Annotated in this window: 48 protein-coding genes, 1 tRNA gene and 1 pseudogene (2 of these 50 running past the window's edge); 24 read left to right on the top strand and 26 right to left on the bottom strand. The window is 56.4% G+C overall.

The window, feature by feature from the left end; all coding sequences use genetic code 11:
• Together BOSE62_RS16400 and BOSE62_RS16395 are read right to left on the bottom strand one after the other, a co-directional pair.
• A protein-coding gene (locus tag BOSE62_RS16400; RefSeq protein ID WP_159647788.1) for a TonB-dependent receptor crosses the window boundary here: on the bottom strand, positions 1-1,404 show its start. 1,689 nt of this gene lie to the left of the window's left edge; 1,404 of the gene's 3,093 nt are visible here — the first part of the coding sequence; it begins with the start codon at positions 1,402-1,404; its stop codon lies beyond the left edge, outside the window.
• A gap of 223 nt (positions 1,405-1,627) precedes the next feature.
• Complete coding sequence (locus BOSE62_RS16395) at positions 1,628-4,615, bottom strand: TonB-dependent receptor (protein ID WP_201295697.1); 2,988 nt, start codon at positions 4,613-4,615, stop codon at positions 1,628-1,630.
• Positions 4,616-4,906: 291 nt separating this feature from the next.
• Between BOSE62_RS16395 and BOSE62_RS16390 the strand changes: the two genes are divergently transcribed.
• The gene (locus tag BOSE62_RS16390) at positions 4,907-6,397 is read left to right on the top strand and encodes an ATP-binding protein (RefSeq protein WP_159647787.1); all 1,491 of its coding nucleotides are present in this window, start codon (positions 4,907-4,909) and stop codon (positions 6,395-6,397) included.
• Positions 6,394-7,077, top strand: coding sequence for a response regulator (locus BOSE62_RS16385; RefSeq protein WP_159647786.1), 684 nt, complete (start codon positions 6,394-6,396; stop codon positions 7,075-7,077). Before BOSE62_RS16390 ends, BOSE62_RS16385 begins: the two co-directional genes overlap by 4 nt.
• Before the next feature lie 26 nt (positions 7,078-7,103).
• On the opposite strand, the gene BOSE62_RS16380 is transcribed toward BOSE62_RS16385, so the two are convergent.
• The 6 genes from BOSE62_RS16380 to BOSE62_RS16355 all read right to left on the bottom strand — a co-directional run bounded on the left by BOSE62_RS16380 (position 7,104) and on the right by BOSE62_RS16355 (position 13,045).
• Entirely contained in the window at positions 7,104-8,189 is a 1,086-nt protein-coding gene (locus BOSE62_RS16380) for a YHYH protein (RefSeq protein ID WP_159647785.1), read from the bottom strand.
• 54 nt (positions 8,190-8,243) lie between these two features.
• The gene (locus tag BOSE62_RS16375; RefSeq protein ID WP_159647784.1) at positions 8,244-9,323 is read right to left on the bottom strand and encodes a HupE/UreJ family protein; all 1,080 of its coding nucleotides are present in this window, start codon (positions 9,321-9,323) and stop codon (positions 8,244-8,246) included.
• Positions 9,320-10,579 carry a YHYH protein gene (locus BOSE62_RS16370; RefSeq protein WP_159647783.1) on the bottom strand — a complete coding sequence of 420 codons (1,260 nt, stop codon included), beginning with the start codon at positions 10,577-10,579 and terminating at the stop codon, positions 9,320-9,322. Before BOSE62_RS16370 ends, BOSE62_RS16375 begins: the two co-directional genes overlap by 4 nt.
• Positions 10,576-10,881, bottom strand: a complete 306-nt coding sequence (locus BOSE62_RS16365) for a hypothetical protein (RefSeq protein WP_159647782.1) — start codon at positions 10,879-10,881, stop codon at positions 10,576-10,578. The genes BOSE62_RS16370 and BOSE62_RS16365 overlap by 4 nt, the downstream gene beginning before the upstream one ends.
• Position 10,882: 1 nt before the next feature.
• The gene (locus tag BOSE62_RS16360) at positions 10,883-11,908 is read right to left on the bottom strand and encodes a YHYH protein (protein ID WP_159647781.1); all 1,026 of its coding nucleotides are present in this window, start codon (positions 11,906-11,908) and stop codon (positions 10,883-10,885) included.
• 951 nt (positions 11,909-12,859) lie between these two features.
• Positions 12,860-13,045 (bottom strand): hypothetical protein, encoded by a 186-nt coding sequence (locus BOSE62_RS16355; RefSeq protein ID WP_159647780.1) that lies wholly within the window; start codon positions 13,043-13,045, stop codon positions 12,860-12,862.
• Positions 13,046-13,419: 374 nt separating this feature from the next.
• Here BOSE62_RS16355 and BOSE62_RS16350 point away from each other — a divergent pair, with 374 nt between their 5' ends.
• From BOSE62_RS16350 to BOSE62_RS16315, 8 genes are all read left to right on the top strand, one after another.
• Positions 13,420-15,459, top strand: coding sequence for a TonB-dependent receptor (locus tag BOSE62_RS16350; RefSeq protein WP_159647779.1), 2,040 nt, complete (start codon positions 13,420-13,422; stop codon positions 15,457-15,459).
• A 46-nt stretch (positions 15,460-15,505) separates the two neighbouring features.
• Positions 15,506-16,180 carry a TetR/AcrR family transcriptional regulator gene (locus tag BOSE62_RS16345; RefSeq protein ID WP_159647778.1) on the top strand — a complete coding sequence of 225 codons (675 nt, stop codon included), beginning with the start codon at positions 15,506-15,508 and terminating at the stop codon, positions 16,178-16,180.
• Positions 16,181-16,247: 67 nt separating this feature from the next.
• Entirely contained in the window at positions 16,248-18,002 is a 1,755-nt protein-coding gene (locus tag BOSE62_RS16340) for an N-acyl-D-amino-acid deacylase family protein (protein ID WP_159647777.1), read from the top strand.
• 105 nt (positions 18,003-18,107) lie between these two features.
• The gene (locus BOSE62_RS16335) at positions 18,108-19,301 is read left to right on the top strand and encodes an MFS transporter (protein WP_159647776.1); all 1,194 of its coding nucleotides are present in this window, start codon (positions 18,108-18,110) and stop codon (positions 19,299-19,301) included.
• A 3-nt stretch (positions 19,302-19,304) separates the two neighbouring features.
• Complete coding sequence (locus BOSE62_RS16330) at positions 19,305-20,825, top strand: acyl-CoA synthetase (protein WP_159647775.1); 1,521 nt, start codon at positions 19,305-19,307, stop codon at positions 20,823-20,825.
• A gap of 279 nt (positions 20,826-21,104) precedes the next feature.
• Positions 21,105-22,517 carry a spinster family MFS transporter gene (locus BOSE62_RS16325; RefSeq protein ID WP_159647774.1) on the top strand — a complete coding sequence of 471 codons (1,413 nt, stop codon included), beginning with the start codon at positions 21,105-21,107 and terminating at the stop codon, positions 22,515-22,517.
• A 15-nt stretch (positions 22,518-22,532) separates the two neighbouring features.
• Positions 22,533-23,948 (top strand): aldehyde dehydrogenase family protein, encoded by a 1,416-nt coding sequence (locus tag BOSE62_RS16320; protein ID WP_159647773.1) that lies wholly within the window; start codon positions 22,533-22,535, stop codon positions 23,946-23,948.
• Between the two features lie 26 nt (positions 23,949-23,974).
• Positions 23,975-25,732, top strand: coding sequence for an N-acyl-D-amino-acid deacylase family protein (locus BOSE62_RS16315; RefSeq protein ID WP_159647772.1), 1,758 nt, complete (start codon positions 23,975-23,977; stop codon positions 25,730-25,732).
• Between the two features lie 5 nt (positions 25,733-25,737).
• Here BOSE62_RS16315 and BOSE62_RS16310 read toward each other — a convergent pair whose 3' ends face one another.
• Together BOSE62_RS16310 and BOSE62_RS16305 are read right to left on the bottom strand one after the other, a co-directional pair.
• Positions 25,738-27,003, bottom strand: a complete 1,266-nt coding sequence (locus BOSE62_RS16310; protein ID WP_201295696.1) for a CaiB/BaiF CoA transferase family protein — start codon at positions 27,001-27,003, stop codon at positions 25,738-25,740.
• Positions 26,970-28,397: an aldehyde dehydrogenase family protein gene (locus BOSE62_RS16305; RefSeq protein ID WP_159647771.1), complete on the bottom strand. Its 1,428-nt coding sequence runs from the start codon at positions 28,395-28,397 to the stop codon at positions 26,970-26,972. Before BOSE62_RS16305 ends, BOSE62_RS16310 begins: the two co-directional genes overlap by 34 nt.
• A gap of 190 nt (positions 28,398-28,587) precedes the next feature.
• On the opposite strand from BOSE62_RS16305, the gene BOSE62_RS16300 reads away from it, so the two are divergent.
• The gene (locus tag BOSE62_RS16300; RefSeq protein WP_159647770.1) at positions 28,588-28,773 is read left to right on the top strand and encodes a hypothetical protein; all 186 of its coding nucleotides are present in this window, start codon (positions 28,588-28,590) and stop codon (positions 28,771-28,773) included.
• Positions 28,774-28,785: 12 nt separating this feature from the next.
• Here BOSE62_RS16300 and BOSE62_RS16295 read toward each other — a convergent pair.
• Positions 28,786-29,183 (bottom strand): annotated as a pseudogene (locus BOSE62_RS16295) (integrase core domain-containing protein); the annotation flags it as partial.
• A gap of 261 nt (positions 29,184-29,444) precedes the next feature.
• Here BOSE62_RS16295 and BOSE62_RS16290 point away from each other — a divergent pair.
• Positions 29,445-30,452 carry a recombinase family protein gene (locus BOSE62_RS16290; RefSeq protein ID WP_159648106.1) on the top strand — a complete coding sequence of 336 codons (1,008 nt, stop codon included), beginning with the start codon at positions 29,445-29,447 and terminating at the stop codon, positions 30,450-30,452.
• Between the two features lie 648 nt (positions 30,453-31,100).
• Here the strand turns inward: BOSE62_RS16290 and BOSE62_RS16285 are convergent.
• A tRNA-Thr gene (locus BOSE62_RS16285) sits at positions 31,101-31,175 on the bottom strand.
• Between the two features lie 131 nt (positions 31,176-31,306).
• On the opposite strand from BOSE62_RS16285, the gene BOSE62_RS16280 reads away from it, so the two are divergent.
• Positions 31,307-31,453, top strand: coding sequence for a hypothetical protein (locus BOSE62_RS16280; protein ID WP_201295695.1), 147 nt, complete (start codon positions 31,307-31,309; stop codon positions 31,451-31,453).
• Between the two features lie 15 nt (positions 31,454-31,468).
• Here the strand turns inward: BOSE62_RS16280 and BOSE62_RS16275 are convergent, their stop codons facing one another.
• The 3 genes from BOSE62_RS16275 to BOSE62_RS16265 are packed head-to-tail and all read right to left on the bottom strand — an operon-like array spanning position 31,469 to position 34,222.
• Positions 31,469-31,960, bottom strand: a complete 492-nt coding sequence (locus BOSE62_RS16275) for an acyl-CoA thioesterase (protein WP_159647769.1) — start codon at positions 31,958-31,960, stop codon at positions 31,469-31,471.
• A gap of 33 nt (positions 31,961-31,993) precedes the next feature.
• On the bottom strand, positions 31,994-32,380 hold the full coding sequence (locus BOSE62_RS16270) for a VOC family protein (protein WP_159647768.1): 387 nt from the start codon (positions 32,378-32,380) through the stop codon (positions 31,994-31,996).
• 60 nt (positions 32,381-32,440) lie between these two features.
• On the bottom strand, positions 32,441-34,222 hold the full coding sequence (locus BOSE62_RS16265) for an aminopeptidase P family protein (RefSeq protein ID WP_159648105.1): 1,782 nt from the start codon (positions 34,220-34,222) through the stop codon (positions 32,441-32,443).
• 190 nt (positions 34,223-34,412) lie between these two features.
• Here BOSE62_RS16265 and BOSE62_RS16260 point away from each other — a divergent pair, with 190 nt between their 5' ends.
• The gene (locus tag BOSE62_RS16260) at positions 34,413-36,479 is read left to right on the top strand and encodes a S9 family peptidase (protein ID WP_159648104.1); all 2,067 of its coding nucleotides are present in this window, start codon (positions 34,413-34,415) and stop codon (positions 36,477-36,479) included.
• Positions 36,479-36,883: an acyl-CoA thioesterase gene (locus BOSE62_RS16255; protein WP_159648103.1), complete on the top strand. Its 405-nt coding sequence runs from the start codon at positions 36,479-36,481 to the stop codon at positions 36,881-36,883. The genes BOSE62_RS16260 and BOSE62_RS16255 overlap by 1 nt, the downstream gene beginning before the upstream one ends.
• On the opposite strand, the gene BOSE62_RS16250 is transcribed toward BOSE62_RS16255, so the two are convergent.
• Genes BOSE62_RS16250 through hemC form a run of 3 tightly spaced genes read right to left on the bottom strand, consistent with a single transcriptional unit; the run spans position 36,880 to position 39,530 of the window.
• Positions 36,880-37,848 carry a mitofilin family membrane protein gene (locus BOSE62_RS16250; RefSeq protein ID WP_201295694.1) on the bottom strand — a complete coding sequence of 323 codons (969 nt, stop codon included), beginning with the start codon at positions 37,846-37,848 and terminating at the stop codon, positions 36,880-36,882. The genes BOSE62_RS16255 and BOSE62_RS16250 overlap by 4 nt on opposite strands.
• 45 nt (positions 37,849-37,893) lie before the next feature.
• On the bottom strand, positions 37,894-38,580 hold the full coding sequence (locus BOSE62_RS16245; protein WP_159647767.1) for a uroporphyrinogen-III synthase: 687 nt from the start codon (positions 38,578-38,580) through the stop codon (positions 37,894-37,896).
• Positions 38,577-39,530: a hydroxymethylbilane synthase gene (gene hemC / locus BOSE62_RS16240; protein WP_159647766.1), complete on the bottom strand. Its 954-nt coding sequence runs from the start codon at positions 39,528-39,530 to the stop codon at positions 38,577-38,579. Before hemC ends, BOSE62_RS16245 begins: the two co-directional genes overlap by 4 nt.
• A gap of 44 nt (positions 39,531-39,574) precedes the next feature.
• On the opposite strand from hemC, the gene tsaD reads away from it, so the two are divergent.
• The 3 genes from tsaD to BOSE62_RS16225 all read left to right on the top strand — a co-directional run bounded on the left by tsaD (position 39,575) and on the right by BOSE62_RS16225 (position 43,204).
• Positions 39,575-40,609 carry a tRNA (adenosine(37)-N6)-threonylcarbamoyltransferase complex transferase subunit TsaD gene (gene tsaD, locus BOSE62_RS16235; RefSeq protein ID WP_159647765.1) on the top strand — a complete coding sequence of 345 codons (1,035 nt, stop codon included), beginning with the start codon at positions 39,575-39,577 and terminating at the stop codon, positions 40,607-40,609.
• Positions 40,606-41,601: an NAD(P)H-dependent glycerol-3-phosphate dehydrogenase gene (locus BOSE62_RS16230; RefSeq protein WP_159647764.1), complete on the top strand. Its 996-nt coding sequence runs from the start codon at positions 40,606-40,608 to the stop codon at positions 41,599-41,601. The genes tsaD and BOSE62_RS16230 overlap by 4 nt, the downstream gene beginning before the upstream one ends.
• 79 nt (positions 41,602-41,680) lie before the next feature.
• A complete protein-coding gene (locus BOSE62_RS16225; protein ID WP_443028813.1) occupies positions 41,681-43,204 on the top strand; it encodes a lipopolysaccharide biosynthesis protein in 1,524 nt (507 codons plus the stop codon).
• On the opposite strand, the gene BOSE62_RS16220 is transcribed toward BOSE62_RS16225, so the two are convergent.
• Positions 43,205-44,203 (bottom strand): adenosine kinase, encoded by a 999-nt coding sequence (locus tag BOSE62_RS16220; protein ID WP_159647763.1) that lies wholly within the window; start codon positions 44,201-44,203, stop codon positions 43,205-43,207. It lies immediately after the preceding gene.
• Between the two features lie 106 nt (positions 44,204-44,309).
• Here BOSE62_RS16220 and BOSE62_RS16215 point away from each other — a divergent pair, with 106 nt between their 5' ends.
• Positions 44,310-44,999 carry an EI24 domain-containing protein gene (locus BOSE62_RS16215; RefSeq protein WP_159647762.1) on the top strand — a complete coding sequence of 230 codons (690 nt, stop codon included), beginning with the start codon at positions 44,310-44,312 and terminating at the stop codon, positions 44,997-44,999.
• Positions 44,996-45,364 (top strand): hypothetical protein, encoded by a 369-nt coding sequence (locus tag BOSE62_RS16210; RefSeq protein ID WP_159647761.1) that lies wholly within the window; start codon positions 44,996-44,998, stop codon positions 45,362-45,364. The genes BOSE62_RS16215 and BOSE62_RS16210 overlap by 4 nt, the downstream gene beginning before the upstream one ends.
• Here BOSE62_RS16210 and queG read toward each other — a convergent pair.
• Entirely contained in the window at positions 45,350-46,405 is a 1,056-nt protein-coding gene (gene queG, locus BOSE62_RS16205; protein ID WP_159647760.1) for a tRNA epoxyqueuosine(34) reductase QueG, read from the bottom strand. The two genes, BOSE62_RS16210 and queG, sit on opposite strands and share 15 nt — an antisense overlap.
• Before the next feature lie 44 nt (positions 46,406-46,449).
• Here queG and BOSE62_RS16200 point away from each other — a divergent pair, with 44 nt between their 5' ends.
• The 4 genes from BOSE62_RS16200 to msrB all read left to right on the top strand — a co-directional run bounded on the left by BOSE62_RS16200 (position 46,450) and on the right by msrB (position 50,627).
• Positions 46,450-47,412, top strand: a complete 963-nt coding sequence (locus BOSE62_RS16200) for an ABC transporter ATP-binding protein (protein ID WP_159647759.1) — start codon at positions 46,450-46,452, stop codon at positions 47,410-47,412.
• A complete protein-coding gene (locus BOSE62_RS16195; RefSeq protein ID WP_159647758.1) occupies positions 47,409-48,608 on the top strand; it encodes an ABC transporter permease in 1,200 nt (399 codons plus the stop codon). Before BOSE62_RS16200 ends, BOSE62_RS16195 begins: the two co-directional genes overlap by 4 nt.
• A 115-nt stretch (positions 48,609-48,723) precedes the next feature.
• Complete coding sequence (locus BOSE62_RS16190; protein WP_159647757.1) at positions 48,724-50,040, top strand: cytochrome P450; 1,317 nt, start codon at positions 48,724-48,726, stop codon at positions 50,038-50,040.
• Between the two features lie 80 nt (positions 50,041-50,120).
• Positions 50,121-50,627, top strand: coding sequence for a peptide-methionine (R)-S-oxide reductase MsrB (gene msrB / locus BOSE62_RS16185; RefSeq protein WP_159647756.1), 507 nt, complete (start codon positions 50,121-50,123; stop codon positions 50,625-50,627).
• Between the two features lie 9 nt (positions 50,628-50,636).
• Here the strand turns inward: msrB and BOSE62_RS16180 are convergent, their stop codons facing one another.
• From BOSE62_RS16180 to BOSE62_RS16155, 6 genes are all read right to left on the bottom strand, one after another.
• On the bottom strand, positions 50,637-51,014 hold the full coding sequence (locus BOSE62_RS16180; RefSeq protein ID WP_159647755.1) for a VOC family protein: 378 nt from the start codon (positions 51,012-51,014) through the stop codon (positions 50,637-50,639).
• A 70-nt stretch (positions 51,015-51,084) separates the two neighbouring features.
• Positions 51,085-52,857 (bottom strand): hypothetical protein, encoded by a 1,773-nt coding sequence (locus BOSE62_RS16175; RefSeq protein WP_159647754.1) that lies wholly within the window; start codon positions 52,855-52,857, stop codon positions 51,085-51,087.
• A gap of 4 nt (positions 52,858-52,861) precedes the next feature.
• On the bottom strand, positions 52,862-54,232 hold the full coding sequence (locus tag BOSE62_RS16170; RefSeq protein ID WP_328799801.1) for a sulfatase-like hydrolase/transferase: 1,371 nt from the start codon (positions 54,230-54,232) through the stop codon (positions 52,862-52,864).
• Between the two features lie 5 nt (positions 54,233-54,237).
• Positions 54,238-54,690, bottom strand: coding sequence for a GtrA family protein (locus BOSE62_RS16165; protein ID WP_159647752.1), 453 nt, complete (start codon positions 54,688-54,690; stop codon positions 54,238-54,240).
• 5 nt (positions 54,691-54,695) lie between these two features.
• On the bottom strand, positions 54,696-56,282 hold the full coding sequence (locus BOSE62_RS16160) for an NAD(P)/FAD-dependent oxidoreductase (protein WP_159647751.1): 1,587 nt from the start codon (positions 56,280-56,282) through the stop codon (positions 54,696-54,698).
• 295 nt (positions 56,283-56,577) lie between these two features.
• Positions 56,578-57,671, bottom strand: the 3' portion of a protein-coding gene (locus tag BOSE62_RS16155; RefSeq protein ID WP_236554095.1) for a hypothetical protein. Its footprint extends 253 nt past the window's final position; the window shows 1,094 of its 1,347 coding nt (coding positions 254-1,347); its start codon lies beyond the right edge, outside the window — the gene reads right to left on this strand; its stop codon occupies positions 56,578-56,580.

Here is a 57,671-nt window from a genome sequence, read left to right as displayed (position 1 = left end):
GTTCTGGAGAATCTGAACAGCCGTTTCAACCCGGTCATTGGTCGGGCTGCCATCGCTTTCAAACGCATTCGGCCATGCAGCGGCACCCGTGATATCTTCATTATCTTCGGTGCGGAAGCGGATCTGAACCGCCTGCTCCACCCGCTGGGTTCTCGAGTAAGAGCCATCGAGCGAGATTTTCACGCGGTCGCTGACTTGCGCATCCAGCGAGAGCCCGCCACCATAATATTCCTCGTCGCGCTCCAGATATTCGCTGACCGCTTCGATCCGCTGTTCGTTGGTAAACTGACGCAACGCGCCGGTTTCTGTATAAATAAGCGGATATCCCGGAATGGCATTGGCATCGCCCAGACCGTCAATCCGGCGGCCTTCGGCAAAGTTCAGGTCGCTGCGCTGCTCTTTGAACAGACGCTTCGAATATTGGAAATCCGCGTTGATGTCGACGTCGGGGCTTGGCTTGAACTGCAAAGCGCCGAAAAAGGAATCGCGCGTATCATCGGTAATATTGGACCGGAACGCATAGCTGTTCCGGGCAATGACGAAATCGTCGGTGACACTGCCATCGCGCAGGCCGTCGATCGTACCGCCGCTGGTATCGCAATTGCCATCATCAAACACGCCGTCGCCAGTGTCTGTTGGATCAACCACGCAGGCCCGGATGGTGTTGGAAACATTGGCCTCCTGCTCGGGGTTGGTCGTCTTGTTGCGGGAATAGCCCAGCGAGATACCAAGCTCGGCGTCACCCAGCTGGAACTGGTCAACATAGCTGCCGGTAATACGATAGCCAAACTTCTGGAACCGCTGATCCGCATCAATATCGAGATTGTCGGGATTCGCATTCAGCTTGAAATTTCCCTGGAACCTCCGCTTGCCATAGTCGAGCGCCTTGATGGATTCGAGGGCAATCTGGCCGGCCACGCCACCTTCAATATAGCTGGCAGCCTGGGTCTTGTAGATACCGATCTTGTTGAAAAGTTCGGAAGGGAACTGGCTGAAGTTGACCGAGCGGTCCCCGCTACCATTGGATGCGATGCGGCCGTTGATCACGGTTGAACCCAGAAAGGGTCCGAGACCACGGATCGAAATTTCGGTAGCCCCGCCCTGCTCCCGGTGGGAAGCCGCGCCGGTCAGGGTTTCCAGTGCCTCACCGATCGACAGTGCCGGAATGTCTCCGATCTCTTCGGCCGACAGCGCATCGAATACTTCAGTCGATTCACGCTTGGCCTCGATAGAATCCTGGATTGTGGCACGGATACCGGTAACAACAATCGCGCCTTCATCAGGCTGGGTCGATTGCGACCAGACAGGGGTGGCGATCATCGTCATCGCCGTACCCGCTAAAAGTGCTGTTGAAAAACGCCGCCGCGATCCATTGTCGCGCGCAAAATCCGCCGCCTGTTTCATAAGATCCTCTCTGTTTTGTCTTTATATTTTTCTGGCAAGCTGCCTGCCGCCTACCTATATGTCAACCCCTAATGCATACCAATTAAATTAAATCCATCATACCAATGAGATGATGGATCAATATTTCATCTGGAACAGCGCGGCGGGAATCGCCCCCGCCGCGCTCCGGTCCCGTTGGGGTCGGGAAATTTTCAATCCTATGCCGGCCACCCGGCGCGTGGCCTTAGAATTTGATGCTGGCACCGAACGTGAGTCTTCGGTCCGGCAGGCCCTGGAAGCACAGCAACGCGCCGTCATTCACACAATATTGCTCGATCTTCGATTTGGTGAGATTCACGCCCTCGATGCCGATATTGATATGATCCGTCAGGTCATAGGTAATGCTACCGTTGAGCTGCCCCCGCGCCGCAGTGGTGACCGGAAAACCAATTGTACTACCTTGGGTCGCACCACCAGCGGTGTCCAGCGTGCGGAACGCATCTCGCCATGTGTAACGCGCACGTGCCGACAATCCGTATTTCTCATAGAAAAGCGTGACATTGTAGGCATGCGGCGAGAAATCGAGCAAGCCCTGGACGGCGGTGAAGGGACCGGTGAGACCGCTACTCGATTCGAGGATAGCCGTTCCGCGACTATCCGCATCGGATGTGTCGGTCGCCTGCCCGCCGCTGAACTTCTGATAGGTATAATTGGCCGCCACGCCAAAACCGGATGCAAAGCCGATACTATCTTCAAAAGCTGACAGATTATATTGAAAAGCAACTTCGACACCGGTCTGCTTGGTCACGCCCGCATCGTTTATCGTGGTCGAGACCGGCACACACAGCCCGTTGCCAGGCGTGGCGGAGAATACGTTCCGATCCGCGATCGGATTATATATCCCGCCACCTTCACATGGTGCGGTAATATCCTTGAAGCCGGTAACCGGATCGACAAATGGCGCAGTTTCCAGAGTTACGAACAGATTGGTTCGCCGCTTGTGGAAGACACCAACGCTGATCACAGCCGCAGGAGCAAAATAGTAGCTCAGCGAAGCATCATAAGATGTCACTTTTTCCGGCACCAGACCCGGATTACCGATTTCGACCGCCGTGTTCGGACCGGTCCCAAACCGGACCGAGGTCTTCAGGGAATCAAAATCGGGGCGGTTGATATCCTGACCATAGCTTGCCCGGAGCACGATATCACTGGTCAGATCGGCCGCGAGGTTGACCCGCGGCAACAGGAACCGATATTTACCCGGCGTATTGGTCTGGTTGATTATATTGCCGCCGGCATCGACATTGTTACCCACCGAATTGATGATGGTGTCGACGTAGCGCAAGCCAGCGTTCCCGCTAAAAATGCCCGCCTCGAAATTGAGCTGGCCGTAAACCGCGTGGGTTTGTTCGGTGATCCGGTAAAAGGAAGCCGGATTGAAGCTGGGATCCGCCAATACACGCCCGCCGGGCTCGGCCAGCAACGCGGCCTGCAATGTGGCCAGCGTTCCCGCCTGATCGGAATAGGCCAGATTCGGATCGATGATCAGAAAATCACCGAAGAACAGCGACCGGCCATCGGCCTTGCCAAAATTCGAGGGCCCGGCAACCAGCAGCTGGGAAAACACCGACCCGTTCGGACTGTCGGCCAAGGCTGACAGACCGATGCTGGACGTTATTTCGTTAAACTCCGTCGACCGGTCATTATACCGATAGCCCCAGTTGAAGGATGTCAGGAAACCGGTCAGATCTTCGAGATCGAGCGTAAAGTCCATGCGCCCGGTATATTCGACATTCCTGTTGCTATTGTCGCTGACCGACACTGCATCGAGAACGACATTGTTCGGATCGAGCAGCTGCGCAACCGTCGGAGCAAAGGGCGAACTGGTATCTATTCCGAATGTCAGCGAACCGCCAGAGAGATCGTAAGCGAACGGAGTGCCGTTATCATTCGCGGATCCGGTAATCGGTGTGTTCGGGTTGATGAAATTCAGCGTCGTGCTGAGGTCGGGCGTGCGCGAACTGGCAAGCGTGCGCGAACCTTCGATCCGCGCCTTGAATCGTCCGCTTTCCCATTCGCCGCCAGCGCGTATCAGGTTGCTTTCGGTCAGCCGGGCGCCGGTATCGCTCGAGAAGCGCAAATTGGGTTCATTCGGGACATTCGGTTGAAGCGTACCGGTTTCTGCCGCCTGGATGCTGCCCAGATCGACACCGCCGAGAGAACCGAAATTGATCGTTTCAAACGTATCCGGGACGTTGGTGTTGCGGACAGAGCTCACGCCTGACCCCTGGATTCTGGTGCTCTGCTGTTTACGTGTCTGCTTGTTATAAAATCCGTCGACATATAATTTCAGATTGTCTGACGGCGCCCATTCGAGCGAACCGGCCAGATTATAAGTCTCGTAATTGAAAATCTCGAATTCCTGATTCAGGAACTGGATACCAAGATAGTCAAAATCCGGACCGGGGGCACCCGCTGCGGTCACGCTGGTTCCTTGGGGAATCAGGGTATCCCGGTCGACGCGAGGGCGCGATGACGAAGCATCCTGCTTGGCATAACTCCCGCTGAGCACGATACCGATACGACCCGCTCCGGTGTCCCAATTTTTGCCGAAACTGCCCGATATACGGGGCTGAACGCTTTCCGACTGCTCGCTATATTCGCCCTGGGCGCGGAACGCGATTAGCGTATCCCGGAGATCCAGAGGGCGGATCGTGCGCAGGTTGATGGTGCCACCAACAGAACCTTCGGTGGTCATGGCTGTTGGCGCCTTGATAACTTCGAGCGAAGAAATGATTGCCGCGTTAATATCTTCAAAATTGATACCGCTGCGCCCCGAACCGGACCCGACGGTACCGACCCCGTTGATCTCGATGCGGTTATCGTTGGAACCACGGATCTGGACGCCGGTTCCGATACCAGCCTCTCTGGTGATCTGCACGCCGGTAATATTCTCGAGAACCTCGGCCAGATTCTGGTCGGGCAGCTTGCCGATATCCTCGGCCTGAATGACTTCGACAAGGCTTTCCGCATTGCGCTTTTCATCCAGCGCTTTCGCGAGCGAGCCGCGGATGCCGGACACGATAATTACATCGTCTTCTGACTGATCCGATTCTGCTTCTTGCGCGACAGCTGGTGTGCCCGCCAGACTCATTGCCGTTCCCGCCAACAGAATCGCCGACATGCGCCGCCGCAAACCTTTGCCGCACGCAGAAATATTCGCCTTTTTCATCTAATCCTCTCCCCTGCACTTTTTTATTTGCAGGGGATTGCCTTGGCCTGTCCCTTTTGTCAACCTATATAGTATACCCTTGATATTTTCTTTGTCATACCAATTTTGCATACCTAAAACTGACGCCATCTCGCTGCACATGATTTGTCAATGAGCGGTCTTCACGACAAACCGGCTCCGCCTTGCTGACAAGGCGCGCGGTCCGGTCGGTCCGATCAACGGGGCTTTTGCTCAATTTATAACCACAATTAAGCCCTATCAATCAGGATTGGATGGATAGATAAGCATTTCATGACGTTAAAACTGTTCCACAAACTGTTCCTGCTGGTTGCGGTAACCGCGCTTATTGCCGCTTTGGCGATGGCGACAACCATGGCCTGGAATCTGAATCGTGGCTTCGGGGATTATCTCGAGGCACGGGATGCCGAAATTCTCGAATCCTACACACAGCTGGTTTCGCAAAAACTGGGCGAGCGTGGCGGACTAGCGGCACTTGAATCGGGGACGGTCAGTCTGCTTGGCGTTCAGGAGGAACTGATATCCGAAGGCTTCATCGCCGAAGGCGCACCGGATTTCAGGCCCGGCGCGCGGTTCCCCGGCGGGCCCCGCCCCCGGTTTCCGCGCGGCAGGCTGGATCAGCCGCCACCACCGCCGCCTGCCGGTGCCGGCATCCCGGTTTCCCGAGCACCCCGAATTCTGATTTTCGACAAAAATGACGTGCAGATAGCCGGTCCGCCTCCGCCACCGGAAGGCGGGCCGCAAATGGCGGAACGCGCAATCATTGTGGACGGGGAGCGGGTTGGCACGACGAAGATCATACCGCATGCTCCGGCGCCGGGCGGTGTCGCGACACGGTTCCTGCGCAACCAATATATCAGCGCTGCCCTATTGGTTGGCGGACTGATGATATTCGCGGCGCTGGCAGCATGGGGTTTCGCCCGCGCCGGAACGCGGCGGCTGGCCGGCATGGAAACCGCGACAAAAGAAATTGCCAATGGCAATTTTGCGGTCCGCACCAATGCAGCCGGTGCCGACGAAATCTCGTCGATGGGCCAGAATATCAACCAGATGGCAGAAAGCCTTGCCCGCGCAGACGAGGCGCGACGGGGCTGGCTTGCAGAAATCGGCCATGAACTGCGCACCCCGCTGACCGTCTTGTCGGGTGAGCTGGAGGCACTGAAAGACGGCATAAGACCGCTGGACCAGAAAGCGGTCAGTTCGCTGCTGGAAGAAACGGATCGCCTGGGCGATCTGATCGAAGACCTGCATTTCATGGCGGTGTCCGATCTTACTGACGCGCCGCACCGCTTTGCCTCGGATGACGCGGTCAGACTGGTACATGATGTGACAGAACGATTCCGGCCGTTGCTGACGAAAGCGGGACTGGAGCTGGAGGTCGATCTTGGCGATGACTCGACGCTGGCCGTTGTCTGGGATAGCAAGCGAATAGAGCAATTGCTGGGCAATCTGCTGACCAACGCGCTTCGCTATACCGATACGCCGGGAACGGTGCAAGTCCGGCTCCGGAACCAGAAGGATCGGGTCATTCTTTCGGTGGAGGACAGCGCGCCCGGCGTCCCGGATTATGCTTTGCCGCGATTATTTGAACCGCTGTTCCGCGTAGACGAGGCCCGCGACAGATCCTCCGGCGGCAGCGGCCTTGGCCTGGCGGTATGCAAGGCCATTGTCGAAGCCCATGGGGGACGGATTTCTGCAAATATTTCCGGACTGGGGGGATTATCGATTGAACTGAACCTGCCACAGGAGCGGCACCAACCATGATCAAGAACCGCAGCATTTTCATCGTCGAGGATGATCACAAGATCGCCGCAATATTGTCCGACTATTTCTGCAGCGCAGGCCACCATCCGCAAACTTTTCCCGATGGCCGCTCGGTGGTTTCTTCCGTCCGGTCATCCCCGCCCAGCGCGGTTGTACTGGATCTCATGTTACCGGCCTCCGATGGCATGACGATTTGCCGGGAGTTGCGCAAGTTCAGCGCCGTGCCCATCCTGATGCTGACCGCACGGACCGACGAGATGGACAAGCTGCAAGGTCTGACCGACGGTGCGGATGATTATGTCACCAAGCCCTTTAGCGCAAGGGAAGTTGTCACGCGGGTGAACGCGCTGATCCGCAGATATGAGGGCCGGGTAACCAGCGATCCCGCAGCCAGCAAATATCTGGTGGACAGCGCCGGACAGCGGATCGCCTGGCAGGGAACTTGGCTGAAGCTGTCAATATCCGAATATCACATATTATCGGCAATGATGCAGAATGCGGGCCGGGTATTTTCCCGGGATCAATTGCTCGACAAGATCGGCGAACAGTCCTTGAGTTCGGGCGACCGGGCGATCGACAGCCATATCAAGAATATCCGCCGCAAGATTGCGGCAGTCGATCCCGACGCCGGCTGCATCACCTCGGTTTACGGTGCCGGCTATCGTTTCGAAGGCGGCTAGCCGACTGGCAGCCCCGCGCCCGATGTTCAGCCGGGTTCTGGCGGAGGCCGGGTCGCACCCGGAGGCGGACCTCCGCCACCCGGGGGACCACGCCGGACAGACGCGTCACAAGTTTCACCGCTGCTCTCGAACGAGCATCCCTGCTGGCCGGATAGGCAGGCGAGTATCCGGTTGGAACCCGCAGCACCCGCGTGATAATGATACCCATATTCGGCGCTACTGTGCCCCTGACAACTATCGAGCTGCCCGGGCAGCTCTCCGTTGTCGAGCCTGTGCGCCAATATCTTGTATCCATCCATCGCCAACCCGATCACCGGTGCATCATATTTGCCGGAGGTCCGGCCCGACTTGTCGACAAGACAGTCCGTCACCGCATGATAGTGATAACCGACATGCAGATTGACATGACCACCACAATCATCGAACGGCGCAAGCGTGTGCGCATCCAGAATGGCATCGAGAGGAGCCGGTTCATCCAGACGGATACCGTTTATCGCTACACCCGCTCCGCCATGCGTGCGCGAACGGTTGCTTGATGCGACAGGTCTTACGGGAATGACATAGGTAACGCTGCTCTCCGCCGGCATATAGTCGAGCTGGCATTCGACACAGTAATTATTATATTTTTCGTCCACATCAGGCCTTGCCGCAGCCGCGCATTTTTCCTTGCTGTCAGTGACGTTGACGCGACCAGTCGCGGGATCGAAGAGTTGCCATTCATCGTCCTCGTAAAAGTCGCTTAAATTCTGCAGGAACTTTCCGTCGGCATCGTAAATCTTGCCTTCATCCAACCAGATGCCGGACTTCTCCTTGCCATCGCTGATGTTGCGCGGGCACCAGGGGCCTGGCGTGTAATCGCCGGGGACAGGCTTCACGGTGATTGAAAAACAGGTCGTTTTCGCGCCTCCGGACAGGGTGCATTCGACGAGCGAGGGCGAACCGACAATATTGGCCTTTTCGAAAAAGGCTGTAGCTTCCCGCAGATAACTATCCCGCTCGGCGGCGGAAAGCGCAGCCAGATCAACCGGCGCGATATCCGTCGGTGCCGGAGGATTGGCACCGCATGATCCCAGCAGCAACGATATCGACAATAGCAGCGTGTTCCTGATCATTTGGCCCCGATATTTTCCCATTTAAATGTCGCCCCCCGGATGGCACCAGCCCTTTCATATCATTTCGGTCTGGCGCATGAAGAGCAGCGTGCCGGCAACCAGCGCGATCCACGATGCCAGATGCGGCACGAGATGGATCCGATCACCAAAGCCGGTTTTGCGGACGGTTAGGATGATCAACAGGACACCGGTCAGAAAGAGAAACTGACCGATCTCGATACCTATATTGAATCCTGCCAGCGTCGCCAATAGGCTTTCACTCGCGGCCAGCATCCCGCCTATAGCAGACGCAAAGCCAAAACCGTGAATCAGTCCGCATGCGAACACGATGGCTATTCTGCCCCAGTCCATCCGGTCGCTGCGACCAGGGCCATTTTTCAGGTTGAGGACCGCCATCAATATGATGCTGGCAGCAATGGCCGGTTCGACGATTGTCGCAGGTATGGAGAATATGCCCAGTGCAGACAGAGACAGGGTGATGCTGTGGGCAACCGTGAAGCTTGTCACCACAGTGAGCCAGTAGCGCCAGCCAGCGCCGGCGATAATGATCGTGAGCAGGAATAGCAAATGATCAAGCCCGCCGAGAATATGCTCAATTCCCAGCCGGACAAAATCACCGAATAGCGCCAGTGGTCCGCGGAAGAACTGGTGTCTGCCACTGGCTGCCGTAAGAATCGCAACTTCCTGATCATCATCCAAGGTGGCGCGCATCGTCATTTGCGCTTCGCCGTCACGAGTGCCGAACATGTCGGTTTCGATCAGCGGATTATGAGGCGGCTCATCAAACTGCACGCGGTGCAATATAACCACATAGTCGCTGTCCAGCGGGTCTCCATCGGTCTGGGGCGGCACAACCCATGTCATCAACACATTGCCGGACTTGCCGGAATTTGTGACGCCGAAACGTTCGGCAAATTGCCTTTCGATATCCCGGTTGTGCAGCCGGATTTCCCGGGCGGATAGCAGCCCGTTCTGATCATCGTCGACATTGTCCAGGGCCGAAACCGGAACAGACACAACAAAATTGGCGCTATTGTCGACGATTTTCATCGTCGCATTCTGCTTCGGCAACAGATGGGCCTGCGCGGTTCCGGCAAAAAGCAGCAACCAGAACGCCAGCAACAGGCGCTTCATCGTCTGCCTTCTCCCCGCGGCGGACGCTTTCCGTTCCCCTTGCCGCGTCTCCCGCCGCCTTCGCCGCGCTGCTGCTCGCGACGGGCTGTCGGCTGACTGTCAGTGGAACCTTTCACACATCGCTGGACGAAGGGGAAACTGTCGGTCGCATAATAATGATAAATGCCTTCGGGAAATTCGGGTGTAACACCGAAGCGGCCATTACATTCGTCGAGATCGCCGAGACCGGCGACATATTCATAGTCCTGGGTAAAGGCGCCCATCGCTATAATTGCCGTACTCGGACGCCCTGCATCAGCCGCCGGCTTCAGGCGATAGCTCGACTTCATCGGCCGCAGCGCACTGGTCATGAACTTTGCCAGATCATGGCCGTAGCGCGCATAGATCGGAAATCCGTCAGCAGCCCAGCCGATCAGCTGCATCGATTTTCCCATGCGCGTCTGCGCGGACAGCATCGCTTCGGGAATACCGTGATAATGATATTTGCCACCCGGCTGGACGTGAGCGTGGTTTTCGTCCGTGCCAAAGTCGAAGACAGACTGGCCCAGTGCCTCGATGCTCCATTTGCCGGCCTGCCCTCTGCAGTCCTGCGCATCAGTCGCTCCGTCGGGGCAGCGCTCGGCGGTTCCCGGATCGAACGGCACGCCATTGAGCGCGAAGCCGGAATCCTTGACCCGGATGCCGCTGCCGGTATGCCCCACCGGCTCGACCGTAACAGCAAAGTTGAACGATTGTACACTGATGCTGTTCGGATTTCCCGGATTGGGGAAAACACCAATCGCATGATCGGGTATACCATTTGACACCAGCAAGCGCTGGCCACGTTCGCACGACCATTTGGCTTCACTCTGCAGGCCTATTTGCTCGTTCGGGATATCGGTATGCGCGCCGCAAAGCACACCGAAAGTCTGGGCCCGGGTCGATTCAATCGGCGTACCGAGATTGGATTGCCCCTGTGGCGGACGATTGGCGGGCCCCATGGCACCGCCTGATGGGCGGCAGGCCAGTGGCATGCCGGCCGGTGCAAAGCAGCTGCCCGCGACATCCTTGCCTTCAGGCCCCTCCGTCGAGCAGGGATCGTCGGCCTGTTTGGCAGAGCAGGCCTTGAGCATTGCCTCGCTGGGTTTCTGACCACCACCAGGCGGGCCCCGATCCGGGCCGCTTTGCGCATTGATCTGCACCGCTCCGAGCATGACCAGCGCCGTCGTGGCGCCAACGACCACCGTGCCGAGCGCTGCGCGCCGCTTCTGTATCATTGACCCTCGGGCCCCGTTCCTCGCGCCGGCCTGCCAGCGGGCCGGCAGGCTAGTGGCAGGTCGGCCGGTGCAAAGCAGCTGCCGGCCACGACATTGCCATCCGGACCTTCCGCGGAGCAGGCATCATTGGCCTTTTTTGCGGTACAGGCCTTGAGCATCGCTTCGGTCGGCTTTTTGCCGCCACCTGGAGGCCCGCGATCCTGATCGCGCTGGGCATTGATCTGGGTTGCGCCGAACAGCGCCAGCGCTGCCGCCGCGCTCATACAGGCGATGCCAAATGTCGTCTGGTTCACATGTTTCATATCAGTTGATATTCCCTTTCAGACAGCGGCTCATGTACGGGTAGCTGTCGGTTGCCATATAATAATAGATTCCGTCCGGAAATTCCGGCGTGACGCCGGTGCGGCCGTTGCAATCGTCGAGATCACCCGAGCCCGCGGAATAGGTCCAGTCCGAGAGGAACGCGCCGAGCGGCACGAGGCTCGTCGATGGTCGGCCGGAATCGGCGACCGTATCCTTGATGTAGCTGCCGGTGCAGACTTTCAGTTCGCTGGTCGCGTCCATGGCGCTGGCATAGCAATAGCGCCCGTAGATCGGATAGCCGTCGCCGGCCCAGCCGATCAACACCATTTTCCGGTTGCTATCGGAAGCGCCTGCGTTGGTCAGAAGCCCTTCGGGCATCCCGTGATAGTGATAGATGCCGCCGGGCTGCACATGGGCATTGTTGGCATCTTCGCCAAAATCAAACGTGTCCTGCCCCAATGCCTCGATCCGCCACTGACCGGTATTCCCGCCCAGATCACACTCGGATGTCGCGGCAATATCGCTTGCGCAAGTGCCACCCGTTCCGGGATCAAATTTGACACTGTTCCGGGCATAGGCCGAGGCTCCGCCCGGGCCTCCTATCTGGGTATTAGCACTGCCCATCACTGGCGTTAGCGTCATCGAACCGCTGACAGTCTGGGTCGTGATGGTGTTCGGATTGCCCGGGTTGGGGAATGTGCCAACGCCATGATCGGGTAAACCATTTCCGGTCAGGCTGCGATTTGTTCCATCGCAGGTCCAGCTCCACGTCGCGGTCAACATGCCAGCATCGCTATAGTCGCCCATATAGCTGCCGCTATAGGGGCAATCCACATCGGCGGTGCTGACGCTGTCCGGGGTCGGGGTGGGAGTTGGCGTCGGGGTCGGCGTTGGCGTCGATGTTCCGGGCAAAGTAACCGACGCGTCCGTACTGCTCGATCCATCGCCCCCGCATCCGGACAATGCCAATATCAGCAGGCTTGAAGTCGCCCACAACGGCAGACTTTTCTCAATGTCAGTCAGCATTATCGGTTCTCCGCATGCAACAGGAATGGGGTTGTCGATAGGATATGATTGTGGATGGAATATGGATCAAACGCCCGGGATATACCGGTGCTGAGCGGGCCGGGGCTTCGTGTTAACAAGCCGGCGATCGCCTGTGTCGCCCCTTTGCCCCCTCACCTGCAATGAGGAAAGAACGCCAGATCAAGCGGAAGAACAATTTCCCGCTGGCCTGGGCCAGCCACCGGTTCATGTTCGAGTTCGCATAAGCCGCGCACTCAGGAGAAATTCGCCCTGGAAACGATCTCCGTAGCGAATCCATCCGTCTGCATCTCGTCCCCAAGATCTGAACCATAGAGATAATCGATGAAAACCCGATATATCGGCGGTCTCAAGAGCGTCTCTGGCAACCGAACCATTGCAGTAGCGGCGCGCATCTCTCGGACTGTCGCTCATCACATAATTTGAGACATATGGCGTTTTAAGAAGAGGCGAGTATTTGGCCTCATCTGTTGGTCGATTTTAGGTAGCAATCGTGCGGTATCGCAAGCGCCGATCTTCGATGGCGTTTTGTCTGATCCTTTCTCGCTGTTTGATGATAGATTCTGTCCTGCCGCATTAGACTCTGGCGGGTGTGACGTGTTTCAGGTTCTCGTGATGCGGTGCATCAGCCAACCAAGATTGTGAGCCAACCATCGAGAGGCACTATAGATCTTGATCCGCGCGCCCATAGAAAGAAAAGTGCCTTAAACACGGCCAACCTGAGAACAAGAAATGGGCTGGTAGCGGACTGTCTGCTTCTGGTTGGCCAACGCGAAAAACCGGTGGAGATGTGGCTACCATTCGCACCGAAGACCGTAGTTCCGCGTTTCGCCATTGAAGGGCCTCTTTGTTCAACGGATAGTATTGCTGTGTAACTTAGCTAATTCCATGACAAGCACACAGTTTGGAAATCGAGTGCGGGCGATAAATATCTCAGGCTTCAGATTTTGCTTCCTGAACAGGATGAGCGAATTGACTTACGGTCAACCACCGCTTCCAACCTCTGTAATCAACGTTGACCAACCCACTTTCCAGCAAAAAAATCTGCAACCCATCAGATGATGGATTGATGCCTGCTTCACCTATGCGCTGACGCTTAGGCCAAATAAATAAATCCATTCACTGACCACATTACTTTCCGTCAGAATAACTTATGGGTCCGATCCTGGTAGATCCTCCTCATTCTTCCCGATCAAATTGAACCATCTCCGCTAATATTTATCCATCTGTATCAATAATGCTAGTGGTGGTTAGGAAATTGGCAAGATAGCTCAACGCTCGAATAGTTCACGGCTGCATATCACGTTGCACCAAATATCTGACACTTGGCAAACAAGGGAGATTTTGGACAATCAACCGCGAACTTTAGGAGGGGAAAATATATGCACCACGTATCAACAAGAAAAATACATGTAAGTCTTTTAGCGCTTGCAGCAGGCACTGTTGTAGCGACGGCGAGCGCACCTGCCCTTGCGCAAAACACCGAAATCGTGGTGACTGCGCGGAAGGTAGAAGAAAATCTACAGGATGTGCCGGTAGCCGTGACAGCTTTCTCGGGCGAGACATTTGAAGAAGCCGGACTCTCCGAATTTTCTGATATTTCACGACTGACTCCCAATTTTGATGTACGCCCCCGCGGCACGACCGGAGCATTGTTCGCCAATCTTACCATTCGCGGACAGACCTCCGGTTTTCTTACGCTCAACGCCGATCAGGCAGTGGGAATTTCCATCAACAACGCACCGATAACACGCGGCACAAGCCTGTTCACAAATCTCTTTGATATCGAACGGATAGAGGTTTTGAAGGGACCGCAAGGCACTCTTTACGGCAAGAATACGACTGGCGGCGCGGTCAATGTTGTGACCAAGGGCCCCGAGCTGGATGAAATTAACGGCTATGGTCAATTCACATATGGGTCATATGATCGTACCGATGCACAACTGGTAGCCAATATTCCGCTTGTGCAGGATCAGCTTGGCATTCGGCTTGGTGCCGCCTTGACACATCGTGACGGCTTTGGTCGCGGCGTAGGTACCGGCCGGGAATTGGCAGATGACAATGAAATATTTCTCCGCGGTTCGCTGTTGTTCGAGCCGAGCGACACATTCTCGGTTCGCGTTAACGCAGACTATCATGATGTCGATGAATCGATTTCGATTTTCCGATCGCTGAGATCGGCTTTTCTTGATCTCGGATTTGCCGTCATACCGATTGCGCTGGAGACAACGGACCCCGATTTTTACGCCGGCAGTGATTTCCGGGCGGAAGCGCCGTTTGCGCGTTCCGACGAATTCAATATCAACGCCACCGCCAATCTTGAAATAGGCGATGCCAATCTGGAGTCCATTACCAGCTATCGCAAACAGAACTCTTTGACTCTGGTACAATCTGCGCCATCAACCTCCGTAACATTGGGGCAAAATTCAGATTTGTTCGCTCAGGAGATCCGGTTGTCGGGGCAGACATTTGACGACCGGCTGACTTGGCAGGTCGGGGGCTTTTACTCGACGGAATCTGGCGAAGATATCGACAATGTTGGCGGTTTCCAGACCACTGCGGCCAAAAATGAGGGCTGGTCTCTGTTCACGCAAAACAGCTTTGCGATCACGGATCAATTGAAGCTTACTCTGGGCCTTCGCTACACAAACGAAGATCGCGAAGTTCGGGATATTTCCCCAGTTGTGACGGGGCTGCTACAAAATAGTGCCAGTTTCGATGCATTTTCATGGCTAGCCAGCCTCGACTTCAAGCCTACCGACGAAACATTGTTATATGCCAGCGTATCGCGCGGATTTCGAAGCGGCGCAGTGGATCAGGACAATCTGGCGACGATTGTTAATCCGGAATATGTCCTGAATTATGAGCTGGGCCTCAAGGCTGACCTGTTGGACAATCGCGTGCGGTTCAATTCGTCAGTATTTTATAGCGACTATACCGATATTCAGCGCACCGCTTTTGATCCGGACAGTATTGGCGCGACCGGTGTGCCGACCACAGTCCTGCGCAACGCCGCCGAAGCAACCATATGGGGGTTTGAAGGGGAGCTTCACGTCGCCCCATTTGACGGTTTGTCTTTTGGCGCCACCGTCGGCTATACAAATGCCCAGTTCGACGAATTTCTCGATTTCGATGCGGCCGGCAACCAGATCGATCGTACAAACGAACCGCTGGGCGGCCCAGAATGGCAGTATAGCCTGAACGGTCGATATGAATTTTATGTGTCGGATTCAGCGACGCTTGGAATCCAGGCCAATTATTTCTGGATCGGAGAAGACGTTCTCGCAGCACCGTCGGTTATTGCCATATTGGCTCCAGGAGAAGGGTCTGTTCCATCTTTTGGCCTTCTAAATGGCCAGATTGATCTTGATGTCGAACAATGGGGCGGCCTCAACATCGCCGTTTTCGGCACCAACATACTCGACAAGGAATATTATGTTGGTGGAGTCGCACTCGGTCTGTTTGGTGGTATCTCCAACCGTATAGTCGGCGAACCGCAACAATGGGGTATTCGGGTGACAAAGGGATTCTAGAAAAGCATGGTGGAAGGGGAAACCTACCACCGATTGCGAGGAAATTATGGAAACCGGACTAGAGTTCAATACACGCTCAAAACTGCTGGCAGCAGCCGTCGTGCAATTTGGAAGATTTGGCTTTGCCGGAACGTCCGTACGCAAGATTGCAGATGAAGCCGGGGTCAATCATGGTTCGATAAAATATCATTATTCGAGCAAGGATGAACTGTGGCGAGCCACCGTTGCCTATCTTTACGGCGAACTCGAAAAATCGGTCCATCAGGATGAAGCAAAATGGAAAGACATGACGCCGCGCGAGCAGGTTATCAACAGCGCCACGCATTACATTCGCTTCTCGGCGCACCACCCGGAATTGAGCCGTATAATATTCTTCGAGACGATGCACGAAAGTGAACGACTTGATTGGCTGACGGAAAACTTCATCCGGCCTTTTACATCCCGGGCCATTGCTCGCGTTGCGCTTGCCCAGGAACAAGGCGTTTACAACAGCGACGTACCTCCGATGCACTTACACTATATCAATGTGGCTGCGGCCAAAAACATCTTTCTAATGGCACCGGAAATCAAACGGACATTTGATATTGATGTTTTTGATGATGCTGTGATCGAACAGCATATCGAAACAATGCTCAAGATCATGATGCTACCCGAAAATACAGAACAAACGGATTCAAAAAAATCGGCACAAGACAAAACAAAATTGTCCGATGTGAACTAGCGCGTGCTTTCCCGCCCGGTGGCCGTAATCGGTTTCGGTTGGTTGAGTGCGGATTGAAAGGATGAAAATGCTCGACACTCTGATAAAAGGCGGCACGATAGTCGATGGCCTGGGCGGCGCGCCCCGGATTGGCGATATCGGTATCAAGGATGGGCTGATCGTCGAACTGGGGGACGCCATCGTGGCCGACGCCAAAGCAGTTCTCAATGCCGCAGGTGCAATAGTGACGCCCGGCTTTGTCGACATTCACACGCATTATGACGGCCAGATCAGCTGGGACGACGAAATGAATCCGTCGGCCAGTCACGGCGTGACATCGGTCGTTATGGGGAATTGCGGGGTTGGGTTTGCGCCCGTCTCTCCCGGTGGGGAACGTGATCTCATCGAAGTGATGGAGGGCGTTGAAGACATACCCGGCACCGCCCTTTACGAGGGCATAGAATGGGGAGCCTGGGAGACTTTTCCCGAATATCTGGATTATATCGATTCCCGTAAATATGCGCTGAACATTGGGACCCAGATTCCCCATGCTGCGGTGCGCAACTATGTTATGGGCGAGCGTGGCCGTACCAATGAACCGGCAACGGCCGATGACATTGCGAAAATGAGAGACATTGTAGCCGGAGGCCTGAAGGCAGGTGCGCTCGGGTTCTCCTCATCACGCACCATCGGTCATCGGTCGACCAAAGGAGTATCCATTCCTGGCACCTTTGCTGCGGAAGAGGAGGTGATTGCCCTCACTGACGCTATGAAGTCGCTCGATAAGGGAGTTTTTGAACTTATCCCGGCCGGTGTGATTGGCGATCTCGAACAATTTGGTGGCGAACAGCGGAGCACCGAAGAAGAACTGGATCTGATGACTCGGATTTCCAAAGCGACCGGGAGACCGGTCACGTTCACACTGCTCCAGCATGCCGAGGCGCAAGAAGAGTGGCGACGAATACTGGATCAGGTCTCGACCGCCAATCAGAACGGCGCAAATCTTCATCCACAAGTCGCATCGCGCCCAATCGGGTTGGTAACCAACCTCAAGACCTACCACCTCTTTCAACGGCGCGAGACCTTTCTGCGGCTGGCAGAACTGCCTTTCGATGAAATGTTGACAGAAATGAAAAAACCGGATGTCCGTGCGGCGATATTATCCGACAGGAACATCAAACCGGAGTTACCAGGCACGATGGAAAACGTGCACGAGGTTTTCAAGATTGCCGGCGCTGTTCTGTTCGAGATTGAAGATCCAATCGACTATGAGCCGACACCCGACAAGAGTTTTGCGGAACGGGCAAAACGGGCAAATCAGGACTATGAAGAATATATGTATGATTTCCTGATTCAGGATGACGGTTCCCGTTTTGCTATCATGCTCAGCAGCAATTTCTGCAGCTATAACCATGATGCGATCTATGAAATGCTGTCGCATCCCGAAACGGTAACAGGCCTTAGCGATGCTGGGGCGCATGTGACCCTGATATTCGACGGTGTGGCACCGACCTATCAAATGACCCACTGGAGTCGCGACCGAACGCGGGGACAACGAATCCCGCTTGAGTTTATCGTGCAGAAGCAGAGTTACAAGAACGCCCAGCTTTATGGCTTGCATGATAGGGGATCACTGGAAGTCGGCAAATGTGCGGACATCAATGTCATAGATTTTGAAGAGCTGCAGCTGCTTGGCCTGGAGGTTCATGCCGATCTTCCAGCCGGGGGCAAACGCATATTACAACCGGCAAAAGGCTATATCGCAACCTTCGTAAATGGCGTCAAAACCAGAGAAAACGACAGGGACACCGGCGCAAGACCGGGGCAACTGCTTCGCGGCTAGATGTCTGGCGTTCAGGAGCGTGCCGGGTTCTCCAACTTGGGTCAGCTATTACAAAGGGTTTTACATGACATATCGCTACGACCGGAACTGCGAAAGTCCTGCATTTTGACCGAGGCATCGACTGTAACCCTAAAACCCCGTCAACTGGCCGCTTTGCTTGTTCTATTTATGTGCGCTTTTGCCGCTCCGCTAACCGTGGCGTTCAATATCGGGACCATAATTTCGGCTTTCGGTGCCAGCCGCGTAGAAGCTGGCTTGGTGATATCGGCAGAAGGGATCGCAGTATCGATCGCCGCGTTAGTCTGTTCCCGACTGATATCCAAATATTATCTGAGAACATTATTATTTGCCGGGCTTGCTTTTGTCGCTGCGGGCAATGTCCTTACCCTAGTCGCGGAGAGCATTCCGGCCATGATCGGATGCCGGATAGTTGCCGGACTTGGTATAGGAACAGTGATCAGCGCAGTTATGGCAACCGCCGCTCGCACACCCAAACCTGAGATGACATTTGGATGGGTCAACGGTTGCGCAGGTGCTTTTATCTCCATGATGGGGTTGACCGTACCCTATTTCATTTTGCGCGATGGACTGGACGGAGCTTATGGCCTGTACACCACGCTTTCACTATTGGCATTGCTCTTGGTCCCGATGGTTCCAAACATCAAGGCACCTCCTCATGAAATGCCGTCAGCCACTTCGCGCGGCAAAGGAGCATCGGGCAGGCTGCAAGAACATACTGGCTGGATTGCCTTGCTGGGACTGGGGATTTTCTTTTTCGGACAAGCGGGCATTGCTGCGTTTGTCGAGCGTATAGGTGCCAGAATAGATGTTTCCTTGGCGACGTTAGGAGCGATCTTTTTCTTTAGCGGGTTGCTGACAATTGTCGGACCGATTGCCGCCGGTATGGTTGGCCCGCGCTTTGGATCTACGAAGCCCCTGGTTCTGATTGGTTTTCTGTTTTGCGTGGCCGTTCTTGCTGTTGCCACAGGAGGTGACAAATTAGGCTTTTATCTCAGCGTACCGATGATCATGGTATTGCCAGCGATATTGCTGCCGTTTTTCCTTGGGGGGCTTTCGGTTGTTGATCCGACAGGAAAGCTGGCCGGAGCCCAACCCGCCTTTGCAACCATGGGCGGCGCTCTAGGGCCAGTAGCTGCAGGCGCGGTTGCTGATGCGAGCGGATTCGGTGCTCTGGGCTGGTTCGTCGTAATCATGCTCGCCGTTGGAATGAGCCTGATGGCAACGGCAACCTTCAAAGCAGACAGCTTGCGTAACGCAAAGCTGCAAGGAGTGATATAGTCCATGCACCCGCGCGTATTTGCAAACAGCCATCCTGAAAATATCGCTGCCATAATGGGCGATGGGTCTGGCGCCCTCACCTATCGGGATCTTGAATACAGAGCCAATCAGGGCGCGCATTATTTCCGTTCACTGGGATTACAAAACCGGGATGCAATGGCGCTCTGGATGACCAACAGAACAGAATTTTTCGAGATTTACTGGGCGGCACAGCGCTCCGGTCTGTTCATCGTGCCTGTATCGACCCAGTTCACCATCGATGATGCTCTCTATATCATCAATGACAGCGGCGCGAAATTGCTGATTTGTGATCCGGCCGTCAGTGCCGCCGATCATATTCTGGAGGATGAAAAAGAGTCGATTGCAGACGTAATTCGTCTCAACCTTGGCGACTGGAGCGAGACGATTGCCAAGTTTCCGATTACTCCGATCAGCGACGAACTGGCTGGCGTGCAGATGGTCTACTCGTCCGGCACCACCGGCCGGCCGAAAGGCGTCAGGATATTTCTACCTGACATGCCTGCCACTGCCGCCGTACCGCGGGCGGAAGCTCTGGCCCGGCAATATGGGTTTGACGACAAAGCCGTACTACTGACGCCGGCCCCGCTATATCACGCTGCACCGTTGATATTTTCAACTATGCCGCAAAGAGCGGGATCGAAAATTGTTTTGATGCCAAAATTCGATGCGGAGCAAATGCTGCAATGGATCGAAGAATATCGGGTTGCATTCATTCAGATGGTCCCGACCATGTTTATCCGCTTGCTCAAGCTTTCCGAAGAGGCGCGCAAACAATATGATATTTCGTCGCTGAAGGCCGTTCTCCACGCCGCCGCTCCCTGCCCAATCGAAGTGAAGCATGCGATGCTCGATTGGCTGGGGCCGATCATCTACGAATATTACGCTGGTTCAGAAGGCAATGGGAGCACGTCAATCGGTCCCGAGGAATGGCTGCGCAAGCCAGGGTCGGTCGGAAAATCGGACAACGGACCGATCCACATTTGTGATGAATCTGGTCATGAATTACCTACTGGTGAAGCCGGTCTGATCTATTTCGAAGGCGGTAACGAATTTGCTTATTACAACGATGAAAAGAAAACGCGCGAAGCTCGACATCCGTTTCACAATGGCTGGACGACCATGGGTGATATCGGAAGGGTTGATGAGGATTCTTATCTCTATCTGACAGATCGCAAGAGTTTCATGATCATTTCGGGTGGCGTCAATATTTATCCTCAAGAGGTCGAGAACCTGCTGATCCAGCATCCGGAGGTCACGGACGTAGCGGTTATCGGCATTCCCCACGTCGAAATGGGCGAAGAGGTCAAAGCGGTCGTACAACCTGTCCACTGGGAGGCTCAAGGCGACGAATTGGCCGATAGGCTGATCAGCTATTGCCGGGAAAAGCTGAGTCATTTCAAATGTCCCAAGTCGATAGATTTTGAACGCCAACTACCCCGACACGAGACCGGCAAGCTGTATAAACAGGAAATCAGGAAAAAATATTGGTCGGGCCATGCTTAGCCCGGAAAAGTACGCAGATCGATTTGGCGGAGGCGGAATCACTGCGACCCTTGAGGCAAATCGCAGGATATTGCTCGATTCCATTCGTTCTGGAGCCTCGCTAACGGCAAGTTTTATAATGAGATTCCGTTGCCCGGCGCAGGCTGGAATATATAGTTCTAATAGTATGCCCGTTGGGACTTGTACGATTTCGAGACGCCTACAATCACCTTGGACGGACAAGCAATCCCGCTCCGCCCCCGTGGTTAAACCACACACCAAGAGATCGGAAAATCGAATATGAAATTCCATCAGCAAAATCCCAGTGATACAAGAACGGGTTGCAGTTCACCAGCAGCATCAAGCCTTCCCAACAAAGTCATCCCCCCAATCTCATCCCTTCCAGCCGAGACACTCGATATCGCGAAAAACAAACGCCCTAATTATGTGCTGACAGTCCTTTTTCTGGTAACGATGCTCAACTTTGTTGACCGGCAAATGATCTCGATTCTGGCCGAGGCGATCAAGCGGGATATGGGTCTCAGCGATAGCCAGATCGGTTTGATGACGGGATTGTCATTTGCACTTTTCTACACAACACTGGCTATACCCGTGGCAGCACTTGCTGACCGTTGGAACCGGAGCCGGATCATTGCAATTGCCATATCGATCTGGTCGTTCATGACTATATTGTGCGGCGTGGCTGTCAACTTCGTGCAATTGTTTGTGGCAAGAATTGGTGTTGGGGTCGGAGAAGCGGGATCATCACCAGCCTCCCATTCACTGATTGCAGATCTTTTTCCTCCCGAACGGCGCGCAGGCGCACTCGGAATTCTGGGCATGTCGGTACCGATTGGCTCGTTCATTGCCTATACCGGCGGTGGATGGATGGTGGAAAACATCGGCTGGCGCATGGCTTTCGTCATTGCCGGAATACCGGGACTTTTCATTGCCGCGCTGATGTGGTTTACCGTACCAGACCCTAGGGGAAAGCCGCGCCTAGCGGACGCTTTCAAGCCGAAGGAGAGCGAGACTAGCCTGCGCACGGCGATTTCAGAACTGTCCAGAAAACCAGCCTATTGGCATCTGGTTGGTGCCGGCATCATCATTTCGTTCGTGTCCTATGGCCTCGCTAGTTTTTATGCTGGGCTGTTCGTCCGCGTGCACGGCATTGGCTATACGGAACTGGGATGGAAGCTCGGGGTCATGGTCGCAATATCCGGAAGCGGCGGAGCTTGGATAGGCGGTAAGGTCGGCGATTATTTGAACGTCAGAATGCCCGCAGGATCCTTGCTTGCCAGCGCCGTTATCCTCCTCGCAGCTACGCCTGGAATGTATTTTGCAATCTATGCCCCATCGGCCAATATCGCTTTTCTGCTGCTCGCAATCCCCACCTTTGCTTTCACCTTCAATTACGGCCCCAATTTTTCCACTATCCAACTGCTTGCCAGCGATCAGACACGGGCATTAGCGATGGCCATCTGGCTGCTCTTCGCAGGCTTGTTCGGTTTGGGCCTAGGCCCGGTTTTTGTGGGTGTCGTATCGGATATTTTTTCAGGCGGGGCGGCGGAGGTAGAAGCAAGTTCTTTGCAGAAAGCCTTGGCAATATTGGCGCTGTTCAACATCTGGGGCGCGTTTCACTTCTGGCGTGCGCAAATCCGAATGAAAGCGACTCTGACCAAAAGTGATCCGGATAGACCTTTCCAACGATGAAATTACCCATGGAGAATGACTGTGAATGACGATTATGCAATGACGATCGACGGCAAGGCGGTGCTATCTGAGAAGGTGATAAAAGTCATTAATCCGGCCAATGGCAAAATATTTGCCGAAGCGCCTGACTGTTCCGCCGAACAACTGGATGAAGCCGTCACCGCCGCTCAATCTGCTTTCAGGAACTGGCGCGATACGCCGATTAAGGAGCGCCAGGCAATGGTTCGCAAGGCGGGTGATCTGTTGATCGAACACGCCGCGGAACTTAGCCGCTTGTTTACCCGCGAACAGGGACGGCCTGTTGATGCGGCCGCAATGGAGATCCAAGGTGCAGGCACTTGGATGCATGCCGTGGCGGAAATGACCCCGCCGGTGCACGTCTCGGCGGATACGGAAACAGAGTTTGTCGAGACACGCTATGTTCCATTGGGCGTTATTTGCGCTATTGCGCCATGGAATTTTCCGGTTAATCTCGCGATGTGGAAAGTTGCGCCCGCTCTTGTAGCAGGGAACACGATGGTTTTGAAACCATCGCCATTTACGCCCCTGTGCACATTGAAAATCGGACAGTTGCTCAACGGAATATTCCCCCCCGGCGTTTTCAACGTCATCTCTGGTGGTGATGATTTGGGGCCAATGATGACATCGCATCCCGGCTTTGCGAAAATATCATTCACGGGCTCGACTGCCACCGGAAAGCGAGTGATGCAATCCGCGTCAAAAGGGCTAAAAAGGCTCACATTGGAACTCGGCGGGAACGATGCAGCGATTGTCATGCCGGACGTTGATCTGGATGAGGTGGCAGCGAAAATTTTCTTTGGCGCATTTTTTAACACATCACAAATCTGTGTTGCGACAAAGCGGCTCTATGTGCACGAGATAATCTATGAAGATTTGCGCGACCGGCTCGCCGCCATTGCTGAGGCCACAAGGGTAGGTGATGGCACAGAACAGGGAACTGCGCTCGGACCGATCCAGAATCAACGGCAGTATGAGCGGGTACTTGATTTGATGAAAGACGCCCGCGACACCGAGCTCACGATGATTCAGGGGTCGGCAGTCCCGAAAAATGGTGGCTATTTCATTCCAATCACGATTGTCGATAATCCACCTGAAGACTCCAGGGTAGTGCAGGAAGAAGCCTTCGGACCGATTTTGCCGATGCTGAAATTCTCTGATATTGATGACGTCATCGAACGCGCCAACAACAGCGACTATGGTCTTGCTGGGGCGATATGGTCAAAAGACACCGACAAGGCGATGGAGATCGCTCGGCGTATTGAGACGGGTACTGTCTGGATCAACCAGAACCTTATGTTGCGCCCCGACACAGCCTTTGGCGGACATAAACAAAGCGGCTTTGGCGTTGAAAACGGCATGGATGGGCTGCTGGAATATATGGCGCCGCAAGCCGTTTATCTCGCGCGCTAATCGACTATCTAGACAGGATCCACACTATGTATGATGTAATTATTCGCGGCGGCAAAATAGTCGACGGTCTAGGCGGCGCTCCGTATATCGGCGACATTGCCATTACCGGTGGAACGATATCCGCCGTTGGCCCTTCGGTAAAAGGCGAAGCCAAACGCACGATTGATGCCGAAGGCGCTATGGTCACCCCCGGCTGGGTCGACGTTCACACCCATTATGACGGGCAGGTAAGCTGGGACGATGAACTTGCTCCGTCTTCCCACAACGGTACGACAACCGTCGTCATGGGCAATTGCGGCGTTGGCTTTGCTCCGGTCAGACCCGGGGAAGAACAGGCGCTGATCGAGCTCATGGAGGGCGTCGAGGACATTCCCGGCACGGCACTTTACGAGGGCATAGAATGGGGCAAATGGGAAAGTTTTGGCGATTACATGGATTATATCGGATCGCGGGAATATGCGATTGATGTCGGCGCCCAGATTGCCCATGGCGCCGTCCGATACTATGCCATGGGCGAACGCGGCCGAACAAACGAAGATGCCACGCCCGAGGAAATTAACAATATAGCGACGCTGGTCGAAGAGGCTATCGATGCAGGTGCCGTCGGTTTCTCGACTTCCCGCACCATCGGGCATCGTTCTCTTTGGGGAGAGCCGGTTCCGGGAACATTTGCCGCTGACGAGGAATTGCTGGAGATCGCGCGCCGGATGAAAAAGCTTGGCAAGGGCGTGATTGAAGCCATTCCCGCCGGAGCGGTTGGTGAACTGGCCATGCTGGGCGGCGAGCGCAATGCGCCTGAAGAAGAGCTTGAGTTACTGAGACGATGTTCCGAGGAAAGTGGTCGACCGGTAACATTCACGCTGGTTGAGACTCGCGATTATTATCCGGACCTATGGCGCCACCTGCTGGAAAAAACTCATCAGGCTAATGCCGCAGGCGCGCAATTGTTTCCCCAGGTGCCATCCCGGATTATCGGTTATTTGCATGGGCTGAGTTCCTATCACGCCTTCATGCGCGCGCCGACATATATGGAGAAAATGGCGAAGTTGCCGATTGCCGAACGGGCCAAAGCCATGCGGGATCCAGAGATGAAACGGATCATCATGTCTGAAAAGGCCGTGCCTCATGAAGCTCCAGGGTCGATGGAACATGTTGCGGGTCTGTTTCGGCAAAATGCCGACATATTATATCCGATGGCCAATCCTATCGATCTGGAGGCTGGTCCAGAATCTTCGATCGGTCATCTTGCAAAAGCGGTAAATAAGGAACCGCTAGAATATCTGTACGATTATATGGTCGAAGGCGACGGCACTCAATTTGCATCTTTCAGTCGCGCGAACCTGCCCGAAAGCCTTGACGTGATTGGCGAAATGCTGACACATCCCGATACGGTCACGGGTCTTAGCGATGCCGGCGCTCATGTGACACTGATTTGCGATGCGACGATGCCGTCGACCCAACTCAGTTACTGGTCAAGAGACCGCAAAAAAGGGAATACAATTCCGGTTGAATATCTGGTTCACAAGCAAACCGCCCGCAATGCTGCGCTCTATGGATTTAATGATCGCGGGTCGCTGGAGGTGGGCAAGCGCGCAGATATCAACGTGATTGATTATCAAAATCTGTCGGTTGCCCCGCCCGTGGCGCACCATGACCTGCCCGCAGGCGGTACGCGATTGATGCAGCCGATAACCGGCTATAAGGCGACATTTTGCAACGGCGTAATGATCCGCGAGAATGACCAGGATACGGGAGAGCGCCCCGGAAGACTGGTACGCAGCTAGGCGCGCTATATTGCTCCTGCCTCGGCGAGCGCGTCGATCTCGCTCGCCGAGTAGCCAAGTTCCAGCAATATCGTCTGGCTATGCTCGCCAACATCGGGAACAGCTCCCATATCTGGTTCCATTCCATCCAGTCCGCCGGGTGGCCTTAGCGCCGGGATCAAACCGGCTGACGTTGAAACTTCTCGCCAGCGGTCGCGTGCCTTTAACTGAGCGTGCTCCCAAAGCCCTGCCATATCGTTCATCCGTGCATTGGCGATACCCGCTTCATCCAGCATGTTAATCAGATCATCGGAATCTATCCCCGAAAAAACTTCGACAATAATCTCTGTCAAATCGTCCTTATGTTCGAGGCGCAGACTATTCCCTTTGAAACGGGAGTCCTCCAGCAGATCTTTGCGGCTGAGAATTTCTTCACAAAAAACCGCCCATTCCCGCTCATTCTGAAGTCCGATAAAAACACTTTTGCTATCGCGAGCAGGGAATGCTCCATAGGGGAATATCGTGGCGTGGGAGGACCCCGCACGCGGCGGTGGAGGAGCACCCTGATAGGCATAATACATGGGATAGGACATCCATTCCGCCATCGCTTCAAGCATGGATATATCTATATGGCTGCCCCTGCCGGTTTTTCCACGCTGGATAATTGCAGTCAGGATATTGGTGTAGGCATACATTCCCGCTGCAATATCAGCGATGGAAATGCCCGCCTTGGCGGTCTCCCCTTCTGTCCCGGTGATCGACAAGAAGCCCGATTCAGACTGAATGAGTAGGTCGTATGCCTTGCGCATCTTGTCGGGGCCGTCATTTCCGTATCCGGAAATATCGCAAACGATAAGCTGTGGATATTGGGCGTGGAGCGATTCAAAAGACAGCCCGAGCCGAGCTGCAGCGCCAGGCGCCAAATTCTGCAAAAGAACGTCGGATTTTTCCAGCAGTCTGTGCAGAATATTGTCTGCCTCGGGATGTTTGATATTCAGCGCCAAACTCTCTTTCGATCTGTTCGTCCAGACGAAATGAGAAGCAAGTCCGTCGACCCGCGTATCATATCCTCGCGCAAAATCCCCGATCTCTGGTCGTTCTACCTTGATAACCCGCGCACCAAGCTCTGCAAGCTGACGCGACGCAAATGGTGCCGCGATAGCATGTTCAAAGGCCAGAATGGTAATTCCTTCGAGAGGCTGCATTATCCGTTCTCCAAAAAAACCTGCTGGTCTGCCCTTGGCATAACGATATCGCATCACAACTTGATATTGATGCTTTTGATCTGACAATAATGGTGGAGCGCTTCAATGCCCTTCTCGCGCCCGTAACCACTTTTCTTGAAGCCTCCGAATGGAAGAAGAACACAAGGGTCATAGTGGTTTACTGTAATATAGCCGGCATCAATAGATGCCGCCACGCGATGGGCCTTGCGCAAATTCTCTGTCCACAAGCCTGCTGCCAGACCATAGTCGCTATCATTTGCGATCTCGATTGCATCTTCCTCGGTATCGAACGGGATAATACCAAGTACCGGACCAAATATTTCTTCCCGTGCAATCCGCATTGTGGGCGTGACACCGGAATAAATCGTAACCGGTATATAGGCACCGTCCCCCCAATCCTTTTCGCCCATATCCGCGCCGCCACATTCCAGCCGCGCGCCATCCTTTTCGGCAATCGCAAAAAACCCCTGTATGCGGCGAAACTGGTCTTCGGTCGTAATTGCACCCACGTCTGCATCATCACTCGAACCAATCTTCAGTTTTCTTGCTGCTACGACGATTTTTTTGACGACCTCATCGTAGATTGGGCGGGCTACCAGCAGCCTTGAACCTGCACTACAAATCTGGCCAGCATTGCTGGTAAAAGCCGCTAGCGAGCCCTTGATGGCGAGATCGATATCGGCATCTTCAAAAATGATATTGGCTGACTTCCCTCCCAGTTCGAGGGTTAATGGGATGATCCTGTCGGCTGCGATATGGCCAATTTCCTGACCGGTGCGGACGCTTCCCGTAAAGGTGACCTTACTGATATCGGGATGAGAAACCAATGCTTTTCCGCATTCGGCCCCGGTGCCCAAAACCACGTTCAGAACGCCGGGGGGCAATCCGCATTCCACAGCGATTTTAGCGAGTTCAACGGCCGTACCGGATGTATATTCCGAAGGCTTACAAGTCACCACGTTGCCAGCCGCCAACGCCGGCGCGATACCGCGGGCGCTCTGGTTCAGAGGAACATTCCAAGGGGTCACCACCCCAATCGCGCCATAGGGTACACGCATGGTGAAGGCATGATAGCCCGAACCATTATTGATCACTGCCCCCATATCCAGCGTGGTCAAGCCGCCATAAAATTCAAAATATTGCGCGGCCGCTTCCACCTCTATCGGTCCCTGCTTCGGTACCTTTCCCGCTTGCTCTGCATCGAGTTTGCCGAGCATATCGGCAGATTCTCTGATCTTGCGCCCGATATCAATCAATATCCGTCCGCGCCGCAAAGGTTCCACGTCTCGCCATTCGGCAAATGCCTCCAGATTGGAACGTATTGACCTGTCAACCGTTTCCGCGTCGCCCAGTGCGATCTCGGCTACAGCGCGACGGGAGTGCGGACAGTTGCTTACAAAGATACTCGCCTTCGGGTCGGCAAACGGTTTCCCATGAATGAAATGCGTAAATTTTTTCATCTTCTTCCCGATAGAGCAAAATAACAGATGGATGTTCTTTCCGGGTCTCAAATGAATTACAACTGCCAATAGTATGATTATTCAGGGTGAGCGTTTCTGTTCTAGTCGGATTTAAATTCACAATCCAGAACCGGTGAATATTGCATGGGCATCTTGGCCGCAGTCGCGCAGATCAACAGCAAGGATCTCAATGTTCAGGAAATCGAAATCAAGCCGCCGCAACGATGAAATTCTGGTAAAGATCGCCAATACGGTCGTTTATCATACGAATATGTTGGTCCGCGATGCTGGAGAAGCGATTTTTCCTTCTGCTGCAGTTTTAGGTCACGGGGGCTCCGGTGTCGTCTTCGAAGTCGGGATGACCTGCCCCCAGTAGGTGGTTCAGTGCTCAAGTTAGAGCACGGCGGTTAAAGCCATCCATCTGGACTGACCGGAGCGCAGCGTCGGGCAGTTCAGTTGGACAAGGCAAGATTGTTTGTGGTGCGGGTGGTTTACCGCCCAATGAGCTGTACGGTCTCACGGTATTGTAATGCTGTCTCCAGCATTCGATCACGATAATTGCCTCCTTTAGACTGTAGAAGTTTCTCCGTTCAGCAGCTCATCGCGGAGTTTGCCGTTGAAGCTCTCGTTATAGCCATTCTCCCATAGGCTACCCGGTTCGATGTAAAGTGTTTTGACACCGATCCGGCCCAACCAGTCGCGCACAGCGTGGGCGGTAAACTCAGCGCCGTTGTCTGATCTGATATGCGCTGGCGGCCCGTACCGGGTGAACAACTCGGTGAGAACAGCTGTCCGTCGTCAGATAAATTGAGACAGATGTGTCATTCACTTTGTTGAGTGTTTGGCACCATCTGGTTGATATTAAGCTGCCAGCTTGCTGTGAAGCAAGCGGCGTTTTTTAAAAGTCTGTTGTTTGTTCAGCACTAGCTTTGGAATTTTTCTGTTTTGGTCTCATCTTCGTTCCTTGCGTCACTACGATGATACCAAAACACTCACATGTTAATGAACCGCAATCTGTCTATCGAACGCTGACGGGGGACACCGCAGCTGGTCGATGAGCTTGCGGCCGATGGTTATCGGACAAAGCCGCGCCTGTACAAAGGCGAACGGATTGTCGGGAACATTCCGTTCCGGGCCGGTTCGCTGACAAAACTGCTGCACAACCCGGTCTATATCGGAAAGGTCAGGCACAAGGACACCATCTATGATGGCGAGCATGAAGCTATCATAGATCAGGCGCTGTTCGATGAGGTGCAAAAAACCTTTGCGTCCAATCGCCGCGACAATGCCCTCGGCAAGAAATCTGAGAACCCAAGTCTGTTGACCGGCCTCATCACCGATCCAGAGGGCCGACCCATGTCACCAACGCAGGCTCGCAAAGGAGCGAGGCTCTACCGCTATTATACAACCCGCCTAGAACCAGGAGAAAAGAAAAACTCGGTCTGGAGGATGCCGTGCGGAGAAATCGAACGACTGGTGATCAATGCGATTGCGGACCATCTCCGCTCCTTGGAATCAAACGGCGGCGAAACCGCAGCCGACCTTTCCAAGCAAATCGACGATCAATCAGATATGGCGGATGCCTTGCCTGATATGTGCATAACCAAGCAGCGCGAGATATTGCTTAACTATCAAACCAAAGTTCAGATCAAAGAAGCTGCGATAGAAATAGTCTTCAAACCATCTGATAACACTGACCCCGTATCCGTAACCGTAAATGCAGAACTCGTTAGCAGAGGCTCGGATGTGAAGTTAGCTATTGCTCCAAGCGATGGAATTTCAAAACGAGATCCTGACCCGATACTGCTGCGATTGGTCGCGCATGCATTTGCGGCACGTGATTTCTTGGTTGATGGAACACCATCTCCAATGATCGCAGAATACAGTAAGGCTCATCTTCAGAAATTGACCAGGCTCAGTTATCTGGCGCCCGATATCATTTCGGCCATCATTGATGGATCGCAACCGGAAAATCTCACGGGGCGCAGAATATTGCGTATGGGCAATGTGCCGCTTTGCTGGAAGGCTCAACGCGCCATGCTAGGGTTCAACTAAGCCCTTAATTCATCACAATCTGAAAGTGCATCCCGTGCCAGCGTTTTGGGCCATCGAGATCAATGGCTATTTTGCGCCGGTATCACGGGTGCCAAATGGTCTCTGTGGATAGGAGCAGCGAAGCACCTAGCCGTAACCGCCTGATATATAGACACTAATTTCGCACTCAGAGCCGTATCCTAGAGATACTGAAATCTGGGAAAAATGGTGGTGCACCATGAAGGAAACAAACTGTCAGCATCGCCTCGGTAACCCACTGTATTTACGGGATTTAATTGGGAGCAGCGCTTCCGAGAGACCAATTTTTGAAATAATAGCCGAAGGAGCTCAGCACAAGAAGGCAGAGAACCAAAAAAAGAACTCTGGATTCGAACCGAATTGTATGGCTTGCGTGGCGTGGCAATGATCGGAAAAATCAGGGGAGAAGCCTCCCCGAAAATGATCTCTACGCCAAATCCATCCATCTGCATCTGGACTCCAATATTTGGGCCATAGAGATAATCCGTGATAACTCAGTATATCCGCGGCTTCCAGAGCGTCTCTGGCACCGCAGCCGTTGCACCAACGGCGCGTAACCCCCGGACATTGCGGGACTATATTAGAGGGCAGCCCTGAGGCTAAGTAATTGATATAAAAGAATAAAAATGGTGGTGCTGCTAGAGAGAATTGAACTCTCGACCTCGTCATTACCAATGACGCGCTCTACCACTGAGCTACAGCAGCCGGACCATTTTGAGGTGTCGGCGCCAGCCGCCCGACCGGGCGGTTTCGACCGAACCGACGCGCTAAGACCAAATGCGTGCGATCTTGTCAAGCGGAGTTGCGTTTTTCCCCGGATAATGCAATCAGAAGCCATGCCAAAACCCCAGCCGAAATCCGAAAAAAAGCGCAAGGAAGCGGAGAAAGCCGAGCGATTGGCAGCACAGCTGCGCGCCAATCTGCGTCTCCGCAAGGCCCAGGCAAAACAGATGGGGCCAGACGAGGTTGAAACCAAAGCCTAGCCCGGGAATCGCAAACTAGGCGTTCATCACCGTCCGTTCCGGCTTGATGAGCTCGAAATCATTGACCGCGTCGATAAATTTCGTGGCGACCGGCACCACCTCGCCGGTAGCCGGATCAAACCAGACATAGGTCAGCTTCACCACATTGATCAGTTCGTCGGCGCGCAGCAGATGGACGAGTAGCGAATAGCTGGTGCGGCCGAATCGGGTGATTCGCACCGCTATGTCGAGAAGGTCATCGGCCATTGCCGACGCGCGATAATCGACATCGGCGTGACGCACCCAGTTATCACCGCCGAAATGCCGCGTGAAACTGCCAAGCATATCACGCTCGTCCTGCGGTCTGTCCGCAGCCACCAGCGCGCGCATATATTCGGTCATGCCGACATCCGCGAAAGCAAGATAATGGGCGTTGAAAACGATGCCCTGTAAATCGCATTCGGCATAGCGCACGCGAATCGGTGTGATCAGGCGAAAGCCGTCGCGGAGGTTTTTTGGTTCAGTCATGGCGCTGGCTCTTTCCCCAGCGCCGTCTGGCTGTCAACCGGCTTTGGCTGCGGTCATGCAAAAGGCGTTGAGCTTGTTGCCGTCGGGATCACGGAAATAACCGGCGTAGAAGCCCTCGTCGCCGCGCGGCCCCGGCGCGCCCTCGTCGCTACCGCCATTGGCGAGCGCGATATCGTGGAGCCGCTGCACCTGCTCTATGTCCTTTACTTCCAGCGCAACCATCACGCCATTGCCAACGCTGGCGGACTGTCCGTCAAAGGGTATGGTCGCGGCAATTCCGGGCGCACCGCCCATTTCGCCCCAGGCGATGAACTGGTCGGTATCCATCATCCGCCCGAAACCCATTTCGCCGGCGAGCGCATCATAGAATTGCGCCGCCTTCTCCAGATCATTGGTGCCCAATGTTACATAGCCGATCATAATCTTCCCTCCTCGTACAAGAGAGAACATTACGGGAACATACCGGTCGAGTCAACCGGCTCAGAGCGGAGCCGTCTGTGCCTCCAACCACTCCAGCGCCTCACCATCCAGCTGCGGCGCGATCACCGCACGGACCTTGGCATGATAGCCATCAACCCACTGGCGCTGGTTTTGCGAGAGCCTGTCGACCTCGATCAGCTTCCGCTCGAGCGGCGCAAAGGTCAGCGTCTCGAAGCCGAGCATCACCTGTTCACCGCCTTCAATCTCCCGTTCCTCGACGAGGAGAAGATTCTCGATGCGGATACCAAATTCGCCAGCCTTGTAATAGCCCGGCTCGTTGGACAGGATCATGCCCGGCTGCAGCGCTTCGCTCAGACCGCCTGCGCCGGATATCCGCTGCGGTCCTTCGTGTACCGATAGATAGCTGCCGACGCCGTGACCGGTACCATGGCCATAGTCCACGCCATCGGCCCAGAGATATTGGCGGGCCAATATGTCGAGCTGCCCGCCGGTCGTTCCCTTGGTGATCACCGCCTGATCGAGAGCGATATGGCCCTGCAGCACCTGGGTATAACGCTTGCGCATTTCCGCGGTCGGCTCGCCGACAGCAACCACGCGGGTGACATCGGTGGTGCCGTCGAGATATTGCCCGCCGCTGTCGACCAGGTAGAGGGAGTTCATTTCGATCGGCTGATTGGTTTCCTCGTTCACGCTATAATGCGGCAGCGCGCCGTGGTCGCCAGCGGCAGAAATCGTGTTGAACGAGAGATCCTTCAACTCGGAATTTTCTTCGCGAAACTGGCGCAACCGGGCGGCGGCCGACAATTCGTCCAGTCCGCCCTTGGGAGCCTCGTTCGCCATCCAGTGCAGGAATTTGGTCAGCGCTGCGCCATCGCGCTTCTGCGCCGCCTTGTGGCCGGCAATTTCGGATTCATTCTTGATCGCCTTGGCGAGAATGGTCGGATCGCGATCCTTGACGATTTTCGCTCCGGCATTGTCGAGCGCCTCGAAAATGGCGGCAACGGAACGCTCGGGATCAACCGCAACGGTTTGGCCGGCCATGTCCGACAGGGCGTCGGCCAGTTCGTCATAGTCGCGAATCTCGACCTGATTGCCAAGATGATCGCGCACTACGTCGGTCAGCTTTTCCGGCGCAACAAACAGGGTCGCTGTTTCGTCTGCGCGCACGATTGCATAGGCCAGAGGCACCGGCGTATTGGCGATATCCTTGCCGCGAATGTTGAAGAACCAGGCGACCGAATCCAGCGCCGCGATGACGGTGGCATCATAGCCCTTGTCCTTAAGCCATGTCGCGACATCCCGCCGCTTGTCGCGCGCTGATTTTCCGGCATATTGATCGCTATGCACCGTGAGCTTCTCTGGAGACCGCGGCGGCTGATCTTCCCAGACCGCGTCGACGGGGTTGTGCTGCACTGCGACCAGTTCCGCACCCGACTTGGTCAACGCCTTGCTGGCCGTTTCCGCCCATTCGCGGGTGTGCAGCCAGCTGTCATAGCCAATTCTGGAGCCTTGCGGCGCATTGACAGCCAGCCACTCGTGCGGCTTCTGGTCCGCTATATTGACATATCCGTAAAGCTTCCCGTCGACCTGGTCGCGGACCTGCACGACATAGCGCCCGTCAATAAACATCGCGGCCTTGTCTTTCAGCACGATCGCAGTGCCGGCAGAGCCGCCAAAGCCGGTGAGCCATGCCAGCCGCTGCGCATATTCGCCGACATATTCGCTCATATGCTCGTCACAGATCGGCACGACAAAGCCGTCGAGACCGTCTTTTTGCATTTGTTCCCGCAACGCCTTGAGGCGGGCTTCGTAGGTAGACATCAACACCGGCTGTGAAACTCCTTGAATTAGATGCTTGCCAAACACATAGGTATTCTAGACGTTTTCCGCCACCCAATTCCCCGAAAGAGGCGTCATGAAACAGATATTCTTCTCACTGATGGCAATCACCATTTTGGTCCCAGCCCTTTCACCGGCTGCTGCCATCGCTCAAACGGAAACAGAAAAGACCATGACCGAAAAAATGGAAAAACCTCCGACCGCCGATCGGCGGCCCTACAGCTACCAACGCCACGGCTACACAGTGAGCGACCCTTATCACTGGCTGAAAGACCAAGGCTATCCCACTGTCGATGATGAAGATGTGCTCGATTATCTAAAAGCGGAAAACCGCTGGTTCGAACAGAATATGGAAGACCGGAAAGAGCTGACCAAATCCCTGTTCGCCGAAATGAAGGCGCGGATCAGGGAAGACGACAGTTCGGTGCCACAAAAGGACGGCGACTGGCTCTACTGGAGCAAGTTCGAAGAAGGTATGCAATATCGCCAGCACTGGCGCAAAGCGGTTTCGGGCGACGAAAATCAGCTGATGCTGGACGAGAATGTTCTGGCCGAAGGCAAGGAATATTTCCGGCTGGGCGCGGCATCGGTATCCCCCGACGGCCGTCTGCTGGCTTATTCCTATGATGATAATGGGTCCGAGCGGTTCGAGGCGCGGATCAAGGACCTGGCGAGCGGCGAATTACTGCCCGACATCATTCCCGGCACCCTGTCGAGTCTGGTCTGGTCCGCCGACTCCAAAATGCTGCTCTACGGCCTCGCCAATGAACAATGGCGCACCGACAACGCGCGGCTGCATGTTCTGGGCACCGACATTGCCGACGATGTCGAGCTTTATCACGAGGATGACGAGGGCTTTCGCGTCGGCATCGGCCTCACCCATTCGGAAAAATATATCGTGATCTCCACCGGTGATCACGAAACCAGCGAAGTGCGGCTGCTGCCAACGGACAATCCGCTGGCCGACCCCATTCTGGTGTCCGCACGGAAGACCAGTCGCGAATATGAGGTCGAGGAGCATGACGATACGCTCTATATCCTGACCAATGACGAGCATGTGAATTTCCGGCTGGCGACGGCACCGGTCGCCGATCCCGACAATTGGACGACCCTGATTGACGGTTCGGACGAATTTTATCTGACCGACGTCTCTACCTTCAAGGACTTCTATGTCACCGAGGGCCGCGAAAACGGCCTCGATCAGGTCGAAATTCGGTCCTATGACGATCCCGCCAAGGTCCAGCGCATCGCCTTCCCCGAGGCAAGCTACAGCGCCGGGCTCGACGACAATCCGGAATATGAAGTCTCCAAGCTGCGGCTCAGCTATGATTCGATGGTCACGCCAGCCACCGTCTTTGACTATCACCTTAGCGACCAGTCGCTCGAAACGCTCAAGGTACAGGAAATCCCGTCGGGCTATGATGCCAGCCAATACGTCACCGAGCGGCTGATGATCGAAGTACGCGACGGTACGATGGTGCCCGTGTCGCTGGTCTATCACAACGAGACCAGACTCGACGGCAGCGCGCCGCTTCACCTCTATTCCTACGGTGCCTATGGCTATGCTGTGCCGCCAAGCTTCTCCACCACGCGGCTCAGTCTGGTTGATCGCGGCTTTGTCTATGCGATTGCCCATATCCGCGGTGGTGATGACCTGGGCCGGAACTGGTATCTGGACGGCAAGCTGACCAAGCGGACCAATACTTTTAACGATTTCGTCGATGTCGCCAAGGGACTGATTGCACAGGGCTATAGCAGCGAAGGCCGGATCACCGCATCAGGCGGCTCTGCCGGCGGCGAGCTGATGGGAGCGATCGTCAACAGCGATCCCGAACTATGGGGCGCGGTGGTCGCGCATGTGCCCTTTGTCGATGTGCTCAACACCATGCAGGACGAGAGTCTGCCGCTGACCCCCGGTGAATGGCCGGAATGGGGCAACCCGATAACCGACAAGGCAGCGTTTGAATATATCCGCAGCTATTCGCCCTATGACAATGTGACGGCGCAGGCCTATCCGCCGATGCTGATCACCGGCGGACTCAATGATCCGCGCGTGACCTATTGGGAACCGGCAAAATGGACCGCCAGGCTGCGCGCCACCAAGACCGACGATAATATGCTGTTGCTGAAGACCAATATGGGCGCTGGCCACGGCGGCAAATCCGGACGCTGGAATGCACTGGAGGAAACCGCCGAGGAATTCGCCTTCATCCTGTGGCAAATGGGGGTGGCCGAGTGATACCACCGGAAACGGCCTTTACCCTCTCGATCACCGCTCAATGCGAAGACATAGACGAACTGGGTCATGTCAATAATGCGGTGTGGGTGCGCTGGATTCAGGATATGGCGACAGCCCATTGGAACGCCGTCGCCCCGAAAGACGCGATCGATCAATATATCTGGGTCGTGACCCGGCACGAAATCGACTATCGCGGCAATGTCGGGGCCGGCGACACGGTCACCGGACATACGTGGATTTCCGACCCGCCCAGGGGTGCGCGCTTCTGGCGCAATGTCTGCTTCACGGGCCCGGATGACAAGATCAAGGTGATCGCAAAAACCAACTGGGCGATTATTGACAGGGACAAGGGCCGGGCGGTCCGCGTCCCCAATGCGCTCGCAGATCTATTCCTGAATGACTAGGGTGCCGGTATCGGCGCGGCCGGCGCCAGCGGAGAAGGCTGGTCGACCTTTTCCCCTTCCGCGGTGCGCAATTGCTGCGGCTCCAAGATCGCGGCGGTTTCGATGACGTCGAGCGCCCGGCGTGCTTCATTATACCGGCGCGCCTTTTCCATCCATTCTGCCGCATCTTCATCATCCTGAACGCCGGCCAGTTTCTCTATTTCCGCAATAGCCGCATCGACATTTCCGGTTTCGACATAGCGTTTCGCCCGGGTCAGTCGTTGTTGCGGCGCCGGCGAGGGGGTGCCTTCACGACGGATCACGAACAGTTCCGACAATTCCCGCTGGAAATCGGCCCAGAAGCCTGCACCGCTCGAGCCGGTCATCAGCGTGGGACCGAGTTCGTCCAGCCCAGCAGACAATTCTTCCAGTGTCACCGGCTGACGGGAGGCGTTGACAATCGTCGTCACCGCCTTGGGCTGGGCGTCGCCGAAACGCAGCCGCAGCTGCGGATCGATATAGCCGAGCGGCGATCCGCGATCCAGCGCCCGCCGAGCGGCAAAAGCGATCAGCAGACCCTCGGCCCGGGCCGCATTGCCGGACGCAGCCTGGGCCTGCACATTGATCCGCGACAAACGGTCTTCCAGATCGGCAACGCGGACAGCGAGCGCACGCTCCAGGTCGGGGGTCAGGGTTGCTGCAGGACTGGCCTCTGCGGTCTGTGCCGGCGCCGGTAGGACGCTGCCATCGGCGTCAATGCGATTGGCCAGCGCGGTCGCCGGATCGGCAACAGCCTGTGCGCCATCTCCATCGACAACCGTCGCAGCTTCAGTGTCGGATTCGCTGTCGAACGGATTATAGCGGGACAATATCCATCCGGTCAAAATCACCCCGCCGATAAAGGCAACCACCATCAAAATCAGGACATTACGCGTCAAATTGCTCTTGCCAGCAGATGGCGAAAGCCTTTCATAATCGCGACTCATTCCGGCGTTCCTTCCCGGCCCGGCCTCAATGCGAACCAAATATTTTTATCCACTTTGGCATAGTCCGGTCGCCAGAGACAGTAAAGACTCGTCATCCGGACGGTCCGCGATCTGCAGGCTTTTCCATCCTCTTCCTGCTGCGTCGGCAACTTTTTCGGAGAAGGCCAGTAAATGATGCTGGTCAGGCGTTATGCGCAGTCTTTCGAGTTCCGCAACGAGATGCCTTGCCGCCCGCGCCGAGTGCAGAAGCACCGCCGCTTCCTGTTTCAGGCAGGCGACAGCTTTCTCTCCCAATGCGATGGCCCGCGAGCGATATATCGGAACGACTGTCATCTCCCGCTCGCCCGGATTGAGCGCGCTATGCTGTTCGCCGGCCAGCCACAATATGCGGCGGTAACAGTCTGCCTGCAGATCATCCAGCAACTGCTGCCCACTGGATCTGCCGGTTTCCACAACATGAAATCCGGCATCCCCCGCAGCCCGGGCGGTCGCTTGTCCAACGGCCAGAACCGGAAGCGTTCTAAAGGATTTCAAGCGGGCTCCTGCATGGGCCACGGCATTGGCACTGGTCAGCAGCAAGCCGTCAAAATTCTCCGGCAGCGGAGCGGTCCATGCAATCGGTTCAACGTTGAATAGCGGATCCACAACTGTTCGCAGCCCCAGATCCTTCGCTCGCCGTTCGGTCTGCCGCGCGCCGTCCAGCGGCCGGAGGATCAGCAGCGGCAGCGTCATCGGCCAAATATGGCCTTGAGCTCCGCGCTTGCCTGACCCAGCAGCTTGTCGGCCAATATGGCGGGAGCAGAAACATCTCCGGTATCGAAAGTGGATGATCCTTCGACATGCTCCGATCCATCGGGCAGCAAAATTTCTGCGCGCAGATGAATGGTTGACCCGTCTATCGTCGCCAGCGCCGCCACCGGGCTGTGACAATCTGCGGTCAGTTGTTTCAGAAACATGCGTTCGGCGATGACGGCACGAAATGTATTGGTCGAAGAGATCGCGTGCATCAGCTTTCGGACATGCGGGTCACTGGATCGGGCCTCGATGCCGATCGCACCCTGTGCCGGTGCCGGCAGCATGATTTCGTCAGAAATTTCATGGCCCAGATCATCCATATCAAGGCGCTTCAGACCGGCGGCCGCGAGCAGAGTCGCGTCATATTCGCCCTTATCGATTTTCTGCAGCCGGGATTGCACGTTGCCACGGATCAGACGGATATCCAGATCGGGCCGCTGCCGCAAAAGCTGCGCCTTGCGGCGCGGGGATGCGGTGCCGACGATAGCGCATTCGGCCAGCGCATCGATCGAATCCGCTCCAACCAGCCGGTCATGGATATCGGCCCGTTCCAGCATCGCGGCGAGGATGAATTCCTCTGGACGGATGGTTTCCACATCCTTCATGCTGTGCACCGCACAGTCGATTTCACCGTTGCCAAGCGCGTGATCCAGCTCCTTGGTCCACAAGGCTTTGCCACCCACATCGGCGAGCGCGCGATCCTGAATTCTGTCGCCTGTAGCAATCATCGGCACCAGCTCGACCTGATCCGATCGCCAGCCATGGGTGGAACGCAGCGCATTGGCCGTCATTTCCGCCTGCGCCATCGCCAGCGGGGATTGGCGCGTACCGATACGCAAGGGGCGATCCAGACCGGCGAGAATTTCTTTTTTGGCGTGTTCACTCATGATAGCGCTTGTCCTAATGGCTTGAGCGCCTAAGTAAAAGCGTCATGAGCCTGATCTTGGGAATTGAATCGAGCTGCGATGAAACGGCAGCCGCGCTAGTGACGTCTGATCGCGAGATTCTGGCGCACAAACTGGCCGGCCAGGAGGCCGAACACGCCCCCTATGGCGGCGTGGTTCCCGAGATCGCCGCGCGCGCCCATGCCGAAATTCTGACACCGCTGATTGCCGCAGCACTCGACGAAGCAGGAAAGTCTCTGGATGACGTCGATGCCATTGCCGCGACCGCCGGCCCCGGTCTGATCGGCGGGGTAATGGTCGGCCTGGTCACCGGCAAGGCACTGGCGATGGCGGCAGACAAGCCACTAATTGCCGTCAACCATCTGGAAGGCCATGCGCTTTCCCCGCGTCTGGTCAACCCGAATCTCGGCTTCCCCTATTTGTTGATGCTGGTGTCCGGCGGCCATTGCCAGATTTTACGAGTCGAAGGACCGGGGGAATATCGCCGACTGGCGACGACAATCGACGATGCGGCCGGTGAAGCATTTGACAAGACCGCCAAGATACTCGGTCTCGGCTACCCGGGCGGTCCAAAGGTGCAGGCGCTTGCCGAACAGGGCGATGCCCAAGCGGTGCCGCTGCCCCGCCCCCTGCTCAAGTCAAAAGAGCCGCATTTCTCCTTCGCCGGACTAAAAAGCGCGGTGGTCCGCGCATACCAAAACGGGGCCTACCGGCCGGAAGATATTGCCGCGTCCTTCCAGCAGGCGGTGGTCGATTGCCTGCGCGACCGGCTGGAGAAGGCCATTGGCGATCACGGCCGCTGCGCCAATCTCGTGGTCGCAGGCGGAGTCGGCGCCAATACTCCGATCCGATCCATGCTCGAACGGGTCGCGGGGAAGCATGACATGGTCTTCACCGCGCCGCCCCAGTGGCTGTGCACCGACAATGCCGCGATGATCGCCTGGGCCGGTGCCGAGCGCTTTGCTGCCGGCCTGACCGATTCCCTCGATTTCGTCGCGAGGCCACGCTGGCCGCTGGACCCTAAGGCAGAAAAAGCGCGCGGAGCGGGAGTGAAGGCATGAATGTTATAACCACCAGAATAGGCGTCATCGGCGCGGGCGCATGGGGCACGGCCCTGGCGCAGGTCCTGTCGGAAGATCAGGACGAACTCCTGCTATGGGCCCGCGAGCCTGAAGTTGTCGACCAGATCAACCACACCCACGAGAATAAATCCTTTCTGGCGGGCCATCGGCTCCGCGACAATATCCGCGCAACGCAGGATTTAGGCACAATGGCGGCCTGCGATGTGCTGCTGCTGGTCACGCCGGCACAACATCTGCGCACCACATTGCAGGCGCTACCCGATTCCGGTGCCGCGCTGATCCTGTGCTGCAAGGGGATCGAGGCAAGCAGCCGCTTGCTGTTAAGCGAAGTTGCCAAGATCGTGCGACCGGACAACGACCTCGCTGTCTTGTCCGGTCCGACCTTCGCCCATGAAGTGGCGCAAGGCCTGCCGACCGCCCTGACGCTGGCCTGCGAAAGCGAAGCGCTCTGGGAGCGGCTCAAACCACTGATCGCCAAGTCGCGTTTCCGGCCTTATTATTCCGACGATGTCGTCGGCGCGGAAATCGGCGGCGCGGTCAAGAATGTGCTGGCGATTGGCTGCGGCGTGGTCGACGGGGCGGGGCTGGGGCAAAATGCCCGCGCCTCCCTGATCAGTCGCGGCTTTGCCGAAATGCTCCGCTATGGGGCAGCGCGCGGCGCCCGGGCGGACACGCTTGCCGGGCTTTGCGGCCTTGGCGATCTGGTGCTCACCTGTTCCTCGACCAGTTCGCGCAATTTCTCGCTCGGCCGTGGGCTGGGAGAGGGCCAGTCAGCCGAATCGCTTCTGTCGGACCGGACAACGGTTGCCGAAGGAGCTTCCACGGCCCCGGTCCTCCAGCAGGACGCAAGAGCACGCCAGGTCGATATGCCGATCGTCGACGCCGTCTGCGCCCTGCTTGCCGGCAAGGCCGATGTTCAGTCTGTAGTCACCCAGCTCATGAAAAGGCCGCTGGTTTCCGAACGCAGATAGACCGGCGAGCCATGATGATGACAAAATACCGAAACTGCTATAGACAGTCTGTCCTGGAGCGGACCAGCCGGAGAGCGATTTGAACAGTCCTGAATCATCAGGCACGGCTGGTGCACCGCCAATTGATGGCGACACACCCGCCGACAAGAGCAAGGACGATATTGCCGCGCTGGCCAAAGGCGGGCGGACCAATATTTTCGGCTTTCTGCTGCGCCTCGCCGCGCGCCTGCCCTTTCTGTTCATCGCCGGCCGGATCTATGGTGCAGAAGCGCTGGGCCGCTTCGCTTATGCGATACTGGTGGTTGAATTTGCCGCTCAACTGGCGACACTCGGGCTCAAGCGCGGCCTCGCAGCGCAGTTGAGCCGGACCCAGAGACCTCATGTCCATGTCGTCTGGGACGGGCTGCTGGTAAGTTTTCTGGCTTCGGCGGTCGCGGCAGGCATTCTTATCGCTTTTCCCTTCATCATGTTCCCGAACAGCGAGATCAACGGTCTCGACCGGTTTTTGCCCTTGGTCATATTCACGGTTGTCGGCGCCGATATCGCGCTCGCTGCGCTCGCCTACCGCTACGATATTGCCTCGACGGTGCGCGCCCGGTCGATTGTCGAGCCGTGGACGATCAGCATCGCCGCCTTTCTCTTTTCCTATTATTCGCTGCGCGACGGCCTGATCCTTTCCTATGTCGTGTCGATGATCGCCGCACTGGCGGCCTCTTTGTGGCCCCTGTTCAAAAGCTATGGCCTGCCGCACGGCTGGCGACCGGAACCGTTGAAAATCGCGCGGATGGCACGCCGCAACATGCCCCTTGCCGCGGCCGACGCAGCCGAATGGGGTTCGCGCCGTCTCGATCTGGCGATCCTCGGCCTGTTCGCATCGCCGGCGATCGTGGGCATCTATTATATCGCCCAGCAGGTGGCGAGCCTGCCACAGAAGCTCAAGACAAGCTTCGACCCCATTCTCGGCCCGGTCATCACCCGCAATCTCGAAGCCGGCAATATGAAGGCTATCGCCAGCCAGGTCAGTCAGGTCGGATTCTGGATCATTGCAGCGCAGGTCGGCATTGCCCTGGCGCTGGCGATTCCAGGCGAAGCCGTGATGGGCCTTGTCGGTCCGGGATTTGTCGGCGGCACCGGCGCGCTGGCCTTCCTGCTGGCAGCCGAAGCCGTGGCCGCAACCGCCGTGGTCAGCGAATCCGCACTGGTCTATATCGCCCGCCATCGCAATCTGCTGATTTCACTGTCGATGTTGCTGCTGCAGGCTGCGCTCAGCGTCGCCTTCATCCAGATCTGCGTCTATCTCGGCCTTGGCCCCCTGTATCAGGCAGCGGCGGTCGCGGCGGCCTTGATGGTCGCCCTCGCCTATGCCTCGGTGGTGAAGGCAATTTTCCTGTCAAAGCTGCTCGATGCGCCGGTCAACGGCTGGCGCTGGACCCTGCTGATCGCCATAGGCGTTGCCAGCGCCGTCGGCTTTCTCGCGACCCGCCTACCCGAATGGGCAGAACTGATCGTCGGCATACCCATGATCCTCGGCAGCTACGCCTGGGTTATCTGGAAATGGGGCTTTGGACCGGACGACCGGACGCTTTTCAAAATGAAAGGCTGATTAGCCCAGCCGTTTTTCCACCAGCGCCCGCAGATCGGCTTCCGGACGCGCGCCATAATGGGAAATCACCTCGGCTGCAGCGACCGCGCCGATGGTCAGACATTCCGCCATCGGGCGTTCTTCGATATAGCCGCTGAGGAAGCCGGCGGCAAAAAGGTCACCGGCACCCGTGGTATCGACAATCTGTTCAACCGGCTCGGCGGCAACAGCGGTGGTCTTGCCGTCCCGGACCGCGATCGCCCCTTTTTCGCTTCGCGTGACGACCAGCGTCTCGACCTTGGCAGCCGTTTGCGCGACCGCAGCGTCAAAATCCTCGGTTTCGGCCAGCATCATGATTTCCGCTTCATTGGCGAAGAGAATGTCAATCTTGCCGCCATCGATCAGACCGACAAATTCCGCCCGGTGCCGGTCGACACAGAAAGTGTCGGACAGGGTGAAGGCAACCTTCCGGCCATTTTCCCGGGCAATGTCGATCCCCAAAGCCATCGCGGCCTTGGGTTCATCGGCATCCCACAGATAGCCTTCAAGATAGAGAATCGCGCCGCTGGCAATCAGATCGGCGTCAACCGCAGCGGGCGGCAGGAATTGCGATGCGCCGAGAAAGGTGTTCATCGTCCGCTGCGCGTCGGGTGTAACGAAAATCAGGCAGCGCGCCGTCGGCGGCTCCTTGCCCAGCGGCGGCACGTCAAAATCGATCCCGGTTGCGCGGATGTCATGAGCGAAAACCTCGCCAAGCTGGTCGTCTGCCACTTGCGCGATCAGCGCGCACTGGCGACCCAGGGTGGAAGCGCCGGCCAGCGTGTTGGAACCCGAACCGCCGCTGATTTCGCGTGCGGGCCCCATGTCGCGGTACAATTCCTGCGCCCTGTTGGCATCGATCAGCGCCATGCTTCCCTTGACCAGCTGCTCCTCTTCGAGAAATTCATCGCTGGACTGGGAGATTACGTCGACAATCGCGTTGCCGATGGCGACGATATCATAGCGGGCTTCGGTGGTCATATATATACCTTCGGGCTGGTTGCTCTATTTGAGGTTCGTTAGGGATTTGGCTCTGGACCATCAAGCAGAATTGACGCCGGATCGGCAATCGTGACATGAAGGAAGAATGATAGAGGCCTTCACCCGCGCGCTCGCGCAGCTCACCGACCGCAAGATACTGGTGATCCTGCTGAGGGTTGTCCTGCTGACCATTCTCCTTTTCGCTTTGTTCGGTGTCGCGGCCTATTTCGGGCTGGTCTGGCTGTTCACGTGGCTTGGCTGGACCGACGGCGGATTTGCAGCTGCCGCTGCCGCCGCGATCATCGCCATCCTGACCGGTGTCCTGTTGTTCCGGATCGTCGCCATATTCGTGCTCAACATTTTTTCGGACGACATCGTCGATGCGGTAGAACAGCGATATTATCCGGAATTTGCCGAACAGGCGAAACCACCCGGCTACGCATTGGGAATCCGGATGGGGCTCGCATCCGCCGGTCGCGCGCTTGGCTATAATATTCTGGCGATACCGCTCTATGTGCTGCTGCTGGTAACCGGCGTCGGCCTACCCGTCGCCTTTTTCACCATCAACGCCGTCTTGCTGGGAAGGGACCTGCAAGACATGGTTGCAGCCCGCCATGTCGATGATTATCGAGCCCTGTCGGCAGACTGGAGCCTGTCCAAATTGCAGCGCTTCATTCTGGGCCTGATCGCCGCCCTGCTGCTCGCTGTCCCCTTTGTCAATTTTCTTGCGCCGGTTCTGGCAGCCGCTATGGCTAGCCATCTGGTACACGGGAAGAAGAAAGAAAGATCTGCATGAAAGCCAATTTTCTGGTCCTGTTCAGCCTGCCTGCGCTGGCCGCCTGTGCCTCGACCGCCACAACCCCAAGAAGCACGGGCTTGCCCGCTGTTTCGGGGTCGCCACTCAATAATGTGGCAGGGCTGGAAATCGTCATGGGCAAGACCGCCGATCAACTGACCCGCCTGTTCGGCAATCCCCAACTGGACATATCGGAACCACCTGCGCGAAAACTGCAATTCTCAAGCGGCGCCTGTATCCTCGACGCCTATCTTTATCCGCAGGAAAACGGCGGAACCCAGAGAGTGACCCATATTGACACTCGCCGCAGCGACGGCGCAGCGGTCGACCGGGCCAGCTGTGTCAATGCGCTAAGGCTGCGCTGACTTTAATTGATCCAGCGCCCAGCCGGCGGCATCCCTGATCGTAGCATCATCATCGTCCAGCAAAGCCTCGACGGGTACCATCAGGTCTGCGTCACCACTGTTGCCGGCCGCGATCAGCGCGTTGCGTACCATGCGGTCACGGCCCGTCCGTTTGATCGGTGATCCGGAGAATACCTGACGAAAGCTGGCATCGTCGAGCGCAAGAATATCGACAAGAGCCGGCGCCGCCAGTTCCGCACGCGGCAAGAACGCCCTGTTCGCCGCGCCCGCCTTGGCAAATTTGTTCCATGGACAGACAGCGAGACAGTCATCACAGCCATAGATATGGTTGCCGATTGCCTTGCGATACCGGTGCGGAATCGGTCCCTTATGCTCGATCGTCAGATAGGAAATACAGGCCCGCGCATCGAGTTGATAGGGCGCCGGGAACGCCCCTGTAGGACAGATATCCTGACAGGCCGAACAGCTGCCGCAACTGTCCCTTCCCGGTTTTGAAGGCTCGAGATCGAGCGTCGTGTAAATCGCGCCGAGAAACAGCCAGCTGCCGTGGTCGCGGCTGACGATATTGGTATGCTTACCCTGCCAGCCCAGACCGGCGGCCTCGGCCAGCGGCTTTTCCATCACCGGTGCGGTATCGACGAACACCTTCACCTCACAGTCCGCCTGCTCGACCAGCCAGCGGGCAGTGCGCTTGAGCGCGCCTTTCACCACGTCATGATAATCTTTGCCCTGCGCATAGACAGAAATGCGGCCGTGATCGGGAACTGCCTCGAGCGCAAAAGGATCGACAGCGGGGGCGTAGCTCATGCCCAGCATGACAACCGTCTGCACGTCCGGCCACAACGTTGTCGGATCAGACCGCTCATCCGCCCGGTTGACCATCCAGAGCATGTCACCCTGGCGGCCATCGTCGAGCCATTGCCGGAGACGCTGACCTGTTTTCGGCGCCAGTTTGGCCGGGGCGATGCCGACCGCGCCAAAGCCCTCTTCCTGCGCTCTGTTTTCCAGCGCTTTGGTCAATCTTAACTTGTCATCCGGCATAGGCTGTCCCTATCAAACAGTAACGTCCGAGATGAAAGCCGTAAATGCGCGCAACCCAATCTGAACTGGCCATCGAGGCCCGCAATATCGTCAAGAGATTTGATGGTGAGACAGCTGTTGATGGTATCAACCTGACCATCGGCAGGGGCAGTATATTCGGCATATTAGGGCCCAATGGAGCCGGCAAGACGACGACTTTGCGGATGCTTCTGGGGATTATTGATCCCGACGAGGGCGAGCGCTTCCTGCTCGGATCGCCGGACCCGATTTCGATGGCCCATCAGGTCGGCTATCTGCCGGAAGAGCGTGGCCTCTATCAGTCGATGAAAGCCTATGACGCGATCGCCTTCATGGGTGCCCTGCGCGGACTGCCGCTGGCCGAGGGGCGCAAGCGCGGTCGCCGGATGATGGAGGAGCACGGGCTCGGCGACGCCGCCGACAAGCAAATCCGGCAATTGTCCAAAGGCATGGCCCAGACGGTGCAATTGCTTGGTACGCTGGTACATGAGCCGGATCTGATCATTCTCGACGAGCCCTTTTCCGGACTGGACGCGCTCAATCAGGGCAAGTTGGAACGGTTGATCCGGGCGCAGGCAGACAAGGGGGTGACAGTGATTTTCTCGACCCATGTGATCGCCCATGCCGAACGATTGTGCGAAGAAATCGCTATCGTCGCCGACGGGAAAATCCCTTTCAGAGGCAAAGTCTCCGCTGCACGGGACCGACTGCGCCCGCAAGTCCATCTCGAAACCCGCAACCTCGAAGGCCCCTGGCGCTCGGCCATCCCGCCGGACTGCCAGCCGCTCGGCCACAACTGGCATTTCACTCTACCGGAAACTGGTGTCGAACCGCTACTTCACGCGCTGGTTGAGGGCGGAGCCGGGATTGAATCTCTGTCCATCGAACGGCCCGGCCTGCACGATGCTTTCGTCCAGATCGCCGGCGAAGCAGTGGCCCGCAGAATGGACGCAGACGCCGCGGAAGATGACGGAGACCCAGCAGCATGATCGAAACCATCCGCGCCGCCTTTGTCATCGCCCGCCGCGATTTCACCGCGATCATCTTTTCCAAATCCTTTTTCTTCTTCCTGCTCGGCCCGCTGTTTCCGATTGGCATCGCGGTGGCCGCTGGCGGATTGGGCGCGCAGGTTTCCCAGGATATAGACAGTCCGGTCATCGGGGTTGCCATGAGCGCGGCAGAATCGGATCGCTTGCTCGCGGCGCATGCACATCTGTCCGGCAGCCTCGGTACAAGAGCCCTGCCGGAGCTTTTTGTGCTGGACGATTTTTCCGGGCGGGAAGACGACATTATTGCAACGCTGCACAGCGAGAAATCGCTGACCGCCATTGTCACCGGATCATTGGCCGCCCCCGTGCTGACTGGTTCCGAACGCGACGTCCAGCGATGGCAGGGCAAGATTGCCCTGCTCGCGGAAACCGCACTGGCGCAGCCCGCTCCGGTTGAAATCAGAACAACATTTGTCGAACAGACGAGCAGTTCCAGCGAGCGCAACCAGTTGCTGACGGCGCAGGCGGGTCAGGCAATCCTGATATTGCTGACGATGATCCTCGCGGGCATGGTGCTATCCAACCTGGTGGAGGAAAAGACCAACAAGATCATCGAGATCCTGGCCGCAGCGATTCCGATGGACGCGATATTTCTCGGCAAGCTTTTCGCGATGCTGGGTATGGCGCTCGTCGGAATCACGGTGTGGAGCACCATGGGCTTGTCCGTGGCGCTTCTTGTTGGCGGCAACTGGGCTGCGCTGCCGTCACCCGCCGTCGGCTGGCCCCTGTTCTGCCTGTTGCTGATCCTTTATTTTTCCATGGCCTATCTGCTGCTGGGCTCGCTGTTTCTCGGGATTGGTGCGATGGCCACCACGGTTCGCGAGGTGCAAACCTTGTCGATGCCGGTAACCATGGGGCAATTGCTGGTCTTCTTCCTCGCCTATTCCTCGATCACCAAGCTGGGAGAACCGGTCGAATGGTTTGCCGTATTGTTCCCGTTCAGCTCGCCGTTCGCGATGATTGCGCGGGCGGCGCAAATGGACAATATCTGGCAGCATGGTCTGGCGCTGGTCTGGCAGGCCGTTTTCACGATAATCATCATCCGCTTTTCGGTGATGCTGTTCCGCCGCAATGTCATGAAATCCGGACAGGCGGCGCGGAAAAATGGCCTGCTCGCCCGCATCACCGGAAAATAGTCGCGCGATTCACGCCATTTGCCGAAAAGACATTGACATTACTGTCAATAGCGGCAGATTGAACGAGTTTTGAAACGCAACCGATTGCTGACACAAGCAACGGCAGGAGAGACTTATGGCATCCGTACCGCAAATTGACCTCAATAATCTGACCACATCCCCTACCGCCGATGAGGCGCTGGAAGAATGGTACAAGACCCATCCTTCGATCGCGGACAGTGACGCCAACCCTTGGGATGTCAGCCGCGCGGAACTGTACAGCAAGGATCTGTGGCGCAAGCCTTTCGCCGAAATGCGGGAACAGGCACCGATCAACAAGATCGAGGGCGGTGTGCACGGTGATTTCTGGAATATCACCACCTACAAGCCGATTCAGCATGTCGAGGCGCTGCCCGACATTTATTCGTCCGACGTTTCCCATGGCGGCATCACTATCGCCGAGCCCGATTTCGACGATTCCGATTTCCAGCTGCCGATGTTCATTGCAATGGACCGGCCCAAGCACACCGGACAGCGCCGCACCGTAGCGCCGGCCTTCACGCCGACCGAGATGAAGCGGATGGAGGACGAGATCCGCCAACGCACCGAAGAAGTGCTCGACAGCCTGCCATGGGGTGAAAAATTCGACTGGGTCGACAAGGTATCGATCGAACTGACGACCGGCATGCTGGCGATCCTGTTCGGCTTCCCCTGGGAAGACCGCAGGCTGCTGACCTACTGGTCCGACTGGGCTGGCGATGTCGAATTGTCGGTCGCGGAAGACCTGACCGAACAGCGTCGCCAGATTCTGTTCGAAATGGGCGCCTATTTCACCAAGCTCTGGAACGAGCGGGTCAATGCCGAGCCGACACCCGACCTGATCTCGATGATGATCCATTCGGAACATATGCGCGACATGGATCACATGGAATTCATGGGCAATCTGGTGCTGCTGATCGTCGGCGGCAATGACACGACCCGCAATACCATGTCTGGTGTTGCTTATGGTCTTGGGCAATTCCCCGAAGAGCGGAAAAAGCTGCAGGAGAACCCGGACCTGATCCCCAATGCCGTGCAGGAAATCATCCGCTGGCAGACCCCGCTCGCCCATATGCGGCGCACCGCCCTGGAAGACCATGACCTGTTCGGCAACCAGATCAAGAAGGGCGACAAGGTTGTTCTATGGTATATTTCCGCCAACCGCGACGAAGAAGTTTTTCCGGAAGCCGACAAGATCAAGGTCGACCGTGAAAATGCGCGGCGCCATCTCGCCTTCGGCTACGGTATCCACCGCTGTGTCGGGGCCCGTCTCGCCGAACTCCAGATCCGGATATTGCTGGAGGAAATGCACAAGCGCCGGATGCAGGTCAATCCGACCGGCAAGCATCGCCGCGTCCATGCCTGTTTCGTCCACGGCTTCCGCGAATTGGAAGTCGAGCTTTCCAAATATTGATCAGTTTCCGTTCAGGCATGAAACTGTAACCAATCCCGGTCCTGCTGCGAAAGATATAGGCAGGACGGAAAGGACTACAGATGAAAGCGATTGATCGGCGCACTGTCATATCCGGAACATTGATTGCCGCTGGAGCGATAGGCGCTGCCAGCCTCTCGGGGCTGTTCGGCAATGCAGAAGCCCGTTCGGCAGGCAAATTCGCGATCAATCGTTCGGCCGAGGAATGGAAGCGCCGGCTGGGTCCGGCCCGCTACCGTATCTTGCGCCAAGAAGGCACCGAACGCGCCTATTCCAGTCCATTGAACAAGGAAAAGCGCGAAGGCGTCTATGCCTGCGCCGGCTGCAATCTCGGCCTGTATAAATCGGACAAAAAATATGACAGCGGCACCGGGTGGCCGAGTTTCTGGGCACCGATTGCCGGGGACCGGATCGGTACATCGCGAGATTATAAAATTGGCTATCCACGCACGGAAGTCCATTGCGCCCGCTGCGGTGGGCATCTCGGCCATATTTTCAACGATGGCCCGAAACCGTCGGGCAAGCGGCATTGCATCAACGGGCTTGCGCTGAAATTCATCCCTGCCTGATGTCAGCTATCAGCTGTCCGGCGCGTCGACCTGCTGCCAGAATTCCAGTTTGATCCCGTCACAATCGAGGATCCAAGCAAATTTGCCATAGCCTTCGTCGACATGGCCAAGAATTTCCAGACCCTTGTCCTTGAGCTTTTCGACATAGGCATCCAGATCATCAACCCTGAGATTGATCATGAACGGCGCTGCGCTGGGTTTGAGATATTCGGTATCTTCGGGGAAATGGCTGATCAGGCTATAGGGGCGGTCACCCTTTTCATCCGACCAGTTGAGCATCGGGCCATATTCCCCATCCAGCTCTAAAAAGTCCTTGTACCATTTCCGTGTTGCTGCCGGGTCTTTCACCTTGTGAAAGATCCCACCGAGACCGGTGATCCTTGCCATTCTAAACTCCGTGGTTCTTTTTATCTGCGACCATCTCGATGTGCGACCATCAAGCCATAGCTATCAGGGTTTAGAAATCATTAGGCAAGTCTTTTGCCATCACGCGCCAGATATGCAGATCATTGTCCCGAATGTGGACAGGCTGCAGCCAATCCGGCTTTTCGTCTTCGACCAGTCGGGCCCACAGGCCTTCGGGATGCCGCTTCGCATAGATGCCCAGCTCCGCTTCGCCGTCGCAGGCGACGATATATCGGATATTATGGGCCTCCAGCAAGGAACGGGCCATGTTTGGCGATGCGGTGAATATCCTGATCTGGTCGCCCATCGCCTGATCATTGCGATGATGGCTGGTGGCAAGTACGCTGTGCGGTGTCAGCAGCAGGATGCGCGGACCATAATCGAAGGGTGACAGAATATTGGCGCGCGGCAAGGCATTGAGCCGGTGGAGCGACTCGTCACTCTTGCACATGGTATTTTCCGCTTCGTCCTCGATTTTCTCATCCTCGACACTGACGCTGTTGAACAATGCGATCGCGAGCGGTCCCGGCATGATCAGCAACACAACCGCGGCGGTAGCGAATATGCGTGTCAGCCCATTTTTGATGCCCCGCGCCCTTAGAAAAGCCTGACGCACAACCCAGGCGAGAAATGGCAGTGCAAAGGCCGCAGCAACCGCCGTCGCACGCTGAACCAACAGGGACAGCACCAGTGCCCAGAGAAAGGCATAGACCAGAACAAATAGACGGTCGCGATCAATTCGCTCGGGTCGTACCCGTGCGATATAGATCAGACTGCCCAGACCGACGATGATCGAGCCGCCAAGCAAAGTGACCATTGTCTTGCCATTCTGGTACCAGATCGGCAGACCTTCCAGAACATTGACCAGCCAATATTCGCGGACCAGCGGATCCATCGTATTAAACGCCCCGCCAACACATTGCGGCGAGAGGCTGTAAAAGATTGCGAGTGCCGGAACGCCGGCCAGGCCGAGGCAGGCAACCCGCATCGGGATATTGGCGGGCAGCCATTTGATCGCCGGCAAAATGACCGCGGCGCCAGCAGTGCAGGCCAGCAAATGCGATGGTGAAAGCGCGTCGCAATAGTTGATCGCGATGTCAAACCCGCCCTGGCTGCCGAGATAGAGCAGAACGCTCACGCTCAGAAAACTGAGCAAAGTCCAGAACAGACGAACGCCTTCTTCAGTTTGGAAAACCCAGCGCCAGACCAGAAGGACAATGAAGGCAGCCGATATAGGCAGCCCTTCGAGCGATATCGAGAGCCAGAGCGCCAGCGCCGCGCCCAGAGCAATACCGCCCTTGCGCTTGTCGGGCCAGAACATGGTCCATAATGCGGTCAGCGCGAGCACGATCTGCCAGCCATGATGATCCACCCGCATGGGACGGATCTGGGCAACGATTGGAACCGATGTCGCCGTCAAGGTCGCCGCCAGGATCGCGACGGGGCGGTCAAACACCTGTTCGGTGATCCTCGCTACCAGCCACATGGCCAGGCCCAGCGTGATTAGCGGCACGACGACCATCGCCGTGGTTTCCGCTGCCGCCGGTCCGATCAACGGGTTCAGCAAAAGAACCAGCAATGCCAGTGGCACCTCAACCCAGCGTGGCCAATGCATGGGCTGGCTGTCGGGCTCGCCTATCCGATATTGCGTCGTGTCAAACCAGCTCTGTCCACCGAGCCAGTCCCGCAACTGCACCAAACGCAGTTGATCGTCGGGATCCCAGCCCATGCCGGTCGCGATCTGGCCACGGGTTATCAGTATCAGCAACGCGCTGACAGCGATCCAGATCAACAATATTGGCAGATTGCCGCGCACGCGTTCCAAATTCTTATCCTTCGGATGTTGCGCCCTTGGCTTTCAGATAAAGCCAGGGAACACGTTCCGGGTCAAATTGCGAACGGTGATGGCGGTCGAAAAACGGCGGCATATGGTCGCCGACCAGTAATATATCCGCTTCGGGGAAGTCGCTCGCAGTAATTTCGGCGATCAGTGCCCTGTCGATATCGTCAAATATCGCGAACTGGCGGCAGATCATCGGATAATCGCGGGCCAGATCTGCCGACACTTTCTCGCAATGGTCGGCGTTGAGATTCTGCCCGGTCGGAACCGGCAAATGGGTGTTCAGCGTTAGCCAGTACTGGAAAGTCGGCTGCGTCGCGCCTTTCAGATTTTCTGCCAGCATTTTCGGTATCTGGCGGTCGCAGACACCGGCGAAGACACCGCCACACCATTCGGCGCCGCGCTTTTCCAGATCGCTCGCAAATTCGCGCTTTTCGAATCCGATCTTGGGATACCATTTTTCCCGTTTGAAAAATGGCCCCTTGAAACTGTGCATCGCCTGGGCCGCATAGCCCTTGCCGGCAAGCTGTGCCGGCAGGCAGTCCAGCGTCTCGGGATTATCGCTCTCGAGCAGTTCATAATAATCGCCCCAGCGACCGCAAAGCTCGCGCATCTCGCCGGCGGTGGTGCTGTTATAATAAAGGCTCGTGCCCTGACTGACTTCGTAGCGTGCCTTGATGGCACTGCTGTTATAATATGCGAACAGCTTGTCGGACATCGCCTGGTTGTCCTTCGGAACACCCAGCGATTCCACCATGATCAGCACCAGATGGCGCTTGCCGTCGGCGCGTGCGGCGAAACCCGACTTGCCGACCGCAGATTCAAAACTTGCCCCCACTGGAGCGGGACGAAAATAATGGCCGCGCATCCCCTCGCCCACGGCTGCATCTGCGCCGACAAGACCGAAAACCAGCGCTCCGCCAAGCAATATATGGAGCGGTCTGGAGAAATTGGTGTCGCGCTTGAGCAAAAACCAGCTGCCGATCAATATGCCGAACAGCACCACCGTCGCGGCAATATATTCCATCGAATTGCCTGGCTTGATTTCCGCGAAAAACTGCAGCGAATAGACCAGCGAATCCAGCGTCAGGCTGAACAGTCCGGAAACAAAGGAAAGAAGAGAATAGGTCATCACGCCGGCAAAGGCGATCCATTGCGCCCCTCTCGGCATACGCTTGACGATCAGGCCGACGAGACCTGCCAGCACAATCGGAATGGCGCGCGGCGGCGCGCCGACCATCCACATGGCCATGAACGGAATATTGGCCAGCACGATCCAGACCAGTGCCCAGTTGAGGAATTTCCTGAAATCCGGGCTGAAGCGGTTCCTGACTGCGGGCGCTTCGATGGCCATATCCATATAGCTCACCGGAACACTCCATATTTGCGGGTGAGATAAACCGCGAAAAAACTGACGGCAACGGCCGCCGCCTTGGCCAGAACCGGCAACACGCCTGCACTGGTCAGTCCGCTGACCATGCTGACGGTGATGCCCAGACCGAGCAGGGCAGTGGCGATGAAACCAAAGCGCTGCACCTGCAACGCCGCCCCCTCGCGGCGCTTGCCGGGAAACACGAAATTTGAAGAGATGAACCAGTGGACGACAATGCCGGCGCTATATCCTGCAGCCGATGCCCAACCGGGATCGATGAGGAACGCCACCAATATCATGAAAAGAGCCACGTCAAACGCCAGGCTAACGATGCTCGCCAGCAAATAGCGCGTGATCGAAAACCGGTTGAGGAGCGCCAGCGGGGCAGGCAAATTGCCGACCCAGGCGCCGACGGCTGACCGTCTGTCTGTGCCGCTGCGGTCCATACTGCTTACGCCGCTTTGGATGGTTTGGCTTCGGGCACGCTTTCCTCGATGCGCGTCGGTACATCGCGCATGCTTTCAAGCGCCGCAACGCGGTCCTCGCCAAGCTCCTCGGTAATGGCCTGCTGCGCACCTTCATCGCCCGCCTCGTGATATTCAGCGTCCTCGTTGACGTTCCAGACATTCCATTTGCGGGTACCGGCCTCGATATTTTCCACCGTCAGCATCGCCGTCATCATCGCGTGATCCTGATTATTATAGCGGTGCATGCCGTTGCGGCCGACCATGTGCAGCGTCGGGAAACGCTTTTCCAGATCATCGCGCATGGTTGCGACATTCTGCTCATAGGCGTCATCATAGACCGGATAGGCCTTTTCCTGGCGGACAACCGAGCCGCCAACGACGTCTTCGGGCTTGCACAGGCCGAGTATCGCCATTTCCTTCTTGGCCAGTTCGATCAGATCCTCGTCGGAAGAGGACCAGAGGCCGTCATTTTCGAAACAGAAATATTCCAGACCAACGCAGGCAATCGTCTCGTCGGGCACCATTTCCGGTGACCAGCTGCGGAAATTCTGCACCCGGCCCACCTGCACCCGATCATCATGGATATAGATCCAGTTGTCGGGGAACAGGTCTTCCGACTTGACCTTGATCGCCACAGTCAGGAAATCGCGATAGTTGAGATCCTGCGCTTCCGGCAAAGACTGCGGCAGCGGGTGAATACGGGTGGCAAGCTCGCGCATCGGCGCGCTTGAAATCACATGTTTCGCATTGATGATGGTTTCGCCGTCGGCGCTCGTCGCGCTCACCCGCCAGTTTCCTTCGGCATCCTGGGCGAGCTGTTTCAGGCTATGGCCCATCAACACTGCATTGCCCTTGGCCTCGACATGACCCTTGGCTGCGTCCCACATCATACCGGGGCCGAGGCGAGGATAGCGGAAGGTTTCGAGCAGGGTTTTGACTTCCTGTCCGTCATTGGGCTTCTTGTTGAGACCGAGCGAGCGCTTCAGACCATCGGTCACCGCGTTCCAGAGGCTAAGGCCCTTGATCCGCTGGGCCGCCCAGTCTGCCGACATCTCGTCGCAGGGCATGCCCCAAACCTTCTCGGTATAGGTCTTGAAGAAGATGGAATAGAGCTTGTATCCGAACTGGTTCACCGTCCAGTCTTCAAAACTCTTCACATTCTTGTTCGGGAAGACCTTCGCCTTGGCATAGCTCGCCATGCACAAGGTCGAGCGCCAGATGCCGAGGTTCCACAAGGCCTCAAAGGCGCGCAGCGGATAGCTGTAGAATTTGCCTTCATAATAGATGCGGCTCATCCGCGGTCGCTGGATGAAGTCATCGGGCAGGATCTCGTTCCACAGATCAACCACTTCCTGGCTTTTCGAAAAGAAGCGGTGCCCGCCGATATCGAAGCGGAAGCCTTCATGCTCCACCGTCCGGCTGATACCGCCGACATATTTCGGGTCCTTTTCGATCACGGTGACCGAATAGCCTTTCTTGGAAAGCAAATAGGCGGCTGTCAGGCCCGCTGGCCCTGCGCCAATAATGGCGACATCTACCGGTTCATTGGCGGGCGTGATCTGTCTGGTCATAAGGTCCGTTCCCTGTTCATGGTGCGCGCATAACCGCGCCGTTCATGTTTCAGAAACCGGAGTGAACGAAATTGGTTAGCAGAGAGTTAATGCCGTCGTGAAATTTACGGCCGCCGCTTGCAATGCCGCTAGCTCTCCCGACTGATTCGGTAACCATATATGTACAAATTCCGCCCCGGACCGGTAATATCAGCCAAGCATTCCTGCCCCGCGCTGGTATTGATCAGCACCCGCCGGGGGCAAAGGAGAAATGCTATTGCCGCTATGATGCCGAAACGGGTCCAGCTTGGCGAAGTCACTCATCGGGCAACCGGCCCTCCACCAGATCCGCCGGTAACATCGGTTCGCTGAGCAACCGCTCCATCGCTTTCCAACGCCACACCGACGCGTCGCCCTGGGTTTCGATCCAGTCGCGGACCATTTCCATGCCGAGGCCATAGTTGATCACATAGCTGCGATATTGTTCGTTGAAATCGGTCATCTGCTCGGCCCGTTCACGGGAGACCAACTGATATTTCTGGTTGAGCGCAATGGCCTCCTCGCGGGAGATCCCGCCATCGAGATATTGCTGCGCGATTGTCATCCGCGCGCCGCTCAGCGCCTGTTTGGCAATTTGCAACGCCCAGTAAGCCGCCGCCGTGTCCGGATCGAGGCCGGCGAGCGGGTAGAGTATGTCGCGCTCGTATTCCAGCCGCTCCTGGCCGCTGAACGCGAGTTCGATGCCATAATTGGCAGAACCCTCGGCGATCAGGCTCTGCGGACTGTAGAGCGGGTAGATGGAAAATTCGCGCCAACCATGGCCATTGGTGAGATTTTGCTCGAGCAGCATGTTGTAGACATGATGGCCGGGATAGCCTTCGTGGCAGCCGAGATCGACGGCGCGACCGATGAAAATCGGCAGGTCGGTATTGACCTGGATCAGGCTTTGGTAGTCTCCCTGATAATAATTATAGCCGCTCCAGCTTTTGCCGGTGACAAATTCCAGTTTGAAATTCTCTCCAGCGGGCAGATCAAAATAATGCGCGGTCCGCGCCTTGCACTCGGCAATCGCGGTGTCGAACACCACCTGCAGCCGGTCCTTCGGAATGATATAGCCGCTTTCAAATGCCGCGACCCGCTGGCTGAGTGGTCCGTCGCCTGGAACGATATTTTCAATCTCTTCCAGCACCGGGTCAAATTCCGCCAGCGGCTTGAGGGCCGGCACCACTCCAAACAGTCCCCTGGCCTCGTCAGCAAAGGAAAATGTCTCTCCCAATATCATCGCGTGGCGGGTCATGGCCGCTTCAAGTTGCGCCATTAGGAAGCGCTTGCGCGTTTCGTTCAGAGGGTCGTCGCTGACCGGCAAGGTATCCAGCCGTTCCATCAGAACAACAATTGCATTGCCCAGTT

It is taken from the genome of Sphingorhabdus sp. 109 (assembly GCF_902506555.1).
Lineage (GTDB): Bacteria > Pseudomonadota > Alphaproteobacteria > Sphingomonadales > Sphingomonadaceae > Parasphingorhabdus.
Note: the sequence above shows the minus strand (reverse complement) of the source record. Positions and strands in the feature narration are given on the sequence as shown.

Coding starts and splice junctions, on each gene's coding strand:
- BOSE62_RS16220 (WP_159647763.1), bottom strand. CDS start 44,203: ATGACCACCGAAGCCCGCTATGATATCGTCGCCATCGGCAACGCGATT.
- hemC (WP_159647766.1), bottom strand. CDS start 39,530: ATGAGTGAACACGCCAAAAAAGAAATTCTCGCCGGTCTGGATCGCCCC.
- BOSE62_RS16200 (WP_159647759.1), top strand. CDS start 46,450: ATGCGCGCAACCCAATCTGAACTGGCCATCGAGGCCCGCAATATCGTC.
- BOSE62_RS16375 (WP_159647784.1), bottom strand. CDS start 9,323: ATGAAGCGCCTGTTGCTGGCGTTCTGGTTGCTGCTTTTTGCCGGAACC.
- BOSE62_RS16315 (WP_159647772.1), top strand. CDS start 23,975: ATGTATGATGTAATTATTCGCGGCGGCAAAATAGTCGACGGTCTAGGC.
- BOSE62_RS16330 (WP_159647775.1), top strand. CDS start 19,305: ATGCACCCGCGCGTATTTGCAAACAGCCATCCTGAAAATATCGCTGCC.
- BOSE62_RS16355 (WP_159647780.1), bottom strand. CDS start 13,045: ATGGATTTATTTATTTGGCCTAAGCGTCAGCGCATAGGTGAAGCAGGC.
- BOSE62_RS16390 (WP_159647787.1), top strand. CDS start 4,907: ATGACGTTAAAACTGTTCCACAAACTGTTCCTGCTGGTTGCGGTAACC.
- BOSE62_RS16160 (WP_159647751.1), bottom strand. CDS start 56,282: ATGACCAGACAGATCACGCCCGCCAATGAACCGGTAGATGTCGCCATT.
- BOSE62_RS16280 (WP_201295695.1), top strand. CDS start 31,307: ATGCCAAAACCCCAGCCGAAATCCGAAAAAAAGCGCAAGGAAGCGGAG.
- BOSE62_RS16360 (WP_159647781.1), bottom strand. CDS start 11,908: ATGCTGACTGACATTGAGAAAAGTCTGCCGTTGTGGGCGACTTCAAGC.
- BOSE62_RS16365 (WP_159647782.1), bottom strand. CDS start 10,881: ATGAAACATGTGAACCAGACGACATTTGGCATCGCCTGTATGAGCGCG.
- BOSE62_RS16320 (WP_159647773.1), top strand. CDS start 22,533: ATGACTGTGAATGACGATTATGCAATGACGATCGACGGCAAGGCGGTG.
- BOSE62_RS16170 (WP_328799801.1), bottom strand. CDS start 54,232: ATGGATATGGCCATCGAAGCGCCCGCAGTCAGGAACCGCTTCAGCCCG.
- BOSE62_RS16305 (WP_159647771.1), bottom strand. CDS start 28,397: ATGAAAAAATTTACGCATTTCATTCATGGGAAACCGTTTGCCGACCCG.
- BOSE62_RS16380 (WP_159647785.1), bottom strand. CDS start 8,189: ATGATCAGGAACACGCTGCTATTGTCGATATCGTTGCTGCTGGGATCA.
- BOSE62_RS16165 (WP_159647752.1), bottom strand. CDS start 54,690: ATGGACCGCAGCGGCACAGACAGACGGTCAGCCGTCGGCGCCTGGGTC.
- BOSE62_RS16300 (WP_159647770.1), top strand. CDS start 28,588: ATGTTCAGGAAATCGAAATCAAGCCGCCGCAACGATGAAATTCTGGTA.
- BOSE62_RS16370 (WP_159647783.1), bottom strand. CDS start 10,579: ATGATACAGAAGCGGCGCGCAGCGCTCGGCACGGTGGTCGTTGGCGCC.
- BOSE62_RS16270 (WP_159647768.1), bottom strand. CDS start 32,380: ATGATCGGCTATGTAACATTGGGCACCAATGATCTGGAGAAGGCGGCG.
- msrB (WP_159647756.1), top strand. CDS start 50,121: ATGAAAGCGATTGATCGGCGCACTGTCATATCCGGAACATTGATTGCC.
- BOSE62_RS16260 (WP_159648104.1), top strand. CDS start 34,413: ATGACCGAAAAAATGGAAAAACCTCCGACCGCCGATCGGCGGCCCTAC.
- BOSE62_RS16340 (WP_159647777.1), top strand. CDS start 16,248: ATGCTCGACACTCTGATAAAAGGCGGCACGATAGTCGATGGCCTGGGC.
- BOSE62_RS16385 (WP_159647786.1), top strand. CDS start 6,394: ATGATCAAGAACCGCAGCATTTTCATCGTCGAGGATGATCACAAGATC.
- BOSE62_RS16210 (WP_159647761.1), top strand. CDS start 44,996: ATGAAAGCCAATTTTCTGGTCCTGTTCAGCCTGCCTGCGCTGGCCGCC.
- BOSE62_RS16265 (WP_159648105.1), bottom strand. CDS start 34,222: ATGTCTACCTACGAAGCCCGCCTCAAGGCGTTGCGGGAACAAATGCAA.
- BOSE62_RS16190 (WP_159647757.1), top strand. CDS start 48,724: ATGGCATCCGTACCGCAAATTGACCTCAATAATCTGACCACATCCCCT.
- BOSE62_RS16275 (WP_159647769.1), bottom strand. CDS start 31,960: ATGACTGAACCAAAAAACCTCCGCGACGGCTTTCGCCTGATCACACCG.
- BOSE62_RS16345 (WP_159647778.1), top strand. CDS start 15,506: ATGGAAACCGGACTAGAGTTCAATACACGCTCAAAACTGCTGGCAGCA.
- BOSE62_RS16215 (WP_159647762.1), top strand. CDS start 44,310: ATGATAGAGGCCTTCACCCGCGCGCTCGCGCAGCTCACCGACCGCAAG.
- BOSE62_RS16325 (WP_159647774.1), top strand. CDS start 21,105: ATGAAATTCCATCAGCAAAATCCCAGTGATACAAGAACGGGTTGCAGT.
- tsaD (WP_159647765.1), top strand. CDS start 39,575: ATGAGCCTGATCTTGGGAATTGAATCGAGCTGCGATGAAACGGCAGCC.
- BOSE62_RS16250 (WP_201295694.1), bottom strand. CDS start 37,848: ATGAGTCGCGATTATGAAAGGCTTTCGCCATCTGCTGGCAAGAGCAAT.
- queG (WP_159647760.1), bottom strand. CDS start 46,405: ATGCCGGATGACAAGTTAAGATTGACCAAAGCGCTGGAAAACAGAGCG.
- BOSE62_RS16180 (WP_159647755.1), bottom strand. CDS start 51,014: ATGGCAAGGATCACCGGTCTCGGTGGGATCTTTCACAAGGTGAAAGAC.
- BOSE62_RS16245 (WP_159647767.1), bottom strand. CDS start 38,580: ATGACGCTGCCGCTGCTGATCCTCCGGCCGCTGGACGGCGCGCGGCAG.
- BOSE62_RS16230 (WP_159647764.1), top strand. CDS start 40,606: ATGAATGTTATAACCACCAGAATAGGCGTCATCGGCGCGGGCGCATGG.
- BOSE62_RS16395 (WP_201295697.1), bottom strand. CDS start 4,615: ATGAAAAAGGCGAATATTTCTGCGTGCGGCAAAGGTTTGCGGCGGCGC.
- BOSE62_RS16195 (WP_159647758.1), top strand. CDS start 47,409: ATGATCGAAACCATCCGCGCCGCCTTTGTCATCGCCCGCCGCGATTTC.